A 57,063-nucleotide genomic window follows, 5' to 3' on the forward strand; every position below is an offset into this window, starting at 1 on the left:
GGGGGATTTTTACAATGGCGGACAGAATCAGATACGACCTCGACATGATCAAAGGGTGCTCACGCAAGCTGGGCAAGCTCCACAATGAGTTTGATCAGCACGGGAACCCTGCGGACGGCTATGAGGACGAACTGGGGCACGGTGGCCTGAAGGATGCGTTCGACGAGTTCAGTACCACTTGGAAGAAGACGCGCAAGACCCTGTCGAAGGAACTGAAGAAGCTGGCCGACTACACCGGAGCGGCGGCCCAGAAGTACGAAGAGATCGACCACGAGTTGGCCAAGGCAATTGCCGAGAACACGGGGAGAGGCAAGAAGTGAGCAGGCGCTCCAGTGATTGGCCGCCGCTGTGGGACGGGGATCCCACTCCGGGCGATCCTGACGATGTCGCCGCCCTGGGACGGAAGTTGCGGCAGATGGCGGACATGATCGACGAGCAGGCCCGCGTCATCAAGGCGCTGTCCTCGGTCGAGGGCTGGGACAGCGAGGCCGGCCGCGCTTTCAACGAGATCGCCGACGGTGCGGGAGACCGGCTCAAAAAGGCGTTCGAGCGGTACGACGAGGCCTCCAAGGCTGTGGGCACCAAGGTGGCCGAAGGTGAATCGAGAGAATTCGCCGGAGAGTTGCACCGGGCTCAGAAGAAGGCCGACAAGGCCTTGGCGGACTACCGTGAGGCCAAGTCCGACCACGACCTGGCCGACCGGGAGGTGAAGAAGTTCACGGACAAGTACCTCGTCAGCGAGATACCCGAGGCGGACAAGCCCGAGTACGAGCGCTGGGAGAAGAAGCGCGACGAGGCGCTGCACCGAATCGGGCAGGCGCGCAAGGAGGTCAAGGACGCCCGGGACATCTTCGACGAGGCGGGAGACCGCGCCGCCCGCCATATCAAGGACGTGGTCCACCACGACGCGGTGCGCGACCCCGGTGGATTCATGAACTGGCTCGCCGACTGGGCGGACATGTTCTCCAACATATCCGCGATCCTCTCCGTTCTGGCGGTCGTCTGCGCATTCATTCCCCCGTTGCAGTTCTTGGTCCCCATTTTCGCCACCCTCGCGGTGCTGTCCAGCGCGGCGGCCCTGGCCGGACATGCCTACGACATGTCGGTGCGCGGAGCGAAGGTCAACTGGTTGAAGTTGGGGACGGACTTTCTCGGGGTCCTGCCCGGGCTCGGCGCCCTCAAGGGATTCAAGGCCGTGAGCAAGCTCAAGGGACTGGCCAAGCTCAAGGCTTTCGGCAAGGTCGGTACCTGGGGCGAGGCCGGCCTTCGCGGGCTTGACGGAATCGGTCACAACTTCCTCAACGGTATGAGCGTGAGCCTGACGAACAAGGTCCTCTCCCAGGGGCTCAAGATCGGACAGCGCCTCAACATCGCGGGTCTGCCGGAGAGGTTCGCGCCCATCGGGGGAAAGCAGATCACCGGGATCATCAAGGGCAACGGCCTCGCGAGCGCGCTGCACCGGATGTTCAGTGGTGACAACGGCGGGACCACCGGCTACCAGGAGCCGGAGCCCGCCAAGTCCACACCGACCCCCTCACCGTCGCCACAGCCCTCGCCGAAGCCGTTCCACGCGGCTCTGGCCGCCTAGCCGCAGCGCTGTGACAGCGACGGACATGCCGGGAAAGGAGGGCGACACAAGTGGATGACACGACCGACCTCGGCGAATGGGAATTCGTCGGCCGCCGAGGTACAGACCCCGTGCGGCTGGTCCCCGGTGAGGTGATCGCCGGAATTCCCAGGGCCAGGACGGAAGCGGAGCGGCTGGGGGAGCAACTGCGGTTCGACTTTTTGGACGACCGGGCGGTTCTGCGGCTGCTCCGGAGTCGTCATCAGGACGAGGTCGCGATGTTCAACGCGGGGTTCAGATCCGGCGTCCCCCTGGCACTCATCGGCTTCGGCGCGGCGGTGTACTGGGGCGGTGTGGCCCAGTACTGGGATTCGGAAGCGTCCCGTCTCGCTTTCGGGGGCGCTGCGGTCGTCGTCGTACTGGTCCTGCTCGCCGTCTACGTGCGCACCGCCGCGGTGCACTGGGGCGACCCTGTTCGGCAGAACCTACGGGCACGGGCCAGGGGATACCGCGAATTGGCGCATCTCGCACGCGGGGAAGGGGCGGACATCCCCGCTCACTATCCGCACTACGGCCCTTACCCGTTCGCGGCAACCTTCCGCCCCGAGGCGGACCGAGCAGACACCACCGATGGAGAAGGCCTGTCGTGAGCGCCGTAACAGCAGAGGAGAACGTGCAGGGCTCTGTCGGCGGCCCGGGCATCGATGTCCGCTGGATCATGCCGGAGGGGTTCTTCGAGATCCCGATGGATGCGGAGAGCCTGGACGAGACTGCCGAGCAACTCGTCGAACTGGCCCGTGCCGTGATGCCGGAGGCCACCTTCGAGGTGCAACTGCAGTGGGCGGTCATGGTCGCGGCGCATTACGACTCGTTCGCCGAGGCCGGGATCCAGTACTCCGGCTTCGTCATGACCGAGGTGGACGGCGAGCGGTGCACGGCCACGGTCACCGTGAGCATGATCGACCTGGACGAGAGGGCAGGCAGCCGTCCCGTGGGTTTCCTGGGCTCGACGTTGCGTCACCTCGGCCTGGGGCAGGTCAGCGAGATCGAGTTGCCCTGCGGTCCGGCCGTGTCCTGCATCGGGACCCGGAAGGCGAGCCTGCCCGGCAGTCTTACCGCGTCGGGAACGGACGAGCCGGTGGTGACCTCCTTCATCCAGGTCCAGATACCGCTGAGCAATGGAACGGTCCTGGTCCTGGAGATGGGCACACCCACCCCCCAGGCCTGGGATGTCTTCTCGGCCATGTTCGCCGGCGTCGTGAAGAGCGTCCGCCTGTTCAACGAGTCGGGAAAACCGATGGTGATGCCCGGATGACCACGGAGTCCGGCGCCACGGCACCGCCCAAGGACTACCGGCTTCTGGTCCCCCGGGACTGGTTCCGTATCGATCTCACCCAGGAGCGCTGGCGCGCACAGCTGAAGACGTTCGTGGACCACCAGGCCGAGGGCAAGACCGTTCCTGCCGAGACCAAGCAGGAGATCTGGGCGACCCTGCGGAACACCGCTGAGGCCGGGGTCAGGACCGGTGCGCTGGAGTTCTTCCTGAGGCCGGAGCTGGAAGGCGGAGGCATCCTGCCCGCTTCGCTCGTCGTCTCCCTGATCCCCAGGACCGGAGGGCTGGCTCCCCGGCAGCTCCAGGCGTCGCTGGAGACGCAACAACGGCAGAACGCGTCTGCCGGGGAGGTCTCCACCGTCGTCCTGCCCGCTGGGGAGACGGTCCGCGTCCTCGGTCCGACGACTTTGGACCTGTACGTGCAGATGCCCGGCGGCGTCGGCTACCTGGCCCTCGCCTTCGCGGTGCCGCTCAGCGGAGTGACAGGCCCGATGCGCAACCTGTGCGATTCGATCGCCGAGTCGTTGCGATGGATCATGTGAAGGCACCGGGTGGCGCCGAGCCGTGCAGGTCGTCGCGCCGGTGTCTCGTTCGCGTTGCACCGTCGGCGCCTGGACGGCCGGGCGGCCGCGCCGGGAACAGCCGGCCCGGTCGGCACGGTTGCATCGACCGAGGGAGCGGCGCCGCACGGGCCGGGAACACGGAGACCACACAGTTCTCCACCCACCAGGAGCCGGGCCCACGATCGCGGTACGCCCGCCGCGCACTCGGACCAAGACGTGATTTCTGCAGGAGGAACCGTTTCATGACCGACCGGCCGTTGACGCTCATGGCAGTACACGCCCACCCCGACGACGAGGCCACCGGAACCGGAGGGGTCCTCGCGCGGTACGCGGCGGAAGGCATCCGCACGGTTCTCGTGACGTGTACCGACGGCGGTTGCGGTGACGGACCGGGGGGTGTCAAACCAGGCGACCCCGGTCACGATCCGGCGGCGGTCGCCTTGATGCGCCGTCAGGAACTTGAGGCGAGCTGTGACGTCCTGAAGGTCAGCGATCTGGAGATGCTGGACTATGCCGACTCCGGAATGATGGGCTGGCCGAGCAACAACGCCCCCGGATCCTTCTGGCAGACCCCCGTGCAGCAGGGCGCGGCCCGACTCGCGGAACTCATGCGGCACTACCGGCCTGATGTGGTCGTCACCTATGACGAGAACGGCTTCTACGGGCACCCCGACCACATCCAGGCCCATCGCATCACGATGGCGGCGCTGGAAATGACCGCGCTGTCTCCGAAGGTGTACTGGACCACGATGCCCCGCTCGGGGATGCAGCGCTTCGGCGAGATCATGCGCGAGTTTCATCCGGACATGCCGGAGCCGGATCCTGCCGAGGCCGCCGCGATGGCCGAGATCGGCCTCCCCGACGATGAGATCACCACGTGGGTCGACACCACCGCGTTCAGCGGTCAGAAGTTCGACGCGTTGGCCGCGCACGCCAGTCAGGGCGAGAACATCTTCTTCCTCAAGATGGGCAAGGAGAGGTTCGGCGAGTTGATGGGCATGGAGACCTTCGTGCGTGTCCAGGACGCCACCGGCGCGGCCATACCCGAGAACGACCTCTTCGCCGGACTGCGCTGATCCACCCGCCCGACCGGCGGGGAAAGCGCATCGACCGCACGCCGTGACCGGGCGGGTCACACACCCGGAAGCTTGTCCACGCGAGATCCGCTCCGGCAGCCCGCGGCCCGGGTCTCGCTGTGGACGAACTTCGCGCGGCTTCGACGTCCCGCCGCTCCTGCCCGGTCGGCGCGTCGACTCCCGAGAACTGTTCCTCTACGGCCCCGGTCTCCGCCATCTGCCGCGTAGCGGCTCGCACCAGGCAGGCCGAGAGGTCCATCCCGGGTGAAACCACAGGATGGCGCTGAAGATCAGGAAGGCGGAGATAGCCTTCGCCCGACTGGTCAAGGTGTGGCGCTGAAGCCTCGCTTCCGCTGGTGGCTGTGCCGGATGGTGTCTCATCGGGACGAGGGTCTGCTTCGGAGGGCTTTCCACAGCAGGTAGAGCTGCTTGCGCCGTTGTTCCTCCAGTGACGGTGGAGCGGTGATGCCCGCTTCCTGTGCACGTCGCCAGGCTGTCTCACTCACTGTGCGCGGCCTGGCGCCGTCCCTTCCGAGATGCAGATGCTGGGGGCGCACAGCCAGGAGTCTCCGAAGGCCAGGCAATGCGACCACGCAGGCGTACCTCGGATCACCCGCGAACGTGAAGCCCTCCGACCTGGCCTCCTCCACGGCTCGCTGCCAAGACCTGCCCGTGCCGTATCGCCGGAAGGCCACTTGGATGTTCTTGCGTGGTTCATCCGGATCAGGGAGGCGGAAGTATTCGATGTCGGCCAGGGAATTGACTCCCAGCGGAGGGCAGTGCTGCCAGGGATATGCCTTCAGTACGGCTCTCATCTTGCCGAGGTGTTCCCAGCGCACGGACACGAAACCGATCCCCACCGCGATCACGAGGACGATCGGGACGGAGAAGATGAACGCGAGGGGTTTCCCCACCCGGTCCTCCACCGTCGACAAGACTGCTGCGTAGCCCAGAAGGCAGAACATCCAGAGGATCAGCTTCACGAACGAACGGCGGCGCTCCTTCCGCCAAGCACGGACGGTCGCCGGATCGGCGAACGCCGTCTCGGGCACATGGTCAGTCATCGGATCGTCCTTCCCGGTGTCGCGGTGCTTGTGTTCCTTCGGGGACTCCGTCCGAGGCACGACAATGCCATCACGGGTCGACGGCTTGGATTTCCTGAACGGTGATGCCCTGCGCGGTTCCGAAGGTCCCATCGGGCAGGTCTCCTCCCGCGCCGTCAGCACCCGCCCGGATGATCGGCACACGGAGCTTGAAGACGCCGTCACCGGAGGAGTACAGGTAACTGGTTCCGCAGAGCGATTGACGCGCCCTCGCCGACGTCGAGATGAGTCACGAGGGCCAGGAAATTGCGGCGGGGATCGGGGACGTGTACCCAGGCCGGAAGGGGTCAGGGAAGTGACTCTGCCAGTGCTTCCGACCCGAGGCCGCACGGAGACGTTCGACGCTCTCCGGTCAGACAGATATATCGCTGATTTGCCTGTCGGCGGCCGGTTCGTCGGCTGAAACGGAGAACGAGACGGTCTGCAGGATGGCCGTCATCATGTTGCAGAACTCGTCCCAGTGGTCGATGGAAGCGGTGTCCAGGGTGAAGACTGCCGTGTGAAGCCCTTCTGGAAACGGGATATGGACCTGGATTTGACCTGTATGCAGTGTGGTTTGCTTGCCGTTCGTGGTGACTTCGGGGCTGAGGGTGAGTTCCCTTACCGTGATGGAGGCGACGGACGGACCGCACGGCAGGTCGAGCCAGCGGGCGTCGTTCGTCGCGTCTGAGGCGAGGACCGCCAGAATGCCCTGTGCGGCGGTGTCCGGGTCGTTGTGGTCGGAGGTGTAAGCGGCGACGCTCAAGGAGCAGTGCGCCACTCCGTCGGTGCCTAGGGCGAAGATCCCGAAAGCCGAGTAGGCGAGCCCTGCGGATGCCATCGCCTCTGTTACCAGTTCGTAGAACGGAGCGGTCGACTGCCACAGGACGTCGTCGCCACCGGGGTAGACGCCGCGTACGAACTCCGCCATGGCCGCGGCGCGCTCTGTGCCGGAACTGTCCACCGGCAGGGCATGGAAACCGGCCGGGACCACGAACGTCATCGGCGGGATGGGCTGTGTGGCTGCGGTGGCGGTCAACTGGATCGGTTCCGTCACGAGAGGCGGTCCTTCGAAGTGTCGTCCGTACCGGTCGGGGACAGATAGCGAGTGACGGTCTGGATGGTGCCGTTGGAGATGGGGACACGCAACTCGACCATCACGGTGCCGTCCGAAAAGCGTTCCAAAGACGGTGCTTCCGTGATCGGAAGCACTTTGCCGACCGCCCGTGAGACCTGCAGGGGAGGGGATTCGACGAGCCCTGTGAGGCGCTCACGCTGTTGCGACGTGAGGTCGTCCTCCGCCACCGGCTGCCGGTCACGGTGGAAGCGCCCCACGAGCTTGGGTGCCTCCTGGACCTTCCAACGCGTCCACGATCCGTCCGTGAAGCGGACCCTGACGTCCGCTCCTCCTTCCGAGTACCGCATTCGCTCGATGTCGGCGATCGAATCGTGGGGCGTCGCCCACAATTCCCCGGTGGAGACTGGCCCGGCGGACGCGTCTACTCCCAAGATGAGAAGGCGCTGATCGGTGAGTACCAGTTCGGTTCGGTATTTCTTGGGCCGCCGGGCAGGGTCGAGTTGCCAAGGGAGCGTACGCGCTGTGCTTCCAGGGGCCGCCCACAGGACCGGGAAGTCGTCCACTTCGTTCTCCGGCTCCTGCGGCTGGCCGGCACCGGCAGGTTCGTTGAACAGGGTGCCACTGGCCGCGCCGGCGTTTGCGACCATGTTGAGCAGTCGCGGGATACCGAGCAACGCGATGTCCAGGGCCCGTACGCCGCCTCGTTCAGTCTTGCCTCGGAGGGTGAAACCGGGACCGGGCGGCCAGCCGAGCTCAGCTTCGATGTCGCGCCGATCGGTGTCGCGGAAGGAGCGCAGTCCGGCGACGGCGGGCGCAATGCCAGTTGCGAAGTCGGCCTCGGCCCGCATGCGTGCAGATTCCCCGGGAGCCGGATACCAGTCCACAGCCTTGTGTCCCCTCAGTGTGCCTTGGCGGATTCGTGGAAACGGTCCCCCAGATCACCGATGTGCGAGGGCATCGTGAATGCCTTCGGTGCGATCTTGATAGCTGAGTCGATGCCTCGGCCCAGTACGCTCATGGAGTCGATCTTCTTCAGGCCCGGGATACCACGTGTTCCGAGCCACTGTCCGTTACGGATGTTGTTCTCGGCAACAAGACTCATCCGGTTCATGATGCCCTCGGCCTTGATGACCCCTCCGGTCTTGGTGCCCCACAGACCGACCGTCTTGCCGAATACCTTGAAGCTCTTGGCGCCGGTGACCTTGTCGCCCACACCGATGATGTTCCGGCCGGTGGTCCCCAGCCCGTCGAAGCCCCGGCCGAGTTTGCCCGCGCGGGCCACAGCCGTGGCCTCGTCGGCGACCTTGACACCCTTACTGAAGGCGCCGATACCTGGGATTGCCCCCAGCGCGTCAAGTCCGATGCTCATCCAGCCGACGTCCGCGCCTGCTGCCTTCGCCACAAGGTGAGTGGCAAGTGCCAGTCCGCTGCTGACCACGGCTGCGACCGCGAAGATGGCACCGAGCGGCTCGAACGGCGCGGTGATGATCGCCAGCACGGTCAGGATGCCGCTCAGGTCACCCAGCAGGTCGCCGACCAGTTTGATCAGGTCGGCGTGACCCTTGATCCAGTCGCCGGTGGCGTCCCAGGTGTTCTCGATTCCCTTGCCGAGCTTGTCCCAGAAGCCGGGCTCGTCGGGAGCGATGTCACCGGCCTTGTCCAGTTCCTTGCTGACCTGACGGGCAGCCGCCCGGTAGTCCGCCTCCAGTTCGTGGACCTTCTGGATGACGCCGTCAACGGCGCTGGAGGCCCTGGCGAGTTCGTCGCTGCCTTTGCCGTCCGTCTTTCCCTCGGCTTTGGCTTTCGCGTCGAGCTTGTCCCCGGCGCTCTTCTCCAGCCGGTCGGCACGGTCCTGGAAGTCCTGGAGGTCGTCGGCCCAGCGGTGGAGGGCGCGCGACGCCTTGTCGAAGGAGTCGTGACTCTTGCGGATGAGTGGCGTGACGTCCTTGTCGATGTAGTCGGTGAACGCGATCGCGGTCTTGCCCTTCCAGGCCCCGCACTCGATACGCTCCAGCTCTCCGAGCGCCGTGCCCAGCTCGCCGGCGAGCTGGCCGAGCTGCTTGGCGAGGTCCCGGGTGTCCTCCACGCTGCCCGGAGTCGGATCCCAGCCTATGTGGGGGAAGGCAGGCCGCTGCCCAGCCACGTCACTTGCCTTTCTGCTTCGGAGCCTTGAGCGACTCGGCCAGGTCCAGGTCGAGCTTGCCGAAGCTCTCCCCGATCTTGTTGATCATCTTCACGGCACCCTGGGTGTGCTTGCCGAGCTGCTTGATGCCGTAGCCCCAGTCGTCGGCGAAGTCCTGCACGTCTTCAATGAGTTGCTTCTCGCCCACGGCAGAGGCGTCCGCGCTGCGGAGCGTGCGGCGGGTGGTCTCCATGCGGTCGCTGATGGACGAGAAGGTCTTCTTCAGGTCCTGGAAGATCGTGTCTTCGAGGCGTAGGTCACTCATGTCGGATTCCGGTCTCCTGGAGCGGCCCGGAGCCCTGACTCCGCCGGCCGCTCGCGTCTCGTCAGCGGTTGACCGCCTGGATTTCCTTCACGGTCACGTCCTGCTCGTACGTCGACAGGCCGTCGGGGAGGCCGGGCTGTTGGACGGGTCCGTCCGGATTGGCCGAGTCCGTCCACGTGATCTTCCAGGTGATCGATGCCTTGAAGGCGTAGGTACCGGTGCCGGAGGAGCGGCGGTAGGTGATGTTGCAGGCCGCGTCCTTGCTGTCGACCGTGTAGCCGTTGTCGCCCTTCACCAGGTCATACGTGCAGGTCTGCGGATCGGCGTCCGCCGTGCCCGCGTCGACCCTGAGGGCCAGGGGAGTCGCGACGGTCGTCGCGGCCATCTCGACGCCCTTGTAGTTGATGCCGGCCGTTGTCCAGACCCGGTCGAAGTCGCCCTCGAACTTCACCCGGGTAGCCAGGTTCACCTTCAGCTGGTCCGGGCTCGGGCTGAGTACCACCGGAGGCTTCGGCAACTTCGTCGAGTTGTAGGCGAGTTTCGAGAGGATCTCCGGGGTCAGTTGGTTGGGATCCGCCTTCGGCTGGGCGGGCGGGACCCAGATCTCCCAGTTGTCCGGGGTCACGGGGCAAGCGTCGGTGTAGTTGTCGTTACGGAACTGCACCTGCCACCAGAGACCTTTGTCGCCCTTGTGGTAGTCCTCGTCGTCGCGCTTCTTCGCGTAGCTCGCGGCCGGTTTCTGGGCGCCCTTGTACGAGGACTTTATGAAGTCCTCGTACTCGTCCGGCGTGTACATGGGCTCGTACCAGCAGACGGGGGGCTTCCAGTTGGCGTTTGAAGAGGTGGCCTTCGAGGTGGAGCTGTTTGAGCTGCCAGATCTGCTTTGACTGATCTGGATATGGGCGCCGATGGTTCCGGTTCCGGAGCTGCCGCCTGAGCTGGGTTTAGGTGGGGTCGGTTGGACGTCGCCCTCATCACCCCCGTAGGAGGGGTCTCCCGCATACGCCGGAGCGCCCGCTCCCAGCGCGATGACCAGGCTCACGGCCGCCGCCGTCCGAAAAACGGGACGTGCGGCTCGGACACCTACCCCCGCACGCACGAGGCATCGCCCTTCTTCCAGCTCTGCCGCGTGATCTGCCAGTCACCTGCGGAGTCCTTCGCGACCTGGAGCGTATTGAGGATGAAATCCTTGTCACTCGGTTTGGTGACCTGCACCTTTTGGGTCTTGATGACCTTGCCGTATCCCTTGCTCTGGTCCTCGCAGTAACGGACTGCCGCTGTCGGACCGTTGGCCATGTCGGTGACCACGAAGTTGAAGTACCGATAGTGTCCCGTGACGGTCAGCCCTTGCTTCTTGAGCTCCGCAACCCTGCCGATCCAGTAGGTTCGGGCGTATCCCGCGAAGTAGCGATTCAGGTTGGCGGTCTGTCCGTTCCCCTTGGCGAAAGCCTCTAGCCGGGCTTCGGCGGCGTACGCCAGGTCGCGCAGCACCGCGTCCTTGGCGGCATCTCCCGTCGACTCCCGGTCGACGGCCACCGTGATGTCCGACGGGAAGTCGAAACTCGGCGCGTTCTTCTCAGCCGAAGTGGAGGCCGAGCCGGACGGAGATGGAGAGGTGGAGCCTCCCGTCCCGTCGGCCCCCGTGATCTTGTCGTTGTCCTTGGAGCTGTCGTCCCCGCCTCCGCATGCCGTCAGCAGCAGAACTGCTGTCGCGGTGAGCGCGGCGGCAACGGGCAAGGTGCGGCGCTTCACTGTGGGCTCCCCCGTGAGAATGGAGTTCGTCAAGAGTGCAAACGGTATCCGTGGGATCCGGGGTTTCGCCACCGCGAACTTCGCTGTGGAGGTGCCGAATGACGTTATGCGGGACCTTCCTTGGGAAGGTGGCCCACTGGTGGCGGTGAGGCGTCTCCGTACCAGGGTCGGCCGCACGGGCATTGTGAAGATTGTGCGGGCATGGCGTGGATGCCGGTGTAACCTGCTGGGCGCCGCCTCTCCTTTGGCCTCCCTTTGCGGTTCGTTGGTTGTGGCCCCCAAAACCCTCGACACACAGTGACCCTGGCCTCCTGCGTCGCGTGGGGCGGCTGGGTAGGCAGGTGTTCACGGGGGTAGTGATGGCGGATCACGTCAGGGTGTCCACGAGCGAGTTGCGGGAGATCAGTCGGTCTGTCGCGAAGTTGAAGTCCAACTTTGAACATGCGAAGGATCTCGTTGACTCCTACGGTTCCGAGATCGGTTCCGGTGATGTGGCCGACGCCCTTGGTGACTTCGCGGACGACTGGAAGAAGAAGCGCAAGCAGCTCTGTGACGGGCTGGAGTTTCTCGGGAAGACCGCGGGTGAGGCGGCCAAGGCGTACGACGGGGTCGATCAGCATCTCGCGGACGCGCTGCTCAAGGCGCAGCCGGGGGACAAGTGAGCGATCACGATTTCTCCGGCGTCGACTGGCAGACGGCCCGGTACGACGACAAGGAGTTCACGCCGGGGGACCCGTATGAGGTGGCCCGGCTCGGGAAGCGGATCTCCGACACGGCCAAGCTGATCGAGGAGCAGGCCGGGAAGCTGCGCAATCTCGTCGACGGGAACGGGTGGGACTCGGACACGGGGAAGGCGTTCGCCGCGAAGACCGGGGACACCGTCAAGCTGCTCGGCCAGTCGCATCAGCGGTACGCGGCGGCGGGCGCGGCGCTCGGATCGTCCGTGCCGTACGAGCCCATCGCCGACCAGGTGCGGGAGAACTGGGCGACCGCTCTCAACCACGCCCAGAACCGGGTGCGGGCGGCGCTGAAGAAGGCCGCCGCCGCCGATGCCGACAGCGGCAACTGCCAGAAGCAGATCGATCAGCATCCGTCCGGTGACGACAACCACCCGGACAAGCAGAAGCTCAAGCGGCAGAAAGAGGCCTCCGACGGGGAACTCGACGCCGCGAAGCGGGAGCTGCGGGCCGCGCTCGACTACCGGGACACGCAGGCCGGTTACGCCGCCAAGGCGATACGGGACGCCATCGACCACGACGGGCTGAAGGATCCCAAGCACCACTGGTGGGACGACTGGCAGGACTGGGTCGCCGACATCGGGCACTGGGCAGGGGTGGCCGCGGCTGTTCTGGGCGTGCTGGCACTCGCCCTCAGCTGGGTACCGGTCCTCGGCGAGGTCCTCGGCGCGCTGGCGCTCATCGCCTCGGTGGTCGCTCTGGTCTGCGACACCGTCTCGGCCCTGGACGGCAAGGGCACCTGGCTGGACGTCGCCATCGATGCCATCGGCGTGCTGTCCTTCGGCGCCGGGCGGGTCCTGGGGACGACCGCCAAAGAGGCGGCCATGGCCGCCCGCGGCGCCTCCGCGGTCAAGGACCTTCAGCTGGCGCGGGAGATCGGGCTGAATCCGACGACGGCCCGCGAACTCGCCGAGACGCTCAACGGGGTCAAGCCCGGCGAGATCGGCAAGGCGCTGTCCGAGGGGCCCACGAAACTCCTGCCGCGGATGCGCTCGGTGGTCAAGGAGTCACTGAACCTGAAGGCGTACGCGACCGACATCCGCGAGGCCCCCGCAGTGCACCGGGCGGCCGCGGCCTTCGCGGAAACGGCGCCCAATCTATCGGAGGTCGCGGACTCCTCGTTCAAGACCATGGCGGGTCAGGCCAAGGCCCTCTACTACGGCAGCCAGGTGCTGCCGCTCCTCGCCGGCTGGTCGAACCTGGCGCACACGAACCCCGGCGAGCCGTGGATCACCGGGCCGAACGTCCTCCAGGGCGCGAAGGAGATTCCGGGCATCGGGGCCGGTGGGACACCGTTCTACAACTGGCACTGGAGCACCGGCGGCTGACCCGGGTCGGCTGTCAGGTGTCCCAGGGCGGAGAGAGCAAGGATCACGTGGCGAGTGAAGACGAGCGGTCCGTCGACGAGTTGTTCGCGGAGCTGCCGGAGAAATGGCAACGGTCGCTGGAAGAAGTCGGCCTGGGGCTGCCGGAGTTGCGCCGTATCGCGGCCGGCCCGGACGGCATGCGGCGGGTACGCACCATCCTCGCCGAGTTCTCCGAGGCGACGAGCAACCCCCGCCCGGCGCGGGCCGGGTACGGCGGCGGAGCGCCGGTGTGGCCGTGGGCCCGGCTGTTCCTGGTGGCCGTCGTGTCGGCCGTCGTCTGTCTGGTCTGCAGCCTGTTCATCGGGAAGGCGGCGGCGTTCGTCGGCCTGCTGCTCGGGCTGCCGGTGTTCTGGGTGGCCTTCAAGACCCGTGACTCCCGAGGGGCCCCTGTGGCCCGGTATGCCACCGCGGCCGCCTATCTCGTACTGGTACTGGTCGGCTCGTACTTCGCCAATGCCTGGTATCTGCAGCTGCGCGGGGTGGAACAGACGGTGACCATCGCCGCGCCGACCCGTCAGTGGACGCACGGGACCCGTGAGACCTACTGCAGGGTCCGGCTGCGGGACGGCTCCGTCCACGAGGTGATCGACAACAAGGAGAACTGTGCCGGCCGGGTCGGGCAGACGACCACGGCCGTCGTCGACCCTGCCGGTCACTACAAGCCCTCCCTCGGCGGCAAGTCCGAGATCGGCGGCGTTCTCGAGGGCTACCTCTGCCTGGGCGCCGCCGCGGTGCTCCTGCTGGCCCCCGTGACGGTCGTGGTTACAGGGCGGCGCAAGCGGTATGACCGGGCGATCGGGACGGCGGTATGAACGGCGAGAGGGCCGGTGCGGCCAACGCGGTCAGTGCGGCTGACGCGGCCGGTACAGCCGGCGCGGTCGGTGCGGGCGGGAGGAGCACGGGCGTGTCCGGGGCGGCCGGCGCCTCCGATCCGCACCCCGCACCCCCCTCCGACTACCGCCTCGCCGTTCCCGAGGGCTGGGAGCGGATCGTGCTCGATCCCGAGCGGTGGGCGCACCGTATCGACAAGGTCGTCAAGCGCGGTCTGCGGCGGACGAAGGCCGGTCCGCGGCTTGAGGCCGCGCTCGCGGAGCGGATGCGGGAGCAGGCCGAGGCGGCGCACGCCAACGGCGGCGTCGAGATGTATGTCATGAACCAGGTCCTCGGCCAGGTCCCGGTATCCGCCGGCCTGGTCGTCACCGTGCTTCGGCCGCCCCCCGGAACCGAGGCCGGCGACCTCGGGGACATCACCCGCTCTCTCGCGCTGCGCGCGACCGCCGAGGACGTCACCCTCGTCGACCTCCCCGCCGGTCCCGCCGTACGCCACCGCTATGTGCGCCGCCCTTCCCCCGACGACCCCGACGGCAACAAGCTCCCTGTCACCCACCTGGACGTCTGCCTCGCCGTCCCGCACAGCGACCAGCGACTGCTGCTCTCCTTCTCCACGCCGATGGAGCCGCTGGCGGACGCCCTGGTCGGTCTCTTCGACTCCGTCGCCCGCACTCTGCAATGGATGGCCTGATGCCCGAGTTCGCCACGTCCACGGTGCGTGTGAGGGTGCCCGAGGACGCCGTGTCCCTGCCGGTGCGGGTGACGGGGGTCGACCTGAACGCATGGGCTGCGGAGGCGGCCGTGGGCCGCGTCGGTGCGGACGGCGAACCCCGGCTCCGCCAGGCCCTCGCCACCGAACTCCGGGAGGCCGCCGCCGACTCCCGCGAGCGTGGCCCGATCACCGCGCTGTCGTACGTCCCCGAGCCGCGCCTCGGGGAGCTCGCCCGGATCGAGTTGAGCGCGCTGGTCGCGGACGACACGCATCCGGTCCTGACCGTCGAACTCCTGCAGCGCTACCTCGCCGCTCCCACTCCGGTCTCCTACCGGCCGCCCGAGGCCGAGCTCCGTACTCTTCCCGTGGGTCCGGCGGTGCGTGTGCGGCACGCGTACGTCCAGGACGTCGGCCGGGACGGGCTGGGGACGGTGATGGAGACGTGCGCGTACGGCATCCGGGCCGACGAGACATGGGGGCTCGTCCTGCTCACGTCCTGGAAGGCACTGGCCCGCACGGATGAACTGTGTGAGCTGACCGACGAGCTGGCGGCGACCGTCCGCGTCACGGGCTAGCCGTAAGGCCGTGGAGTCATGGCTCGGGCGGGGTTGTCCAGGGGGGCCTTGAGGTGCGGTCTCGTCGGACATGAGGAGCGGAGCCCCGGGTAGAACTGGCAGTTGACCAAGACAAGCCGTTCATAAGACCGGTCGATGCGGCGCTGAGCGCGACCAGGGCTGCGCAGTCGCGGCCACGGGATCTGCCCTCGCGGGTCGTGGTGTACCCGGTCCCGGCCGCGTGCCTGTTCCCGGAGGCGGGATACCCCGGCGTATGGCGCAAGCTCGCCGCCTCTCTGCCCGGCGGCAAGAACTGTGGACCGAGGTCACGAGTGCCGGGCGGCGCAGCCGGTCCCCATGGCACCGACGTGCGACGGGACCACGTGACTTCGTCGTATACCGCATGGGCAGGAGAAGCTGATGAAGCATCATGTAAAGCCAACCGCGAGTTGTAACCTGTCGTCACAGCAGGCGCCAACCATCAGTGGACGTTACTCGGGGGACAGAGGATGGCCTTGCAGGTGCGGTCCACCAGCGGCCAGTCGAAGGAGTACTTGTCATCCGACGAACGGCGTCGGCTCTCGCTGTTCCAGCTCTTCGGACTCGCCGCCGGGGGGACGATCGGCTCCGGTTGGCTGCTGGGCGCGGACGACGCCTACCGGAAGGCCGGAAGCTACGCTCCGTGGGCCTGGCTGATAGGCGGGCTGGTCATGCTGGTCGTGGCCGGCGTGATGGTGGAGTTGGGTACGGCCGCACCGAAAACCGGCGGGCTCATCTTCCTTCCGCTGCAGAGCAGCGGGCCGCTGGTGGCGATCGTGGCCGCGGCGGGACTGTGGATCTTCTACGCGATCAACGCGGCCAGTGAGTCCGTGGCGATGACCAAGGGGCTCGCGTCCATACATCTCACGTTCCTGATGGGGGCCGGGACCGCGCTGACCGCCTGGGGCTGGGTCTGCTCGCTGGCGTTGATGGCGGTGATCTCGGCCACCAACCTGCTCGTCCCGCGGCTGGTGCGGATCGGCAACTCCTGGTTGACCGTGGTGAAGGTCGTAGTCCCGCTGCTCACCATAGCTCTGTTCGTCGCGTCCGGATTCGATCACCCCCAAGGGGGCGGGGCCGTGGGCGGGACCGGCGGCGCCGGAGGGTACGGCGCGGTCCTGGCCGCGGTGGTGGACAGCGGGGTGATCTACGCCTATGTGGGATTCCAGGGCCCGTTGGACTTCGCCGGAAACGTCAGGACCGAGGGCCGGCTGACCGAGCATGCCCGGCTGCGCTGGGCCGTCTACGGCACGATCGTCGGCACAACCGTGCTCTACATCCTCCTCCAGGTCGTCTTCAGCTCTCGTCAGGGCCAGGTCCAGGCGCAGTGGTCGCCGGGCGACCCGGACTCCCCCTACACCCAGTTCGCCTTCGTCTCCTCGATGGCCTGGCTGGGGTGGTGTCTGCGGATCAACTCGGTGCTCTCCCCGATGGGCGCCGGGCTGGTCTTCACCCATGCCCTGACCCGCGAGGTCGCCACGCTCAGCCGCGCCCACCTCACCCACCGGGGCCTGCAGACGATGCGCACGACCACTCTGCGCGGCAGGGACGTCTACTGGCTGGTGCTGGCGGTGGACTTCGTCGTCGGGGTGGTCGCGCTGCTCGCGATGGGCGGGCGGTGGCACACCCTCGTCGCGGCGGACGGGGTGCTGACCCTCGTCGTGTACGCCGTTCCCGGCGTTGCCCTGGTCTCCTTGCGCGACAAGCTGCCGCCGGTCTCGCCGAGCCGCAACCGGGCCCGTCGGCACGCGGCCTGGATCAGTTTCGTCCTCATCGCGTTGATCCTGTACGGAGCCGGGTGGACAGACCTGTGGCACGGGATGGCCGTGCTCGCCGTCGGCTGCGTGCTGCTGCTCGGATTCCCGGTACTGGCCCGGCAGTTCCCCACGCTGGGACGGTTCTACGACGCCCGGGAGCATGTGACGCGCTTTCGCCGGCTGGGCTCCGACCCGGCCGCGCAAGCCGCGGCCTGCCTTCTCGGCATGTTGGCGCTGCTGATGGTCTGCACTCTGTTCGGCAACCCCGAGCCCGGTGCCCCGCACCGTCTCGCGTTCTATCTGTGGGGCGGGGCCGTGGGGGCCACGGCACTGGCTGCGTTCTGCGGCATGGTGTGGGCCTCCAAGCGCCATATCGGGCGGGTGGAGCCGCTGTTGCCGCTACCGACCTCCCAGCTCCGCGAACGAGACCGGGGACGGTCCCAGGAACCGCAGCGGTAGCCGCGCCTGGAGGCTAGTGAACCGACTCCACGACCTGCTCGGCCTCCTCTTCGAAGCCCCTGCCCCTCAGCAGGAGGATTGTTTCCTCGCGGCGCGCCGCGTCCGCCCACCGGCCGACCGTTCCCCGGTAGAGCAAGCGCTGGCGCCGCCCGTCCACCCGGCTGGCCCGCAACCGCTCGGTGATCACGACCACGTCTGCGGGGGTGATCCGCTGCTCGTTCTCCAGACAGCGCTCCAGCAGGTCCCAGGCCTTTTCCTGGCCCCAGGCCGGGTCCGTTCCGTTGCTGTAGAGGCGGACGGCCGTCTCGGCGACGACGCCGCCCATCGGCACCCCGGCCAGTTCGGGGTCGGAGGGATCCGACAACTCCTTGCAGGCGTCGTCCGCGGCGATCCTGCCGCGGTTGCCCTGCACCTGCTGCGCCGTGACATAGTCGGCGAACACCGCCGGGTCGACACTCCCGCTGAGCAGTCCTGCGGTGAGCCGGCGGGCGACGGTCCGCGCCACCCGGTACATGTCCCGGGAACGCTCGATCTCCGTCTGCAGTCGCACCAGCTCGCCACCGGCCCGGCCGTCGACGTGTTCTGCCGCGGCTATCCACAGCAGGCGCCAGCACTCCGGGTCGGCGTCGATGTTCTTCAACTCCTTCACGAGAGTCTCGATCTCGACGGGGGAGCGCGGTCCGGCGGCCCATGCCACGCCACGGGCCACGACCTTGGAATACAGATCGACCCTGGTCCTCGCCACGGTCTCGAACTTCTGCCAGCGGCTGATGATCTCGGCGAGTTCATGCAGTTCCTCGCGTGCCGCGGCCTGATTCTGGACGGCCTCGCAACGCTCCGGGGCGCTCTCCGCCAGCTCCCGGCAGACCGCTGCCACGTTGTGGTACTTCAACCGCTTGCCAACATGCTCGATGAGGGCGTCCGGGCTGTGCTCCGAGCCCGCGATCAGCTTGGCGACGGTGTCCCTGGTGGGCCCCACCAGATCCGTGTCGGCCAGCCGCGCGTCGATCCAGTTCTCCAGCACCGGCTCGGCCGGGCTGAGCATGCGCAGGGCCGCGACCAGGTTGTTGAGCCCGGCCGGCGTCGTCGTGTCGGACTGCCGCGCACCGGAGGTGTTGATCCTCTGCACGGCCCGTCCCAGAAGGTCCACCGCCGCCTCTTCGCACCCTTCGTCGCGCAGCCCGAGATACAGCAGCGCCGTGTCGAGCAGGGTCCGCTTCTCGCTGAACGTGGTCAGCGTGGCGTCGACGAGGTCCTGCTTGTCCCGCCCGCGCAACTCCCTTACGAACCGGGCCACATCGAGCGCCGTGCGCTGACGGGCCACATCGTGCACGATGCCCTTGCTCAGCGCGGAGGGCCGGTACTCGGCAATCTCAGGTTCCGGCTGCTGCCGCTCCCCTTGCCCGGCCCCGCCCGGAGCAGCGGCGCCGTCCCTCTCCGACTGGCGGCACACGAGGTCGGCCGCATCGCCGATGCTTCGCCACAGCGCTGCCGTCGCCAGTACGTTCACCGCGTCGTAGAAGTGGAACTTGACCGCCGCCTCGATCAGTTGGTCGGTCGACCGCTGGATCGCGAAGGCGTACAGCACCCGGATCGCGACGGCGGGCCGAGGCGGTTCGCCCATGCTCTCGTTGCCCTCCCGAAGGGCCTGCACGCGCGCCGCGACTTCTTCGGTGCTGCTCCGGGTCACCCAGGAGTACCGGACGCTCCACGTCCGATCGTCGTCCAGCCAGCCCTCGGCTCCGGGGCGAGCCCTACTCATGTGCGACGCTCAAGCTGCCCGACGCTCCATCCGGCTGAAGTATCTGGCGAAGACGTCCGGGGAACGGTAGGCGTCGTTCGCCCGCACATCGATGTGCTCCGCCAGCTTCAGGCTGTCGTCGTCCCCTCTGTCGCACAGGGCGGAGACGATGTCGGCGGTGGTGCACTCGTCCTTCAGCAGGTACGGGATACGCGCGTCCGGGTCGCCCCTCAACCAGTCGATCCAGCCGTGCCGATCGGTGGGCAGCGACGGATCCGCACGCTGGTCGACGGCCATCCGGTTGGTGAAGATCTGGGTTCCGTCGGGAGCGTCCCTGAGTACCATCCGCGGCTGCGGATGACCTGAGGTGCACTTCTCCATCTCGGCCTTGATGGCCTCCCGGAGCAACCCGAAGGTGAGCTGGTCCTTGCGGTCCCGAATGCCTCGCGAAAGGACGTTGAGCAAGTGTCCGCTGAACGGAGTGCACTGGTCGAACGGCGCTGGGAGACCCGGACACCCCTCGGCGGAGGCGAGCGGACCGGCGAGGGCGGCATCCTGGCCGAGAGCGCTGAGGACGCAGGTACCCTCGAACTGGCCGCCCATCACACCCGGCAGCTTCGGCTCCTCCCCGGCCGGCCCCAGGTCGCCCAGTCTGTGTGAGTAGCAGCAGTCGGCGATGAGGACCTTCAGCCCAGCCGCGGCCCTGCGCATGGCGCGGTACACGTACCAGCTGTTCAACCACGTCCACGGAGCCCGGTCCTGGGACGTGCCCACCGAGAAGTGGACCTGGTCCCCGGCGGGGACGTCGCCCCAGCAGGCTCCGTGGCCGACGTAGACGACGAGCAGCGTGTCCGAAGGGCCGGTCTCGGCGGCGGTCTCCTCCAAGGCACGCATCACCCCGTCGATCGTCCCCACCTCGTCCGGGCCGAGCACCCGGCAGCCGTCCGCACCCCAGAGCCTGTCGCCCGCGAGGATCTCTCTGTACATACGTCCGCTCGCGGCGATGGTGGGCCAGCCGGGGACGTTCGATCCCGGCTGGTACTCCCCAGGTGCGATCACCAGTGCACGTGAAGCCATCTCAGCCGTTCACTCCTTCGGATCCCCTGGGCCCGCCCTCGTCCGGGAGGCCTGTCGGAGCGTCCGCGGACGACGGCGGCGCGGACCTCACCTCGACCTCGGCCTGCGGCGGATCCAACCGGCCGGCCCGCCACCGCTCGACGGCCCGCTTCGTGGCGTTCAGGGCCGCGCCGAGGGACTCCTCGGTGAGCTTGGAGACAGCGGCCACCAGCAGGATCTCGACGATGCCGCCGGTCAGCACCCACCCGTGGTCGACCTCCTCGCGGCGCCATTCCAGACCAGTCCCCGCCTCGAGTTCGCTCCGGATCCGCTCCGGATCGTCCAACCCGAGTAACGCGCCTCTCACGGACACCGAGATCACCGCTGCCACTTACCGGCCCCCATGTCGTCGAGATCCGATCCCACCTCGATTCCGTCCAGGGTATCGGGCCTGACGGAGCAGGCACAGACGCCGACGACTCCGTCGGCGACGGCTCGTGTCCACCAGCGCGGTGGTTCTGTCGCCACGGGTCACGGCCGCCCCACGGCGAGATCTTCGGGCACCTGAAGGGAGGCCGGCCGTCGGACACCACGGCAGGACATGGCCGCACCCGCCACCGCACCCCGCGCCCAGGCGACGCAGGGGCACCCTCCACAACAAGCCCCAACGGTCCGGCGGGCAGGCGTCCGGAGGGACACCCGCCCAGCAGTCGCTCCTCAGGGTCCGCTCGGGGTGGCGGACCCCTTCGCCCGGCCGGGTGATCCTTGATCCTGCTCGGGCCGCCGTCCGGGGTCCGCCCTCCGGGACCCGGAGGGCGGAACTCGCCGTCCGGGCCCCGGCGTTCCGGGCTGGCCGGCGTGAGCACCTCGTGCAGACCTCATGGGCGCGCGGTGAGGGCGTCGGGGGTCCACTCGGCCGTGGACGGGGTGTTGGGGATTCGCCTGCGCACAGTTCGGAATGCCTGTCCGTCTCCCACATCCCAACCGCCGCACAGGCCAACGTAGTTGCAGATCGCAACGACGATTTCGGTGCGGTCAAGGAGTTCCGGCGTGCCTTGAGGGGCTTATGTACGGCTGATACGGTGCGATCGCTTGACACTCACCCCGCGGCCGAGTATTTGGCCGGGTCGGGGTGATTCGTGTGGAGTGTCCGCTTTCGCTGTACCGGCAGGCACGGCGACAGGCGTTGACAGGTTTTCAGAGTTCTTGACAGAGACTGTCTTGGCTGTAACGGGGAGCGGTTGCGTGAAGATCCAAGAGCGTACGGGGGCGGGCGCCGGTCGTTCCGCGGGTCCGGCTCAGCCCTCGGCCGGTGACCGGCTTCCCACCGCCCCACGGGAGCGCAAGCCCGCGCTGGCCGCGCTCGCGGTGCTGCTGATTCTGCTGGGTGCGCTGGGGGCGACGACGCTCGTGCTGCAGGCCGGCAAGCGGATCGAGGTCATAAAGGTCACGCAGGAGATCCCGGCCGGCTCGTCCGTGACCGGGAGCAACGTGACCTCCGTCATGGTCGCCGACGACTCCAGCATCCACTACGTCAGGTGGTCCCAGCTGGAGAGCCTGAAGAAGCTGAAGGCCATCAGCGCCATCCCGGCCGGTGCCGTCGCCGTCGGCGAGATGTTCGGCAGTGGCAGCAAGCTTCCCGCCGGCAAGTCCACCGTCGGCCTCGCCCTCAAGGAGGGCCAGTACCCGAGCGGTCTCGAGGTGGGCGACACCGTGGCCGCCTACCGCGTGAGCACCTCCTCGTCCTCCAACGGCTCGTCCTCAGGCGGTTCGTCCTCCTCCGCCGGCACCGACTCGCCGATCACGAGCGACGCCAAGGTCAGCGCCGTACCGGAGGACAGGAGCAGCTCCGACTTGGTCAGCAGCACCAACTACGCCATCACGCTCACCGTCGACAGCGACAAGGCCGCGGAGCTGGCCCAGGCCGCCGCCACCGGTTCGGTCGCCCTCGTCCTTGTGCCCGGCGTATCCGGCAACGGCAACTAGAAGGCGGCCCCCACCCATGGCGCTCATCGCAATCGCCGCCGACAAGGGTTCCCCCGGCGTCACCACCGCGGCCGTCGCGCTGGCCGCGGTCTGGCCGCGCCGGGTCCTGCTCGCCGAGGCCGACCCGGCCGGCGGCGACCTCGTCTACCGCAGTGCCGCCGCGCACGGCGGACCGCTCAACCCCAACACCGGCATGCTGTCCATCGCCGCCACCGCGCGACGCGGCCTCGTACCCGACCAACTCTGGGACCACGTGCAGCCGTTGAGCGGCGGCCTCGAGGTGCTCGTCGGGCTCGGGATAGCCGAGCACGCTGCCGGGCTCGCCGGGCTGTGGCCCACCCTCGGGCACGCCTTCGCCGCCCTCGCCGACTCCCCGAACGCCCCGGCGGACGTCATCGCCGACTGCGGGCGGATCAGCGGCGACACCCCGGCCGTGGAGATGTTCCCGCACGCGGCGCTCGTCCTGCTCGTGTCGCGGACCGAGCCCGAGGCGCTGGCCCGGGTCCGGGACCGGGCCGCGGCCCTCGCGCACAAGCTGCACGGCGGTCCGCGCGGCGCCGCCGCCCTCGCCACCCCGCTGATCGGTGTCGTCCTGGTCGCCGACCCGGCCGGCGCCGGCAAGCTGGTGGGCCAGGTCAACGACATGCTCGTGCACGCCCAGACCGGCGCCCGCGTGGTCGGCACCATCGCCGACGACCCGGCCGGCGCCGACCAGTTGGCCGGCCGCAAGCGCGGGCGCCTCGACAAGTCCCTGCTCATCCGCTCGGCCCGCAAGGTCACCGCCGACCTCCACCAGCAGTACGGCGCCGCCTGGTCCGTACCGACGCAGGCACCACACGCGGGGGCCGGCCGATGACCGCTGTCGACCACCAGCTGGTCAAGCGGTTCCGGCAGGACGCCGGCGACCGGATCGCCGAGCAGCGCCGCCAGGACCAGGCGTCCGGCGTGACGCCGATGTCCACCGAGGACGAACGGCAGTACGCCCGCGCGGTCATAGCCCAGATCCTGGAGGAGTACGCCCGCGCGGAGATCAACGCCGGACGCACCCCGCTGGACGCGGAGACCGAGGAGCAGTACGCGGCCGCCGTGCACGCGGCGCTGTTCGGGGTGGGGCGGCTGCAGCCGCTGCTCGACGACCCCGAGGTCGAGAACATCGACATCAACGGGTGCGACCAGGTCTTCGTGGGGTACAGCGACGGCCGGGAAGTCACCGGGGATCCCGTCGCCGAGACCGATGAGGAGCTCATCGAGCTCATCCAGGTGCTCGGTGCCTACTCCGGTCTGTCGTCCCGGCCCTTCGACTCGGCCAACCCGCAGCTCGACCTGCGGCTTCCCGACGGCTCCCGGCTCTCCGCCGTCATGGACGTCACCCGGCGGCCCGCGCTGTCCATCCGTCGTGCCCGCATGGGCAAGGTGTTCATCTCCGACCTCGTCGGCAACGGCACGCTGACACCCGAGGTCGCGCACTTCATGGCCTGCGCCGTCCGGGCCCGCAAGAACATCATGATCGCGGGCGCGACGAACGCGGGCAAGACGACCCTGCTGCGTGCCCTCGCCAATGAGATCCCCCCGCACGAGCGGCTCATCACCGTCGAACGCGCCCTGGAACTGGGGCTCGACACCTTCCACGACCTGCATCCGAACGTCGTGGCGTTCGAGGAGCGGCTGCCCAACTCCGAGGGCCAGGGCGCCATCACCATGGCGGAGCTGGTCCGCCGCTCGCTCCGTATGAACCCGTCCCGGGTCATCGTCGGTGAGGTCCTCGGCGACGAGATCGTCACCATGCTCAACGCGATGTCGCAGGGCAACGACGGGTCGCTCTCCACGATTCACGCCAACAGCTCCAGCGAAGTCTTCAACCGTATCTCGACGTACGCGCTCCAGGCCTCCGAGCGGCTGCCCATCGAGGCCAGCCAGATGCTGATCGCGGGCGCGGTGAACTTCGTCGTCTTCATCCAGCGGCGCAACGACTACCAGGCCGGCGGCCGTCTCCAGCGCATGGTCACCTCGGTGCGCGAGGTCAACGGCGTCGACGGCCGGGTGCTGTCCAGCGAGGTCTTCGCGGAGGCACCCGACGGCCGGGTCGTACCGCACGCGCCCATAGCCTGCCTGGAGGACCTGATGGCCTACGGCTACCAGCCGCACGGGGCCTGGGGGTGACGTGACATGAACCTGGATTCTCTGGGCTCGCTGGGCTCCATGGGCGGGCTCTTCTCCACCACGGTCCTCTACGCCCTCGGCTGCGGAGTCGCCGCCGGCGGCGGACTCGCGCTGCTGATCCTGGCGATCCGCGGGCTGCCCGCCAAGCCCGACCACGAGAAGCAGAAGGCCGACCAACGGGCCGCCGAACTGATCCGGTTCGCCGGTCAGCGTGGTTCCCTGGCAGCCATCATCGGGCTCGCCGTGCTCCTGCTGACCCGCTGGGCGGTGGCCGGTATCGCCGCCGGTGTCCTGGTCTTCTTCTGGGACAGGCTGTTCGGCGGCGCCGCCGAGGAGCGGGCCGCGATGAAGCGCGTGGAGGCCCTCGCCTCCTGGACCGAGTCGCTGCGCGACACCATCGCCGGCGCGGTCGGCCTGGAGCAGGCCATCCCGGCCTCGGGCCGTGCCGCCGCGCCCGTCCTGCGGCCCCACCTCGACGCCCTCGTGGACCGGCTGCGTGCCCGCACCCCGCTGCCGGACGCGCTCCAGCAACTCGCCGACGAGATCGACGACGCGTCGGCGGACATCATCGTGGCCGCTCTCATTCTCAACGCGCGGCTGCGCGGGCCCGGTCTGCGCCAAGTGCTGGGCGCGCTCGCCAAGTCGGCCCGCGAGGAGGTCGACATGCGGCAGCGCGTGATGGCCCAGCGGGCGTCCACCCGGCGCTCCGTCCAGATCGTCGTCGCCGTGTCGGTCGCCTTCGTCCTCGGCCTCGCCGTCTTCAACCGCGACTTCGTGGCGCCGTACGGCACCGCCGTCGGCCAGCTCGTACTCGCCCTGGTCTGCGGCCTGTTCGCGCTCGGCTTCTGGTGGCTGCGCAAGCTGTCCACCATCGAGACCCCGGAACGGTTCCTGGTCCGCGACCAGTCCTCCGTGCAGTTCGTACGACCGCCCCGCACCGGTCCCGGCGCATCCGGCGCACCGGGCGGCCCGGGCCAGCAGACGCTGCCCACCGAGGAAGGAGCCCGCCGGTGAACCTCACGATGCCGATCCTCGTCGGCGTGATCCTGGGTCTCGGCGTCTACGCCCTGATCCGCGCCCTGATGCCGTCCCGGCGCAGCGCGGTCGCGCAGGTCGCCCGGATCGACGCGATGCGGGCGCGCGGCGCGGCCTACGAGTCGGCGCGGCCGACCCAGGACACCGGCAGGCTCGGCTCGCTGCGCGCCGAAGTCGGCGCGCGGGTCGCCGAGTTCTACCGGCAGCAGGGCTGGGAACAGCGCTCGCTCCGCGCCGACCTCGCCGTCCTCGACCGCAGCTGGGAGAGGTTCCTGGCGACCAAGGTGCTGCTCGCGGCGGCCGGGCTGATCTTCGGCCCCTTCCTCTTCGCCGTCGTCTACACGATGGGCTTCGGGCGCAGCCCGGTCGTCCCGGTCTGGCTGGCCCTGGCCTGCGCGGCCCTGTTCTTCTTCCTGCCCGACCTGGAGGTACGACGGGACGCGGCCGAGAAGCGCCGGGACCTCAGGCGGGTCATCGGGGCCTACCTCGACCTGGTGTCGATGAGCCTCGCCGGTGGCCGCGGCCTCCCCGAGGCCCTGATGGCGGCCGCCGAGGTCTCCGACGGCTGGGCCAACCAGCGCATCCGCAACGCTCTCTCCGACGCCCGGATCACCGGTGTCAGCCAGTGGCAGGCGCTCGGCGCGCTCGGCGAGGAACTCGGCGTGGAGGAGCTCAAGGATCTCTCCGCCTCCCTCGCCCTGGTCGCGGACGACGGCGCCAAGGTCCGTGAGTCCCTCGCCTCCCGCGCCGAGACCATGCGCCACCGCGAACTCGCCGAGATCGAGGGCAGCGCGGGCGAGAAGTCCCAGTCGATGCTCGTCGCCCAGCTGCTGCTGTGCGCCGGCTTCCTGGTTTTCCTGATCTTCCCGGCGGCGATGCGGGTGTTCCAGGTGTGAGCTGACCCGAGCTGAATCGAGAACCTTCGCCAACTGCTGTTTCGAGAGGACAAGACATCATGAACGCACGGAACTTCAGCACCGGGATCCCTGCGGTGGACTTCCTGGTCACCTTCCTCCAGGGCCGTGTGCAGCGCGCCCGCTCCGGCGAACTCGACCGCGGTGCCTCCGCCGTCGAATGGGTCATCATCTCGGCGGTCGTCGTGGCGATCGTCGGCGTGGTGGCCGCCATCATCAACGCCGCGCTGAGCGACGGCGCCAACAAGGTCGGCAACTGCATCAAGGGTGCCAACGCGAGCGGGACCTGCTGAGCGGGCGTACAGGTACTTCTACGGGGTGACGGGGTGACGGGGGTGACGCGGGTGACGGGGATGTCTGGGGGCGTGAGCAGAGGCCTGGGTGGCTGGGTACGCCGCCGGGCGGCCGTCGCGCGCGGTGAGTCGGCCGACTCGGGCATGACGGCCATCGAGTTCGTGTTCCTCACCCCCGTTCTCTTCTTCATGATCTTCGCGACGGTGCAGTTCGCGCTGTACTTCTTCGCCGACCACGTGGCCCAGGCGGCCGCCCAGGCCGGCGCCCGCAAGGCCCGCGCCACCGCCGACGCCGAGCCCGGCGCCTGGCGCGGTGAGGCCCGGGACGTGGTCGACTCCTACATCAGCCAACTCGGGCCGCAACTGGTCCTGTCGCCCGACGTGAAGACGGTCCAGCCGGAGCAGCACACGGTCGGCGTCGAGATCACGGCCCGCATCCCGACGGTGTTCCCTGGCCTGGACCTGACGGTGCACGCACGGTCCGCGGGGCCGGTGGAGCGTTTCGTGGAGGACGGGAACTAGATGTCCTCCGCAGCGGAACGACTTCGGCACGACGACCGGGGGCTGTCGACCGTCGAGGTCGTCATCCTCGCCCCGGTCATGATCCTGTTCATTCTCGTCCTGGTCGCCTTCGGCCAGCTCGTCGACGGGCGCGGCGCGGTCGACGGCGCCGCGCGCGACGCGGCTCGCGCCGGGTCCATCCAGAAGGACCACGCCACGGCCATGGCGGAGGCCCAGAAGGCCGCCGAGGCGGACCTCGCGGACGTCTGCTCCGGTCCGGTCTCCGTCGTCCAGACCAGCGCGGGCTTCGAGCCCGACTCCATCTTCACGGTCGAGGTGAGCTGCCAGGTGCGGGGCCTGGCCATGCTCGGCCTGGACATCCCGACGAGGCTCACCGCGAGCTTCTCCTCGCCGCTGGACCCCTTCCGGAGGGCAGCATGAGCCTTGCGGTGCTGCGCAGCTGGTGGACCGCACGCCGGCTCCGTCTCGACGACCGGGGTTCGGGCGCGGGAGCGGTCATCATCTTCGCCCTGGTCTTCCTCACCCTGTCGGCGTTCGTCATCGACGGCGGCCTGTCCATCTCCAAGCGCGAACGGGCCGCCGACATCGCGGAACAGGCGGCCCGTTACGCGGCCCAGGACATCGACCTGGACAAGCTGTACCAGAACCAGGGCGGCGCCCCGATCAACTTCCAGGACTGCGACGCCCGGGTGAAGACCTTCGCCCGCGAGATGGACATGTCCGCCGCCGACGTCGCCGGCACCCGTTGCGTCTTCGCCGACGAACAACGGGTCCAGGTCGAGGTCCAGTTGACGTACGACCCCGTCTTCACCGGCATGTTCTACGGCGGCGCGATCGTGGTGCACGGCCAGGCGACGGCCGAGAACGAGGTCGGCTAGGCGCTCCGCCCTTGTCCTTGCCCTTGCCGTGGCCCTGCTGGGGTGGGCGGTTGTCGTCGGGCGGAGTGTGCGGATCCGGCGCGGCCGGCGTCACCGGTACGGGGGGTGTGCGGGGTGTGTGGAGGGAGTGTGCGCGGGGTGGGTGCGGGTAACTCCGGCGAATCGGGGGCAGGTTGGTGAAAACGGATGATTCGGGCGGTCGTTGGCCGTTCTCCCCCTTCGACGCTGTCGGTGCCAGTCAATAGGATCGGCAAGGGGACTTCGGCTGGCTCGATGTGCCCCCGGCCCACTCCTTCCACACACGACCACGGGACACCCGCCATGGCGCGACGCGGCACACCAAGCTCGACGGGAAGACCGACGGGGACCGGTCCGTCCGGTCCGCGGAACCGCACCCCGCAGCCGGTGCGGCTGCGCCGGCGCACGTTCGGGGATGTCGTCAAGGCGTTCCTCGCCTTCGTGGTGCTGCTCGTTCTCGTCGTCGGCGTCCCCGGCGCCCTCGCCGTGACCGTCGGCTGGCCCCTGCCGCGCAGCGCGCCCAGCATGGACTGGCTGTCGCAGCCGATCGACGTCCAGACGTTCCTGAACGCGCTGACGGTCGTCGTCTGGCTGGCCTGGGCCCAGTTCACGGCCTGCGTGCTCGTGGAGGTCAAGGCCGCCGTCTCCGGTGTCGGCCTGCCCGGCCGGGTCCCCGGCGCCGGTCCCAGCCAGCTGCTCGCCCGGCAGCTCGTCGCCGCCCTGCTGCTGGTCGGCGCCACCGCCGCCAGCCTCACCCCGGGCCTCTCGCAGCTCGGCCACAGCCTTGAGGGCAACCAGAAGGGCACGGTGGCCACCGCGCAGGCGACCCCCGGCATCCTCGCCCAGCAGCAGGAGCAGGCGAAGAACACCGCCGCCGCCCTCGCCGAGCAGGCCAGTCATGTCTCGGCCCAGGCCGAACAGGGCTCCACCGCCACGCACGGCGCGACGAAGTACTACCGGATCCAGCCGCCCGAGGGCCGTCACCACGACTCCCTGTGGGAGATCGCGCAGCGCCACCTCGGTGACGGCCGCCGGTACAAGGAGATCTACGAACTCAACAAGGACCGCGTCCAGCCCGACGGCTCCCGGCTCTCCGAGGCCAGCCTGATCCGGCCCGGCTGGATCATGGAGATGCCCGGCGACGCGCACGGCGGCGAACTCGTCGAGAACCCCGACGCGCATGTCTCGCCGGAGGTCCGGCAGCAGATCGGCGACTACGCGAGGACCGGCGACCACGCCCAGCAGCAGCACCAGGAGCACCAGGAGCACCGGGAGCAGGGCGGCGGGCAGCACGCCGGCGAAGAGGGCGCCACCGCGCAGATCACCGCGCCCGGCCCGCACCAGAGCGGCGACACCGGTGCCCCCGCAGCGCACGCCCAGGAGAGCTCCGGGCACTCCTCCTTCGGCCTCCCCGAGGCTCTCCTCGGCGCCCCCCTCCTCGCCGCCGGCCTGCTCGCCGCCCTCGGCCGCCGACGCCGGCAGGCCCTGTGGCAGTCGGCGCTCGGTGCCGTCGGCGGCCGGCGCGGCATGGAGCCGCCCATCCCGACCGGCGACGCCCAGGACGTGCAGGACGCGCTGCTGGTCGGCGCGGACCCGGACGGCGTACGCCTGCTCGACCGGTCGCTGCGCGGACTCGCCGCCGCCCTCACCGCCGAGTCCCGCTCCCTGCCCGTCGTCTACGCCGCCTGGCTCAGCCACGGCGATCTGCATCTCCAACTGGCCCAGCCGGCCGGCAAACCCCCGGCGCCCTGGCAGCTCGGCCAGGACCAGACGTTCTGGACGCTGTCCCGCGCGGACGCCGAGCGCTACGAGGACACCGACGCCGCGGCGCCGTACCCCGGGCTCGTCAGCCTCGGCACGATGGACGACTCGCGGCTGCTGCTCAATCTGGAGGCCGTGCCCGGCATCGTCTCGCTGAGCGGCCGCGAGGCCGACCGGGCCGCCGTGTTCGCCTCGGTCGCCGCCGAACTCGCCACCAACGGCTGGTCGGACCGTATGACCATCACCCTGGTCGGCTTCGGTGCGGAGCTCACCCCGCTCGCCCCCAACCGGCTGCGTCATCTCGACGACGTGGAAGCGCTGTTCGAGACAATGGAGGCCGAGACCCGGCAGCGGCGCGGCGCGTTGGGCGCCGCCGACCACCACTCCGTCCTCACCGGCCGTACCGGGCCCGCCCAGCACACCCGCTGGGCGCCGAACCTCGTCCTGCTCGCCGGCCAGCCGTCCGACCAGGACGCCCTGCGCCTGGCCGAACTCGCCGCCGACGCCAGCCGACTGGGCATCGGCTACCTGGTGGGCACCGAGAGCGGCGACCTGCCCGGCGCCGCCTGGGCGATGGAGATCACCCCGGACGGCAGGCTGCTCGCCCCGCTCCTCGGCCTCGAACTCCAGGCCCAGCTGCTGCCCGCCGTCCAGCAGCGCGCGGTCGTCGAACTCTTCGTGGAGGCCGACCCCGAGCGCGACCCGGACGGGCCCACCACCACCCCGCCGTTCCTCGTCGACATCAGCGAACAGGGCCGTCCCGCGGTGTACGCGCGGCTCGTCGGGCCGTACGAGATCATCGGCCTGGACACCCCCGACGGGGAGCGCAGCGCTCTCCTCCACGAGGCCCTGGCCCTGCTCCTGCTGCACCGCGAGGGCGTGCACCCGCGCGTACTGTCGTCAGCGCTGTGGCCGCGGGGCGTGACGGAGGACGTCCGCGACGCCCTCCTGGAGCGGCTGCGCGGCTGGCTGGGCACCGACCCGGACGGCAGCCCCCGGCTGGGCGCCGACGCGGCCGGCCGCCTCACGCTCGCCAAGTCGGTCGTCTCCGACCTGGACGTGCTGCGCTCCCTCTACCACGAGGCCACCCAGGGCAAGGGCGTCGACAGCCGCGCCGTCCGCGGCCGGCTGCTCACCGACGCGCTCGTCCTGGTGCGCGGCCCGCTGCTCGCCGACCGGGCGGAGGGCCGCTACCGCTGGCTCACCCACGAGATCATCGACGCGCAGCTGCCGCTCCTGGTCGCCGACATCGGCCTCGCGCTGTCCGCGTTCCACCTGGAGAAGGACCGTGCGGAGAAGGCGATCGAGGCGCTCGGCGCGGCGCTGAAGACGGCCCCGGCGGACGAGCGCCTCTGGAACGAGCTGCTGCGCGCCACGCACGCCACCGGCGACCCGGAGCGGCTGCGCGCCCTGGCCGCCGACCTCGTCGCCCGCAGCGGTGCGCGCGGCCTGCCCCCGCGCACCGAGGCGCTCCTGGACGAACTCCTCCCGGCCTGGCGCGACGGCGCCGCCGCGACCGGATGACCGCCCTGGACCTCGCCCTCCCGGCCGCCGCCGCCCTCTGGGGCGCGACGGCCGGCGCCCTGCTGCCCCGCGCCGCATACCGCTTCTCGGCGCCGGCCGGGGAGGAGTGGCGCACGGTGTGCCCCGGCGGGCACCCGATCAGAGGGTGGCTGGGCCGGAGGCTGTGCGAGCAGTGCGCGCGGGGCACGGACGCGGACCCGCGGAACGCGCGCCGGGTGCCGTCCGACGGGGTGGCGGCGGGGACTGAGAGGGGCCTGCCGACGGACGACGACACGACCGCCCCACCACACAGCACCGACCCTGCGGCCTCCACACCCGCATCGGTCGAGGTCTCCACGCCCGCACCGGTCGAGGCGTCCGCGCCCCGCGCTGACGGCGAACCCGCAGCCGCCGATGGCGAGGACGCCCCACAGGGGCCACCCGCACCTGACGACGAAACCCGCACGGGTGGTGCGGGTGGGAACACCAAAACCGCAACAACCCACGAACCCGCACCTGCCACCCGCGCCCGCGCCCCCCGCGCCGTCCGCACCGCCCCCCTCGCCCTCGCCACGGCCGTCGCCTGCGCAGCCCTCGCGCTGGCCACCGGCACCCGCCCCGAACTCGCCGTCTGGCTGCTCCTGGCCCCCGTCGGCGTGCTGCTCGCGGTGGTGGACTTCCGGGTGCGGCGGCTCCCCGACCCGCTCACCCTCCCCCTCGCGGCCGCCGCCCTCGCGCTCCTCGGGGTGGCCGCCCTGCTCCCCGAGCACACCGGCGACTGGTTCACCTCCCTCTACGCGGCCCTGGCCCTCGGCGGCGGCTACTTCGTCCTCTTCCTCGTCAACCCCGGCGGCATGGGCTTCGGCGACGTCAAACTGGCCCTCGGCACGGGCGCCGTCCTCGGCTGGTACGGCTGGCCCACCGTGCTGCTCGGCACCTTCGCCGGCTTCCTGCTCGGCGCCCTGTACGGCGGTGCGCTCGTCGTCCTCCGGCGGGCCGGGCGCAAGACGGCGATCGCGTTCGGGCCGTTCCTGATCGCGGGGGCGTTCGCGGGGCTGCTGGTCGGCGCGTACACGGCCTGAGGCCGGGCCGTTCGAAAGACGGACGCGGGGCTGGCGTAGGCTGGTTCGGTCCGTCCACAAGCCACTTCGAAAGGGACGCGCCCGGTGACCGAGAAGGCCGATCTCCAGTCCGTCCTCGACCGTGCCGCTGCCGGTGGGCGGATCACCCCGGAAGAGGCGCTCGACCTCTACCGCGACGCCCCGCTGCACGCGCTGGGCGCCGCCGCCGACGCAGTACGCCGCCGCCGGTACGCCGGCACCGAGCACATCGCGACGTACATCATCGAGCGGAACATCAACTACACGAACGTGTGCGTCACGGCCTGCAAGTTCTGCGCCTTCTACGCGGCCCCCAAGGACACCGCCAAGGGCTGGACCCGCGACCTCGACGACATCCTGCGCCGCTGCGCGGAGACGGTCGAGCTGGGCGGCACCCAGATCATGTTCCAGGGCGGCCACCACCCGGACTACGGCGTCGAGTACTACGAGAAGCACTTCAAGGCGATCAAGGACGCGTTCCCGCAGCTGGTCATCCACTCTCTCGGCGCGTCCGAGGTCGAGCACATGGCGAGGATCTCCGGGGTCGCCGTCGAAGAGGCCATCACCCGCATCCACGAGGCCGGCCTGGACTCCTTCGCGGGCGCCGGCGCGGAACTCCTTCCCGCGCGCCCCCGCAAGGCCATCGCGCCCCTCAAGGAGAGCGGCGAGCGCTGGCTGGAGATCATGGAGACCGCGCACGGGCTGGGCGTGGAGTCCACGTCCACGATGCTCATGGGCACCGGCGAGACCAACGCCGAGCGCATCGAGCACCTGCGCATGATCCGGGACGTCCAGGACCGCACGGGCGGCTTCCGCGCCTTCATCCCGTACACCTACCAGCCCGAGAACAACCACCTGAAGGGCCGCACCCAGGCCACGCTCTTCGAGTACCTGCGGATGATCGCGATCGCCCGCGTCTTCCTCGACAACGTCGCCCACATCCAGGGCTCCTGGCTGACCACGGGCAAGGAGGTCGGCCAGCTCTCGCTCCACTACGGCGCGGACGACCTCGGCTCGATCATGCTGGAGGAGAACGTCGTCTCCTCGGCCGGCGCCAAGCACCGCTCCAACCGCCTGGAGATCATCGACCTGATCCGCAAGGCGGGCCGCGTCCCGGCGCAGCGCGCCACGACCTACGAGCACCTGGTCGTCCACGACGACCCGGCGAACGACCCGGTCGACGAGCGGGTGATGTCCCACATCTCCTCGACGGCGATCGAGGGCGGCACCGCGCACCCCGAACTGAAGCTCCTCGCCTCCAACTGACGCACCGGTGGAGACGATTCACGCGGCGGACCGGGTCCTGGTCACCTGGGACGCCGAGCCGATCGAGAACGGCGCCGTGGTGGTGGCGGCCGACCGGATCGCCGCGATCGGGACCTGCGACGAGCTGCGCGCACGGTTCCCACGGGCGAGGCTCCGCACCTGGCCGGGCGCCCTGGGCCCCGCCCGCGTCCACGACGGCCCCCTCCCGGCGGCCCCGAGCCCGCGGGAGCGTGTGCACGCGGTGCTCAAGCGGGGAGCGGCGGCGGTCCTGGAGCGGTACGCCGACTCACCCGAGCTGCGGGCGGCGGCGGACCGCAACGACGTTACGGTTCTTCCGGACCCGCCCCCGAAGCCGACGATCGTGCGGTCCGGCCGGGCCGACCTGGCGGTGTTCGACGGGGCGGGGGAGTGCATCGCGACGGTGTGCGCGGGCCGCCTGGTGCACAGACGGCGATAGGAGCGCCCTTGAGGGGCGCGGGGCGCTGTCCAGGTGCGCTCCGCCGGGTGGGCGCGACCAGTCACGTACCACCCGCGGTCGCGCACTCAGCCGGCGAACGCCTCCCCGAACGCCCCCGGGCTCTGGCTCACCCCACTGCAGTCGGTCGCCGCGTCATCCTGCGAAGCCGTCCCGCTCTCACACTGCGCATCCCTGGACGTCGACCACATCGACACCCAGGCGATCCCCTCCTTCTCCGCGAACGCCCGCACATCCGCGGCGTCGGACAGCGAGAACGTCTCCCCGTCCACGTCGTTCACCCCGATCATCGAGGTCAGCGCCATCCCGCCCCACGCGCCCGCGTCCGACAGCCCGAACACCTTCTTCAACTGCGCGTGCGCGGCCTTCGCCGAGGTGACCGCGTAGTCGCCCATGTCCCCGTCGTACGACTCGCCGTAGTTCATGGTCATGATGTCGACCGTCGAGACCTGCACGTCGTACTCGTTGGCGGACTCCAGCAGCGCGAGGCCGCCGGAGTCGAGCCCCGACGGCATCACGGGCAGCGTGAAGGAGACCTTCAGGTCCGGCCGTTCCTTCTGGAGCCGCGCGATCGCCTCCGACCGCAGGGCGACCGAGTCCGAGTCGGTCAGCGTGTCGCCCTCGATGTCGAAGTCGGCCTGGGAGGAGCCCGCGGCGTCCAGCGCGGCGCCGTACGCGGCGGCGAGTTCCGACGCGGTGGAGCACGTCGTCGCCAGCTCCTTGCCCGAGGCCCCGCCGAAGGAGACCCGGACCGTCGCGCCGTTCTCCTTCAGCTCGGAGATCCGTGACTTCACGGCCGAACCGCCGATCGCGTCCGTCCCGTTCCAGGCCGGGGTGCAGCCGCTGCCGCCGGCGATCACGAAGGCGAGGTTGTACGTCGAGGGCGACCCCGCGTCGTCCGTGCCGGCGGCCTCCGTCGCGCTGACGTAGGGCGCGTACGCCGTGCCGGACCCGTTCGACCCGTCGGCCTCGCCCGCCGAGGCCGACGCCTTCTTCGACGGTGCGGGCGCCGCGTCCGACGTGCCGCCGGAGCCCGAGGAGCACCCCGTGACTGCTATGGCAAACAGCAAGACAAGCCCGGCAGCCGGCCTGAGGAAACTCCGCATTCAGATGCACCCGCTCTCGTGATGTGTGTCTCAGACTCGAAACAAAGCCTGATTCCAAAGGGAAACGTCTCACACGCTCATGGTGTTCACCGGTTCGGCCAACACATGGAGACCTCATGAAATAAAAGGTATGTAACGGGTGAAAAGTGTGGGATGAAACGGGTGTTCAGCCGATTTTCCCTGCCGGGCGGTCGCCGCAGTCTTTCGTGGAATCTCTCAGCGAAAAGACAGGCGAAGGGGTTTCTCATGGGCGCCTCACAAGAACCGCGAAGGCGATCACATAAAGGCTCCCTAATATCCGGGGAATGCAATCCGAGCCTGCCATCGAAAGCCGCGCCGCGGGGCGTGGTCGCCGCCGCAAACAAGGCAACGGGTCTGCCGAGGGGCCCGTCTTCGTCGATTCCTCCGGGCGCCGGTCCAAGGTGCTGCGACGGGTCGGCCTCCTCCTCGGCGTCGTCTGCCTCGCCTACACAGGAGTACTCGGCGCCGCCTTCATGGGGTGGGGAACCTCGCTGACCCCGGACTCGCTGTTCCCGGACTTCTCGCGGGCCGGCGGCGTTCCCGGTGGCGAGCGCCCGCAGGGCGGCATCGGCCGTCAGGCCGGCCTGCCCAGCGGCAGCCCGTCGGCGACGCCCTCGACCACCCCAACCCCGTCCGCAACCCCTTCCGAGTCCGTATCCGCGTCCACGTCCGCCTCCGGCACCGCCGACTGACCGGAAGCGCAGGCCCTTTCCCATGACCACACCGACGTCCGCACGCGGCCGCAGGCGCGCCCCCTCCCGTATCGAGCGGGCGGCGGGCAGGGCCGCGGCGCTGCAGAAACCACGTGTCATCCTCGCCCTGCTGCTCCTGCTGGCACTGACCTGCGTGATGCTGCTCGACGGCTATCTGCGCGCAGAGGTCGGCGGCGACCAGCGGGTCCGCACCGGCGCAAGCTCCAGCAAGGTGCCGGACACGATCCTCGACGGCGGCCCGATCCTCACCTTCCGGGGCGGCCAGGCGACCACCGTCACGGTCCCCTCCAAGACCATCGCCCTCACCTTCGACGACGGCCCGAACCCGACCTACACCCCGCAGGTCCTCAAGATCCTTGAGCAGTACGACTTGCCCGGCACGTTCTTCCTGGTCGGGTCGATGGTGTCGCGCTACCCGGGCATCGTGAAGACGATGGTCCAGCAGGGCGAGGAGGTCGGCATCCACACCTTCACGCACGTCGATCTGTCGTACCAGAGCGACGCCCGGATCAACCGCGAGATGGAGCAGACGCAGCTCGCGCTGGCGGGCGCGGCCGGCATCACCACGACCCTGTTCCGCGCCCCGTACTCCTCCGAGACGGACGCCATCGACAACTACAGCTGGCCGGTCTACAAGAGGCTCGGCAACGAGGGCTACACCAGCGTCTTCGTCGACACCGACAGCGACGACTGGAAGAGGCCGGGGGTCTCGAAGATCGTCAGGTGGGCCACGCCGAGCGGCACCGAGGGCGCGGCGGTCCTCTTCCACGACGCCGGTGGCGAGCGCTCGCAGACGATCAAGGCGCTGCCGCAGTACATCAAGAAGATGAAGGCGAAGGGCTACGCCTTCACCACCGTCAGCGGGGTCATCGAGAAGCGGAACGCCGCCAACCGGCAGGCCGCCGCCACGAACACCGGAGCGACCGGCAGGACGACCGGCCAGACCGCCACCGGCGTCACCGAGGCCGGGGTGGCCGGAACCGGCTCGGGCACGGGCACCGGCTCGGGCACGGGCACCGGCACTGGCCGCACTGGCCGCACCGGCACCGGCACTGGCACCGGCACGGGGACCGGAGCGGCCACCGTCTCCCGTCTGCAGGCCGCCCACCGCACGGCCACCGGCATGACCCTCTACGAGGGCAAGTCGCTCATCGTGGCGGTCGCGATAGCCGAGTGGGCCCTCCCCGTCCTCTCCGGCCTGCTGTTCGTCGTCGGCGTCGCGGTGATGGGCCGCTTCGGGATGATGCTGCTCATCGCCCGCCGCCACTACAGACAGCGCAACAAACGCCGCTTCAGCTGGGGGCCGGCGGTCACCCGGCCGGTGAGCGTGATCGTCCCGGCGTACAACGAGAAGGAATGCATCGCCAACACCCTGGAGTCACTGGCGCGGAGCACCCACCCGATCGAGATCATCGTCGTCGACGACGGTTCCACGGACGGTACCTCCGAGATCGCCCGCGGCGCCGCCGACAAGCTCGGCATGACCAACGTCCGCGTCATCCGCCAGGAGAACGCGGGCAAGCCGGCCGCCCTCAACAACGGGGTGCGCAACGCCAGTCACGACATCGTCGTGATGATGGACGGCGACACGGTCTTCGAGCCGGAGACGGTACGGCACCTCGCGCAGCCGTTCGCCGACCCCGAGGTCGGCGCCGTCGCGGGCAACGCCAAGGTCGGCAACCGCGACACGATCATCGGCGCCTGGCAGCACATCGAGTACGTGATGGGCTTCAACCTCGACCGGCGCATGTACGACCTGCTGCGCTGCATGCCCACCATCCCCGGCGCCGTCGGCGCGTTCCGCCGCGAGGCGGTGCTCCAGGTGGGCGGCATGAGCGAGGACACCCTCGCCGAGGACACCGACATCACCATCGCCATGCACCGCGCGGGCCGGCGGGTCGTCTACCAGGAGCACGCCAAGGCCTGGACGGAGGCGCCCGGTTCGTTCAAGCAGCTGTGGTCCCAGCGCTACCGCTGGTCCTACGGCACCATGCAGGCCCTGTGGAAGCACCGCAAGTCCCTCACCGACAAGGGCGCTTCGGGCCGCTTCGGCCGCGTCGGCATGCCCCTGGTCGTCCTCTTCCAGATCGTCACACCGGTCTTCGCCCCGCTCATCGACGTCTTCACGGCCTACTCCATGATCTTCGTCGACTTCGAGGCGGCCCTGCTGGCCTGGCTCGCCGTCCTCGGCATCCAACTGACCTGCGCGGCCTACGCGTTCCGGCTCGACAAGGAGAAGTACCGTTACCTCGCCATGATGCCGCTGCAGCAGCTGGCCTACCGCCAGATGATGTACCTCGTCCTCATCCACTCCTGCATCACCGCCCTCACCGGCGGCCGCCTGCGCTGGCAGAAACTCAAGCGCACCGGCGAGGTCGGCACCCCGGCGGGGGTGGGCGGCCGATGACCTGGGACCAGCAGAACCCGTACCAGCAGAACCCGTACCAGCAGAACCCGTACCAGCAGGGCTACGAGGGCTACGGCTACGGCCCCTACGCCGGCCAGCAGCAGTACGCCCAGCAGCCGTACCCACAGCGACAGCAGTACGTCGACTACGGCCACCCCCCGGCGGCCGAACAGACGGCACCGCTGCCGCCGGCGGAGCCGGACACAAGCCCTGTGCCCACGACTCCGGGCACCGGACAAGCGGGCGCCGAGGATTCCGCCCCGGACTCGCGGCCCGGCAAACCCGCGAGGGACCGTTACTTCGACACCCTCAGGGCCGTCGCCCTCGTCCGCGTCGTCACCTACCACACCTTCGGCTGGGCCTGGTGCGGCATGGTGTTCCCCTCCATGGGCGTCATGTTCGGCCTCGCCGGCACCCTCATGGCGAAGTCCCTGGAGCGCCCGGCGCCGAAGGTCGTCAGGAGCCGCCTCCGCCGCCTGCTCCCCCCGTTCTGGTTCTGGGGCTTCTTCGTCGTCCTGGCGATGCTGGTCCACGACTGGATGCCGGGCTGGCAGATCGTCTACTGGATCGTGCCGCTCGGCGACCCGCCGGGCAACGCGTGGGGCACGCAGGCCTGGGAGATCCTCTGGTACCTGCGCACCTACCTCTGGTTCGTCCTCCTCTCCCCGGCCCTGCTGTGGGTCTTCCGCAAGGCCCCGGTGCCGGTCCTCCTCCTCTCCCTCGCCCCGATCCTGGTCCTGAACTTCGTCTGGCCGGGCCCGGACAACCGGTTCGGCTCCGCGCTGTGGGATCTGTCGACGTACCTCTTCTGCTGGATCCTCGGCTTCGCGCACCGCGACGGAGTGCTGCAGCGGATGCGGCCGGCCCTGGTGGTCGTGGGCTCGCTCGCCGCCGTCGGCTACGGCGGCTGGTACGCCTTCTCGCACCAGGCCGACTTCGGCACCTACGACCTGGACGAGAACCCCCTCGCACAGGCCTTCTGGTCGGCCGGTTTCGTGTCGCTGCTGATGTGGGCGAAGGCCTACTTCAAGATCGACTTCGGCTGGCTGACCCGCTTCAGGAAGCTCGACCGGACGGTCACGATCTTCAACGCCCGCGCGGTGACGATCTACCTCTGGCACGAGATCGCCCTCGTCCTCGCGGTCCCGCTGATCGACCGGATGTGGAACGTGCCCGCGTTCGAGAAATGGCTCCCGCTGGACAGCCAGTGGTTCATGTTCGGCGTCGGCTGGATCCTGATCGCGGTGTTCGTCGTGGCATGCGGCTGGGTGGAGGACGTGGCCGCGAAGAAGAAGCCGAAGCTCGTCCCCTGAGGGCGTGCTGCAAGAATGGCGAGCGTGACCCGCGCCTCCCTGAACAAGCAGCCGCACGAAGTCGCCTCGATGTTCGACGACGTGGCGGAACGGTACGACCTGACCAACGACGTCCTCTCGCTCGGCCAGGACCGGCAGTGGCGGAAGGAGGTCGCCAGGGCGGTCGACGCGCGCCCCGCGCAGAAGATCCTGGACCTGGCGGCCGGCACGGGCACCTCCTCCCAGCCGTTCGTCCGGGCCGGTGCCTACGTCGTGCCCTGCGACTTCTCCCTGGGGATGCTCCAGGTCGGCAAGCGGCGCAACGCCTGGATGCCCTTCACCGCGGGCGACGCCACCCGGCTGCCGTTCGGAGACGACACCTTCGACGCCGTGACGATCTCCTTCGGGCTGCGCAACGTCCAGGACACCGACGCGGCCCTGCGCGAGATGTACCGGGTGACGCGGCCCGGCGGCCGGGTCGTGATCTGCGAGTTCTCGCATCCGACCTGGGCGCCCTTGCGGACCGTCTACACCGAGTACCTGATGCGCGCCCTGCCGCCGGTCGCCCGTGCGGTCTCCTCCAACCCGGACGCCTATGTCTACCTCGCCGAGTCCATCCGCGCCTGGCCCGACCAGCCCGCCCTCGCCGGACGGCTGCGGGCGGCGGGCTGGTCGAAGGTGGCCTGGCGCAACCTCACCGGCGGCATCGTCGCCCTGCACCGGGGCTTCAAGGAGGCCTGAGCCCCGGCCGGCCACTCACAGGCTGCTCACCTCGAAAGCGTCCCCGGGCCGGTCCAGCTCCCGTTGCAGCCCGCCCTGCGGCGGCCGTGGGACACGGGGCTCGCGCACGCCCCCGCCGCCCTCGCCCTCACCGAAGTCGAACCACACGTACACCATGGAGTCCCGCGGCACCTCGGCACCGGCTTGCGGGAACTGGCGTACGACGTAGTCGACGACCGTGAGAGGGAAGTCCGGCCGGTCCGGCGCGTTGAGGAACAGCCCCCGCGCCCGGGCGGTCTCGCGCGCGTCCAGGGCCATCAGTCCGACCAGTCGCGGCACGCGCACTTCGGGCGTTTTGGGTGTTATATGCACAGATGTCACCCCCAGCGGTACTGGAAGGGTAACCCCCGGGATGCGGCGGCCGGAAGCGCCAAGTGTCTTTCTGTAACAGATCGTCACTCTCTGTGATTGTGTGGCGTGCCGTCACGCAGGTCGAGCCGGAAGCACAGCGCCTCCTCCGGGAGCCGCGGGTGCGGGAACGTCTCCGCCAGTTCCATCCCGAGGCGCCTGGTGACCGCGACCGACCGCTCGTTCCCCGGCCGCACCATCGCCACCACCTCCGGCACGCCCGCCGCCCGCAGCCGCCCCAGCGTCATGTGCGCCGCCGCCGTCACATACCCCTTGCCCCAGTGCGCCCGCCCGAGCCGCCAGCCGATCTCGATCTCGCCCCTGGGCCCCCAGTCCGACGCCCACGGCTGCGCGCCGGTGAAGCCGATGACCTGTCCCGACTCGTCGGTCATCGTCCACAGGCAGAAGCCGAGCTCCGCGTCGTGCCGGCGCTGGCGGGCGGTGAGCTCCTCGTAGACGGACAGCTCCGCGGACCTCCCGCCGTAGAACTCCATGACCTCCGGGTCGTCGAAGACCCGATGCCAGGCGAACGCGTCCTCGTGCGTGGGTACACGCAGCCGTACCGCGGGGAGAGCTCGGTTCACAGGGGCAGCCCTTCAGCAGGGTGATCAGTACCGCTGAATAGACTGCCCATGTCCAGTGCCGGTCGGCACGCAGATTTCGAGCCTTGGGGAGCCCCCGCCGTGACCGAGCCCCTCTCCGAAAACACCGCCGATGTCATCGTCGTCGGCGCGGGGCCAGCCGGCTCCACGACGGCCTACCATCTCGCCAAGGCCGGCCTCGACGTCCTCCTGTTGGAGAAGACCGAGTTCCCGCGCGAGAAGGTGTGCGGCGACGGACTCACCCCGCGCGCGGTGAAGCAGTTGGTCGCCATGGGCATCGACATCTCCGAGGAGGCCGGCTGGCTGCGCAACAAGGGCCTGCGCATCATCGGCGGCGGCACCCGCCTCCAGCTCGACTGGCCGGATCTCGCCTCCTTCCCCGACTACGGCCTCGTCCGCAAGCGCGACGACTTCGACGAACAACTCGCCCGCCAGGCGCAGAAGGCGGGCGCCCGCCTCTTCGAGCGCTGCAACGTCGGCGCCCCCGTCGTCGACGACCGCACCGGCCGGATCACCGGTGTGCACGCCAAGCTCGGCGAGGAGAAGCGCGAAGTCACCTTCCACGCCCCGCTCGTCGTGGCCGCCGACGGCAACTCCACCCGGCTCTCCCTCGCGATGGGCCTGCACCGCCGCGAGGACCGCCCGATGGGCGTGGCCGTCCGGACCTACTTCACCTCCCCCCGCCATGACGACGACTACCTGGAGTCCTGGCTGGAACTCTGGGACCGCCGCGGCCCCCAGGACCGCCTGCTGCCCGGCTACGGCTGGATCTTCGGCATGGGCGACGGCACCTCCAACGTGGGTCTGGGTGTCCTGAACACCTCCGACTCCTTCAAGGAACTGGACTGGCGCGAGGTCCTCAAGGCCTGGTGCGCCTCCATGCCCGAGGACTGGGGCTACACCCCCGAGAACATGACCGGCCCGATCCGCGGTGCCGCCCTTCCCATGGCCTTCAACCGCCAGCCCCACTACACGCGCGGCCTCCTCCTCGTCGGTGACGCCGGCGGCCTGGTCAACCCGTTCAACGGCGAGGGCATCGCCTACGCCATGGAGTCCGGCCAACTCGCCGCCGACGTCATCGTCCAGGCCCACGCGCGGGCCACGGCCGGCGGGCGCGAACTGGCCCTGCAGCGCTACCCGCGCGTCCTCAAGGACACCTACGGCGGCTACTACACGCTGGGCCGCGCCTTCGTGAAGCTCATCGGCAACCCGAAGGTCATGCAGATCGCCGCCCAGCGCGGTCTGACCCACCCGCTGCTGATGAAGTTCACCCTGAAGCTCCTGGCGAACCTCACCGACCCGACCGGCGGCGACGCGATGGACCGCATCATCAACGGTCTGAGCAAGGTGGCCCCGAAGGCCTGACCGCTCTCAGGAGCCGATCGCCTCGATGTTGGCGGACCGGCGGGCGTAGACGTCCTCCCGCCGGTCCGTCACCTGCCGCAGCGCTTCCCGCCGCTCCCGCTTGGAGAGCCGGTCGAGATACACGTGCCCGTTCACATGGTCGGTCTCGTGCGCCAGGCAGCGGGCGAAATACCCCGTTCCCTCGATGGTGAGGGGATTGCCGTCCTTGTCCTGCCCGTGCACGACCGCCCGGTCCGGCCGCGGTACGTCCATCACGGCGCCCGGCACCGACAGGCACCCCTCGCTGTCGTCCAGCAGCCGCCGCCCGGCCGGGTCCTGCGCCGCCAGCACGGGGTTGACAACATGCCCGACATGCCGGACACCGTCGTCGTCCGGGCAGTCGTAGACGAACAGCCGCAGATCGACCCCGACCTGGTTCGCGGCGAGGCCGGCACCCTCGGCGACGTACATGGTGAGGAACATGTCGTCGATGAGCGCGGCGAGGTCGGGTCCGAACTCGGTGACGTCCCGGCAGGGCTTGTGCAGGACGTCCTCACCGGTCTCGGTGATCCGGCGCACCGAACCGCGCCGGGCCTCGGGGGCGTGCCGGGGGTAGTAGTCCATGGGGTTCCCCTGGACGAAGACGCGTGGCATCGCGATGTCTCCTTCTCGGATCTCGGGGCCGCCGCGCTGTGTGCGAGCGGCCTGCGTCGAGCATCCCAGGAGTCACCGGATCGCGGGCGGGCCTGTGGAAAACCCTCGTGCCGTCCTGTGGCCTGTGGGCAACGGGGGAGAAGGGCGGGCGCGCCGGAAGGGCCGCTGCCCCCGAGCGGCTGCGGCCCTACCGTGCTTGCGTAATGCCCGAGTTGTCGTTGTTGCCCGTCTTGTCAGAGCACCCGCACCGCACCGGTCGGCGGGTCGTACGACAGCGGGTGCTCACCGACGCCGCTGGAGGGGTTCTGCGCGCCGACGAACATGCCGCCACCGACGTACACCGCCACGTGGTACGCGCTGCCGGCGCTGCCCCAGTAGAGGATGTCGCCGGGCTGGAGGTTGCTCAGCGAGACCTGGGTGCCCTGCGTCGACTGGTCCTGGGAGACGCGCGGCAGGCTGACGCCGACGGACTTGAAGGCGGCCTGGACGAGACCCGAGCAGTCCCACGAGTTGGGGCCCGTGCCGCCGGAGACGTAGGCGTCGCCGATCTGCGCCTTCACGAAGGCGACCACCGCGGCGGCCGAACCGGTCGCCGTGGACGTGCTCGTGGAGGCGCTGGAGCTCGTGGCGGCGCTGAGAGTGGTCCGCTCTGCACTGCGCGAGGCGGCGCGCTCCGCGGCGGCCCTGCGGGCCTCCTCGGCCTTCTTCTTCTTGGCGTCGGCCTTCTGCTTGGCGTCGGCGAGGTCCGCCTTGGCCTGCTTCGCGGCATTCGCGGCGGCCGCGTCGCGCTCGGCCTGGAGGGTGTAGTTCGCCGCGGCCTGCTGTGTGGCGTCGGCGGACTGAGCCACCTGGGTGGCCAGATCGGCCGTCAGGGTGGGCAGTTCGAGCGTCTGCGTCACGGGTTCGGCGGCACTCGCCGAGGCCGCGCCCGCCGCTGCCATGCCGAGGACACCACCGGCAACTCCGGCGCGCACGGCGATGTTGGTCGTCGCGCTGCGGCGGGGCTTCCGGTGGTTGCGTATGTGAGCGGTGTGGGACATGGGAACAACCGGTATCAGGGGCTCCTTCATATCTACAAGAAACGTGTGCTGCGCCACAGTTGCTCAATCGAGACCGCGAATCCCTCGGATGTCTTTCTTTATTGACGCCGTAACGGACATTGCGGACGCTCGCGATCAAGCCCGTGATCACGTTCTTTCGCTGTTACGTCCGGATTGCTCCCGACCTACCATCGGTTGCGGTCGTTGGCCAAGCCCGGTTCTCAGGCGCCTCTCATCAATGTGGCGGAGGTCACGGAACGGTCACCGGGAGGGGTGCGTCTCGCGCGGGGGTCGAGCCGGCGTCGAGTCCGCCGGGGTTCGTGAACGCGTGCACGCGTCCACATCGCCTTCCGCACCTCCCTCCGACGTGTGAACGCGGCCCACTATCAAGGGGCCCGGTCCATCACCAATTTGCATGCAAAGGAACTCTCTTGATATAGAGACGCCCGCCCAAAACCCCCTCCTGTCTGCGTCAACGGTCGAAAACGTCACTTCTGGTGATCAGCCGAACGCTTCAGGTGTGAAGATCACTACTCATCCGACTTCATGATCGATCGTCAGGTGGTGGAGATCACAAAGCTTGTGTAATACCCCGTGTCGCAGATCACAGAGCGGCGGGCATAAGATGCGAGGCAGTTGGGCTTGTGACCTGCTTCACATGTTCGCGATCTTCGCCGGGACGCGCGGGGTTCGCGTGACGGACGAGGCAGGTGGGGAGCCCGATCCGAACCGCCACCAGTCAGTGCCGACTGAGAGGAGCGAGGAGCGGTGAACGCCTATGCGCCCATCCTCGTACTGGGAGCCCTCGGGGCAGGCTTTGCGATCTTCTCCGTGGTCATGGCCACGCTGATCGGTCCGAAGCGGTACAACCGCGCCAAGCTCGAAGCATACGAGTGCGGAATCGAGCCGACCCCCACGCCGGCCGGCGGCGGGCGTTTCCCGATCAAGTACTACCTGACGGCGATGCTCTTCATCGTCTTCGACATCGAGATCGTCTTCCTCTACCCCTGGGCCGTCACCTTCGACGCCCTGGGTGTTTTCGGGCTCGTGGAGATGCTGCTCTTCGTGCTCACCGTCTTCGTCGCCTACGCGTACGTCTGGCGGCGCGGCGGCCTGGAATGGGACTGAGGGGCCTTTAGACATGGGACTCGAAGAAAAGCTGCCGAGCGGATTCCTGCTGACCACCGTCGAGCAGGCCGCGGGCTGGGTACGCAAGGCGTCCGTCTTCCCCGCCACCTTCGGCCTCGCCTGCTGCGCCATCGAGATGATGACCACCGGCGCCGGCCGCTACGACCTGGCCCGCTTCGGCATGGAGGTCTTCCGCGGCTCACCCCGCCAGGCCGACCTCATGATCGTCGCCGGCCGGGTCAGCCAGAAGATGGCGCCGGTGCTCAGGCAGGTCTACGACCAGATGCCCAACCCCAAGTGGGTGATCTCCATGGGCGTCTGTGCGTCCTCGGGCGGCATGTTCAACAACTACGCGATCGTCCAGGGCGTCGACCACATCGTGCCCGTCGACATCTACCTGCCCGGCTGCCCGCCGCGCCCCGAGATGCTGATGGGCGCGATCCTCAAGCTCCACCAGAAGATCCAGACCTCCAAGCTCGGCGTCAACGCGCGGGAAGCGGCCCAGGAGGCGGAGGAGGCGGCGCTCAAGGCCCTGCCCACGATCGAGATGAAGGGGCTGCTGCGGTGAGCGACGCGAACGGCCACAACGGCGTCAACCCGGAGAAGGACCTGGCCGCCGACAACCTCCCGGGACAGCGCGGCCAGGGCGGTGAGGAGATCCGCGTCCAGCGCGGCATGTTCGGCGCCAACAACGGCGGCGACACCTCCGGCTACGGCGGTCTGGTCCGCTCGGTCCGGCTCCCGGGACCGGCGGCCCGCCCCTACGGCGGCTGGTTCGACGAGGTCGCCGACGAGCTGGAGGGCGCCCTGGAGGAACAAGGACTCCTCCCCGAGAACGCCATCGAGAAGACGGTCGTCGACCGCGGCGAGCTCACCTTCCACATCGAGCGCGAGCACCTGCCGCGCGTCGCCCGCACCCTGCGCGACGACCCGGCCCTGCGCTTCGAGCTGTGCACCGGCGTCAGCGGTGTCCACTACCTCCACGACAAGGGCCGCGAGCTGCACGCCGTCTACCACCTGCGCTCGATCACCCACAACCGGCTGATCCGGCTGGAGGTAAGCGCCCCGGACGCCGACCCGCACATCCCGTCCCTGGTCTCCGTCTACCCGACCAACGACTGGCACGAGCGCGAGACCTACGACTTCTTCGGGATCGTCTTCGACGGTCACCCGGCCCTGACGCGGATCATGATGCCGGACGACTGGCAGGGCCATCCGCAGCGCAAGGACTACCCCCTCGGCGGCATCCCCGTCGAGTACAAGGGCGCCCAGATCCCGGCTCCGGACCAGCGGAGGTCGTACTCATGAGCACGCAGCACGCAACTCCGCGGGAGACCACCGAGGGCACCGTCTACACGGTCACCGGTGGCGACTGGGACGAGATCGTCCAGTCCGCGGCCCGCGCCGACGACGAACGCATCGTCGTCAACATGGGTCCCCAGCATCCGTCCACCCATGGGGTGCTCCGCCTCATCCTGGAGATCGACGGCGAGACGGTCACCGAGGCCCGCTGCGGCATCGGCTATCTCCACACCGGCATCGAGAAGAACCTCGAGTTCCGCACGTGGACGCAGGGCACCACCTTCGTGACGCGCATGGACTACCTGACGTCCTTCTTCAACGAGACCGCCTACTGTCTCGCCGTCGAGAAGCTCCTCGGCATCGAGGATCAGATCAGCGAGCGCGCCAAGATCATCCGGGTGCTCCTGATGGAGCTGAACCGGCTCTCCTCCCACCTGGTGTGCATCGCCACCGGTGGCATGGAACTCGGCGCCACCACGATCATGATCTACGGCTTCCGTGATCGTGAAATGATTCTCGATCTCTACGAACTCATCACCGGCCTGCGGATGAACCACGCGTACATCCGCCCCGGCGGCCTCGCCCAGGACCTGCCGCCCGGCGCGGTCGACCAGATCCGCGAGTTCGTGAAGAAGATGCGCAAGAACCTCCCGGAGTACGACAAGCTCGCCACCGGGAACCCCATCTTCAAGGCCCGCATGCAGGACATCGGCTACCTGGACCTGGCGGGCTGCATGGCCCTCGGCGCCACCGGCCCGATCCTGCGCTCCGCCGGCCTGCCGCACGACCTGCGCAAGGCCCAGCCGTACTGCGGCTACGAGACGTACGACTTCGAGATCCCGACCGCCGACACCTGCGACGCCTACGGCCGCTTCCTGGTCCGCCTGGAGGAGATGCGCCAGTCGCTCGGGATCGTCGAGCAGTGCCTGGACCGGCTCCAGCCGGGGCCGGTCATGGTCGCCGACAAGAAGATCGCCTGGCCCGCCCAGCTCGCCCTCGGGCCGGACGGACTCGGCAACTCCCTCGACCACATCAAGAAGATCATGGGCACCTCCATGGAGGCCCTGATCCACCACTTCAAGCTGGTCACCGAGGGCTTCCGGGTCCCGCCCGGGCAGGTCTACGCGGCCGTCGAGTCGCCCAAGGGCGAGCTCGGCGTGCACGCCGTCTCCGACGGCGGCACCCGACCCTACCGGGTCCACTTCCGTGACCCGTCCTTCACCAACCTGCAGGCCATGGCGGCGATGTGCGAGGGCGGCCAGGTCGCCGACGTCATCGTTGCCGTCGCGTCCATCGACCCCGTGATGGGAGGCGTCGACCGGTGACCACCTCTTCCTCGGAGCGCGGAGTCAGCCTGGGCATGCCCGAGCTGCCCGCGCCCGCCTATCCGGACGACGTCCGGGCCCGCCTGGAGGCGGACGCGCGCGACATCGTCGCCCGCTACCCCGACTCCCGGTCCGCCCTGCTGCCGCTGCTGCATCTCGTACAGGCGGAGGAGGGCCACGTCACCCGCACCGGGATGCAGTTCTGCGCGGACGTCCTGGACCTGACCACGGCCGAGGTCACCGCGGTCGCCACCTTCTACACCATGTACCGGCGCAAGCCCTCCGGCGACTACCAGGTCGGCGTCTGCACCAACACGCTGTGCGCGGTCATGGGCGGCGACGCGATCTTCGAGACCCTCCAGGAGCACCTCGGCGTCGGCAACGGCGAGACCACCGGCGACGGCAAGGTCACCCTGGAGCACATCGAGTGCAACGCGGCCTGCGACTTCGCGCCCGTCGTGATGGTCAACTGGGAGTTCTTCGACAACCAGACCCCGGCCAGCGCGAAGCGCCTGGTCGACGACCTGCGCGCGGGCCGGGACGTCGAGCCCACGCGCGGTGCCCGGCTGTGCACCTTCAAGGAGACCGCGCGGATCCTGGCCGGCTTCCCCGACGAGCGGCCCGGAGCCGTCGAGGAGAGCGGGAGTGCGGGACCCGCGTCGCTGACGGGCCTCCGCCTGGCAAGGGGCGAGGCCGCACCCGCGCGCGTGGTCCATCCGCGCGGAGGTCCGCAGGAGGCGCAGGGCCGGCAGGACCGGCCGGTGCACGAGCCGTCGCCGGCCGAGCACCTCAGTTCCCATGACGCACCGCAGGAGACCTCGGCCTCCGACCCGTCGCACCCGGCAGGGCCTGCCGCCGAGGAGGGGGAGTGATGACGGTGGTACCCGACCTCAAGGACACCAGCCCCGAGAAGCTGCTCGCACCCGTGCTGTCGGCCTTCTGGGACGAGGACCGGTCCTGGACGCTCGACGTCTACCGGAGGCACGAAGGATACGAGGGGCTCCGCAAGGCGCTCGCCATGTCACCGGACGACCTGATCGCCTACGTCAAGGAGTCCGGGCTGCGCGGCCGCGGCGGCGCGGGATTCCCCACCGGGATGAAGTGGCAGTTCATCCCGCAGGGAGACGGCAAACCGCACTATCTGGTTGTCAACGCCGACGAATCGGAGCCCGGGACCTGCAAGGACATCCCGCTCCTGTTCGCCAACCCGCACAGCCTCATCGAGGGCATCGTGATCGCGTGCTACGCCATCCGGTCGTCGCATGCCTTCATCTATCTGCGTGGTGAGGTCGTCCCCGTCCTGCGGCGGTTGCACGAGGCCGTGCGCGAGGCCTACGCGGCCGGCTACCTCGGCGAGAACATCCTCGGCAGCGGACTCGACCTGCAACTCACCGTGCACGCCGGCGCCGGCGCGTACATCTGCGGTGAGGAGACCGCACTGCTCGACTCGCTCGAAGGCCGCCGCGGCCAACCGCGGCTGCGTCCCCCCTTCCCGGCTGTCGAAGGGCTCTACGCCTGCCCGACTGTTGTGAACAACGTCGAGTCCATCGCCTCGGTTCCCGCCATCCTCAAGAACGGCAAGGAATGGTTCAGGTCGATGGGGAGCGAGAAGTCACCCGGCTTCACGCTCTACTCCCTCAGCGGCCATGTCGTGAGCCCAGGACAGTACGAGGCACCGCTCGGCATCACCCTGCGCCAGCTCCTCGACATGAGCGGCGGGATGCGCCCCGGCCACCGCCTGAAGTTCTGGACCCCGGGCGGCTCCTCGACGCCGATGTTCACCGAGGAGCACCTCGACGTCCCTCTCGACTACGAAGGAGTGGGCGCCGCGGGTTCCATGCTCGGCACGAAAGCACTCCAGTGCTTCGACGAGACCACCTGCGTCGTCCGCGCCGTCACCCGCTGGACCGAGTTCTACGCCCACGAGTCCTGCGGCAAGTGCACCCCCTGCCGTGAAGGCACCTACTGGCTCGTGCAGCTGCTGCGCGACATCGAGGCCGGCAAGGGCGTCATGTCCGACCTCGACAAACTCAACGACATCGCCGACAACATCAACGGCAAGGCCTTCTGTGCCCTCGGCGACGGCGCGGCGTCCCCCATCTTCTCCTCGCTGAAGTACTTCCGCGAGGAGTACGAACAGCACATCACGGGCCGGGGCTGCCCCTTCGACCCGGCCAAGTCGACGGCCTGGGCGGACCGCCCGGAGGTGAACGCATGACCGTGACCACGAGTTCCCCCTCGTCGGGGGGAGCGGCGGTCCCGCCGCAGGACCTCGTCACGCTGACGATCGACGGCATCGAGATCAGCGTGCCCAAGGGCACCCTGGTCATCCGCGCCGCCGAACAACTCGGCATCGAGATCCCGCGCTTCTGCGACCACCCCCTGCTGGACCCGGTCGGGGCCTGCCGGCAGTGCATCGTCGAGGTCGAGGGCCAGCGCAAGCCCATGGCGTCCTGCACGATCACGTGTACGGACGGCATGGTGGTGAAGACTCAGCTCACCTCACCCGTGGCCGAGAAGGCGCAGCACGGCATTATGGAGATGCTGCTCATCAACCACCCGCTGGACTGCCCGGTCTGCGACAAGGGCGGCGAGTGCCCGCTGCAGAACCAGGCGATGTCGCACGGCAACGCCGAGTCCCGCTTCGACGGCAGGAAGCGCACCTACGAGAAGCCCGTGCCGATCTCCACCCAGGTGCTCCTCGACCGCGAGCGCTGCGTGCTGTGCGCGCGCTGCACCCGGTTCTCCAACCAGGTCGCCGGCGACCCGATGATCGAGCTCCTGGAGCGCGGCGCGCTGCAGCAGGTCGGCATCGGCGAAGGCGACCCGTTCGAGTCGTACTTCTCCGGGAACACCATCCAGATCTGCCCGGTCGGCGCGCTGACCTCGGCGGCGTACCGCTTCCGCTCCCGCCCCTTCGACCTGGTCTCCTCGCCGTCCGTGTGCGAGCACTGCTCGGGCGGCTGCGCCACCCGCACCGACCACCGGCGCGGCAAGGTCATGCGGCGGCTCGCCGCCAACGACCCCGAGGTCAACGAGGAGTGGATCTGCGACAAGGGACGCTTCGCGTTCCGGTACGCGCAGCAGAAGGACCGCCTGGAGACCCCGCTGGTCCGAGGCGAGCAGGGCGTGCTCGAACCCGCCTCCTGGCCGGAGGCCCTCGAAGCGGCCGCGCGGGGACTGGCCGCCGCCCGCTCCCGGGCCGGCGTCCTCACCGGCGGCCGGCTCACCGTCGAGGACGCCTACGCGTACAGCAAGTTCGCGCGCGTGGCCCTGGACACCAACGACATCGACTTCCGCGCGCGCGTGCACAGCGGCGAGGAGGCCGACTTCCTGGCCGCCCGGATCGCCGGGCGCGGCCACGACCTCGATGGCCACGGGGTCACCTACACCTCTCTGGAGAAGGCGCCGGCCGTCCTGCTCGTCGGGTTCGAGTCGGAGGAGGAGGCACCCGGCGTCTTCCTGCGGCTGCGCAAGGCCTGGCGCAAGCGCAAGCAGCGGGTGTTCTCCGTGGCCACGTTCCCCACCCGCGGGCTGGAGAAGGCGGGCGGCACGCTGCTGCCGGCCGCTCCCGGCACCGAGACCGAGTGGCTTGACGCCCTCGCGAGCGGCGTCGGCCTGGAGGAGCCCGGCACCCAGGCCGCCGAGGCGCTGCGCGCCGACGGCGCGGTGATCGTCGTAGGGGAGCGGCTGGCGTCGGTCGTCGGCGGTCTCACCGCCGCCGTACGGGCCGCCACCGCCACCGGCGCCCAGCTGATGTGGATCCCGCGCCGGGCCGGTGAGCGGGGCGCGATCGAGGCGGGTGCGCTGCCGTCGCTGCTGCCGGGCGGCCGTCCGGCCACCGACCCGCGCGCGCGTGCGGAGGTCGCCGCCGCCTGGGGCGTCTCGGAACTCCCGCTCCGCTACGGCCGCGACACCGGCCAGATCGTCGAGGCCGCCGCCCGCGGCGAACTCTCCGCCCTGCTGGTCGCCGGCGTCGAGGTGGCCGACCTGCCCGATCCGGCAGGCGCGCGTGCGGCACTCGAAGCCGTCGGCTTCCTGGTCTCGCTGGAGCTGCGGCCCAGTGAGGTCACCGAACACGCCGACGTCGTCCTGCCGGTCGCCGCGGTCGCCGAGAAGGCCGGCACCTTCCTCAACTGGGAAGGCCGGGCCCGTCTGTTCGAGGCCGCTCTCAAGCCGGACCAGATGACCCGGCGGCTCCCGCCCACCGACGCGCGCGTGCTGCAGATGCTCGCCGACGCCATGGACGTCCACCTCGGCCTGCCCGACCTGCGCACCGCGCGGGCGGAGCTGGACCGGCTCGGCGCCTGGGACGGGGCGAGGGCCGCCGAGCCGCGGGAGACGGCGGAACCGCTGCCACGGCCGGCGGCCGGGGAGGCGGTGCTCGCCGGGCACCGGCTCCTCCTCGACCAAGGTGTCCTCCAGGAGGGCGACGAGGCGCTGGCAGGCACCCGGCACGCCGCCCACGCGCGCGTGTCCGCGGCGACCGCCGCCGAGGCGGGCGTCGAGAACGGCGGCCTCATCGCCGTCACCGGGGGCTCCGGCACCGTCGAACTCCCGGTCCGGATCACCGAGATGCCCGACCGGGTGGTCTGGCTCCCGCTGAACTCGGTCGGCGGCGGCGTCGCCTCCGACACCGGAGCCCTGCCCGGCTCCCTCGTCCGCATCGGCCCGGCGGCCACCGCCGGTGAGGCACCCAAGGAGGTGGAGGCATGAGGCTGTACCTCGCCGCCGAAGACCTCTCCATGTTCGGCCGTGATCCCTGGTGGCTGGTCGTCCTCAAGGCGGTCTTCTGCTTCGCCTTCCTGATGGTGACCGTGCTGATCTCCATCGTCATGGAGCGCAAGGTCGTCGCCTGGATGCAGCTGCGCGTCGGCCCCAACCGGCACGGCCCCTGGGGCATGCTCCAGTCGCTCGCCGACGGCATCAAACTGATGCTGAAGGAAGACCTCGTCGTCAAACGCGCCGACAAGGCCGTCTACGTGCTCGCGCCGATCGTCGCGGCGATCCCGGCGTTCATGGCCATCGCGGTCATCCCGTTCGGCCCGGCCGACAACGAGATCTCCATCTTCGGCCACCGCACCACGATGCAGCTCACCGACCTGCCGATCGCGATGCTCTACATCCTCGCGGTCGCCTCCGTCGGCATCTACGGCATCGTCCTCGCCGGCTGGAGCTCCGGCTCCACCTACCCGCTCCTCGGCGGCCTGCGCTCCTGTGCCCAGATGATCTCCTACGAGATCGCCATGGGCGCCGCGTTCGCCTCCGTGTTCCTCTACTCCGGCTCGATGTCGACGTCCACGATCGTCGACCAGCAACAGGGGCGCTGGTACATCCTGCTGCTGCCGGTCTCGTTCATCCTCTACGTCGTCACCATGATCGGCGAGACCAACCGCGCGCCCTTCGACATGCCCGAGTCCGAGGGCGACCTGGTCGGCGGCTTCAACACGGAGTACTCGTCGATCAAGTTCGCGATGTTCATGCTCGCCGAGTACGTCAACATGGTGACCGTCTCGGCCGTGTCGACCACCCTGTTCCTCGGCGGCTGGCGGGCCCCGTGGCCGATCAGCACCGTCTGGGCGGGCGCCAACCACGGCTGGTGGCCGATGCTCTGGTTCGTCGCCAAGGTCGTCCTGCTGCTGTTCGGCTTCGTCTGGGTGCGCGGCACACTCCCGCGCGTGCGCTACGACCAGCTGATGAAGCTCGGCTGGAAGGTCCTCATCCCGGTCTCCGTCGTCTGGCTGATGCTCGTCGCGACCGTCCGGACGCTGCGCAACCAGAACTACGACTTCGCCGACATCGCCCTCTACGTCGGCGGCGGAGTCCTCGCCCTGCTGCTCCTGTCCTTCGTCGTCGACATCCTCCGCGACAAGGGCAAGGAGGCCCCGCAGCCCGACGCCGAGCCGGCCGCGTTCGACCCGATGGCGGGTGGCTTCCCCGTACCGCCGCTGCCCGGACAGGAACTGCCGCCGGTGCCCCGGCGCAGCCCCCGCCGGGAGCGGGAGCTGATTGTCAGTGGCGGGCCGGACACTGTCAGTGACGGATCTACGGATGGAAAGGAGGCGTCCGATGGCTGAGGAGCCCAAGGAGACCAAGCCCGGTTTCCAGAATCCCGTGGCCGGCTTCGGCGTGACCTTCAAGGCCATGTTCAAGAAGCGGCTGACCGAGCAGTACCCGGAGCAGAAGAAGACCACGGCCCCGCGGTTCCACGGACGGCACCAGCTCAACCGCCATCCGGACGGCCTGGAGAAGTGCGTCGGCTGCGAGCTGTGCGCCTGGGCCTGCCCCGCCGACGCCATCTACGTCGAGGGCGCCGACAACACCGACGAGGAGCGTTACTCGCCGGGCGAGCGCTACGGCCGCGTCTACCAGATCAACTACGCCCGCTGCATCCTGTGCGGCCTGTGCATCGAAGCGTGCCCCACGCGCGCGCTCACGATGACCAACGAGTTCGAACTGGCCGACAGCAGCCGCGCGAACCTCATCTACACCAAGGAACAGCTCCTCGCCGGTCTCGAAGAGGGCATGGTCGACACCCCGCACTCGATCTTCCCGGGGACCGACGAACAGGACTACTACCGGGGCCTGGTCACCGAGGCCGCGCCCGGGACCGTACGCCAGGTGGCCGTCTCCAAGGGCGAGAAGCCCGAGGAGCAGGAGCGGGAGGTGGACGCATGAGCCAGCAGTTCGCCGCCTACGCCACCTCCACCGGCGAGGCCTTCCAGTTCTGGGTCCTCGGCACCGTCGCCGTGATCGGCGCCCTGTCCACCGTCTTCATGAAGCGGGCCGTGCACAGCGCGCTGTCTCTGGCCGGAACCATGATCGTCCTGGCGGTGTTCTACCTCGCCAACGGCGCCTACTTCCTGGGAATCGTGCAGATCGTCGTCTACACCGGCGCGATCATGATGCTGTTCCTCTTCGTGGTGATGCTGGTCGGCGTGACCGCCGCGGATTCCCTGAAGGAGACCATCAAGGGCCAGCGCTGGCTGGCTCTTCTCTGCGGAGTCGGCTTCGGCGTCCTGCTGTTCGCGGGCATCGCCAACGCCTCCCTGAAGAACTTCGACGGCACCGGCCAGGCCAACGCCAACGGCAACGTGCAGGGCCTGGCCGCCCTGATCTTCACCAAGTACGTCTTCGCCTTCGAAATCACCGGCGCGCTGCTCATCACCGCCGCCGTCGGCGCGATGGTGCTCACCCACCGGGAGCGCACCGAACGCCCCAAGACCCAGCGGGAGCAGTCCGAACAGCGCGTCCGCGAGGGCAAGCACCTGCCGCCGCTGCCGGCCCCCGGCGTCTACGCCCGGCACAACGCCGTGGACATCGCCGGCCTGCTCCCCGACGGCACCCCGTCCGAGCTCACCGTCAGCAAGACGCTCCGCGACCGCGGCCAGCTCCGTGACGTGTCCGCGCAGGCGCTGGGCGACCTGCGGGCCCTGGAACAGCGCTCCGAGGAACGGCTGGAGCGGACCCCCGTCGAGCCCGCGAACCTCAAGCGCGGCGAGGAGGCGTCGAAGTGAATCCTGTCTACTACCTCTATCTCGCCGCCCTGTTGTTCACGATCGGCGCCACCGGTGTGCTGATCAGACGGAACGCGATCGTCGTGTTCATGTGCATCGAGCTGATGCTGAACGCCTGCAACCTCGCGTTCGTCGTCTTCTCCCGGATGCACGGCAATCTCGACGGCCAGATCATCGCGTTCTTCACGATGGTCGTCGCCGCCGCGGAGGTCGTGGTCGGGCTCGCGATCATCGTGTCGCTGTTCCGTACCCGCCACTCGGCCTCGGTCGACGACGCCAGCCTGATGAAGCTGTAAGGGGTCGCTGAATCGTGGAGAACCTGATTGCGCTGCTGATCGCGGCGCCTCTGCTCGGAGCGGCCGTCCTGCTGGTCGGCGGCCGCCGTCTGGACGCCGTGGGCCACTGGATCGGCACACTCCTGTCGACGACGTCCTTCGTGTTCGGCGTGATCCTCTTCGCCGACCTGCTCGGCAGGAACGCCGACGACCGCACCCTGATGCAGCACCTGTTCACCTGGGTCCCGGTGGCCGGCTTCCAGGCGGACGTCACCTTCCGCCTCGACCAGTTGTCGATGACGTTCGTCCTGCTGATCACCGGCGTCGGCTCACTCATCCACCTGTACTCGGTCGGGTACATGGAGCATGACGAGCGCCGCCGTCGCTTCTTCGGTTACCTCAACCTGTTCCTCGCGGCGATGCTGCTGCTCGTCCTCGCCGACAACTACCTGCTGCTCTACGTCGGCTGGGAGGGCGTCGGCCTCGCCTCCTACCTGCTGATCGGTTTCTGGCAGCACAAGCCCAGCGCGGCGACGGCGGCCAAGAAGGCCTTCATCGTCAACCGCGTCGGCGACATGGGGCTGTCGATCGCGATCATGCTGATGTTCACGACGTTCGGCACGTTCGCCTTCGGCCCGGTCCTCAGCCACGCCACCGACGCCTCCGAGGGCAGGCTCACCGCGATCGGCCTGATGCTGCTGCTGGCCGCCTGCGGCAAGTCCGCCCAGGTACCGCTGCAGTCCTGGCTCGGCGACGCCATGGAAGGCCCCACCCCGGTCTCGGCCCTCATCCACGCGGCGACCATGGTGACCGCCGGCGTCTACCTCATCGTCCGCTCCGGAGCCGTCTTCAACGCGGCCCCCGACGCACAGCTCGTCGTCACCGTCGTCGGCGCCGTCACCCTCCTCTTCGGTGCGATCGTCGGTTGCGCGAAGGACGACATCAAGAAGGCCCTCGCCGGCTCGACCATGTCGCAGATCGGCTACATGGTGCTCGCGGCCGGCCTCGGCCCGATCGGCTACGTCTTCGCGATCATGCACCTGGTGACGCACGGCTTCTTCAAGGCCGGCCTGTTCCTCGGCGCCGGCTCCGTCATGCACGGCATGAACGACGAGGTCGACATGCGCAGGTACGGCGGCCTGCGCAA

The 57,063-nt window shown here is 69.3% G+C and carries 58 protein-coding genes (1 of these 58 running past the window's edge); 43 read left to right on the forward strand and 15 right to left on the reverse strand.

Annotated features, from left to right (window positions below):
* Positions 1–14: 14 nt before the first annotated feature.
* The 6 genes from LQ326_RS07080 (at position 15) to LQ326_RS07105 (ending at position 4,539) form a co-directional block, all read left to right on the forward strand.
* Positions 15–320 carry a WXG100 family type VII secretion target gene (locus LQ326_RS07080; protein WP_234533839.1) on the forward strand — a complete coding sequence of 102 codons (306 nt, stop codon included), beginning with the start codon at positions 15–17 and terminating at the stop codon, positions 318–320.
* Positions 317–1,588, forward strand: coding sequence for a putative T7SS-secreted protein (locus LQ326_RS07085; RefSeq protein WP_372496768.1), 1,272 nt, complete (start codon positions 317–319; stop codon positions 1,586–1,588). Before LQ326_RS07080 ends, LQ326_RS07085 begins: the two co-directional genes overlap by 4 nt.
* A 50-nt stretch (positions 1,589–1,638) precedes the next feature.
* Positions 1,639–2,217, forward strand: coding sequence for a hypothetical protein (locus tag LQ326_RS07090; RefSeq protein ID WP_234533842.1), 579 nt, complete (start codon positions 1,639–1,641; stop codon positions 2,215–2,217).
* Entirely contained in the window at positions 2,214–2,882 is a 669-nt protein-coding gene (locus LQ326_RS07095) for a hypothetical protein (RefSeq protein WP_234533844.1), read from the forward strand. The genes LQ326_RS07090 and LQ326_RS07095 overlap by 4 nt, the downstream gene beginning before the upstream one ends.
* Positions 2,879–3,442 (forward strand): hypothetical protein, encoded by a 564-nt coding sequence (locus LQ326_RS07100; protein ID WP_234533845.1) that lies wholly within the window; start codon positions 2,879–2,881, stop codon positions 3,440–3,442. The genes LQ326_RS07095 and LQ326_RS07100 overlap by 4 nt, the downstream gene beginning before the upstream one ends.
* A gap of 263 nt (positions 3,443–3,705) precedes the next feature.
* On the forward strand, positions 3,706–4,539 hold the full coding sequence (locus LQ326_RS07105; protein WP_234533847.1) for a PIG-L family deacetylase: 834 nt from the start codon (positions 3,706–3,708) through the stop codon (positions 4,537–4,539).
* Between the two features lie 377 nt (positions 4,540–4,916).
* On the opposite strand, the gene LQ326_RS07110 is transcribed toward LQ326_RS07105, so the two are convergent.
* The 7 genes from LQ326_RS07110 to LQ326_RS07140 form a co-directional block, all read right to left on the reverse strand.
* Entirely contained in the window at positions 4,917–5,603 is a 687-nt protein-coding gene (locus LQ326_RS07110) for a hypothetical protein (protein ID WP_234533849.1), read from the reverse strand.
* A gap of 391 nt (positions 5,604–5,994) precedes the next feature.
* Positions 5,995–6,678, reverse strand: coding sequence for a hypothetical protein (locus tag LQ326_RS07115; RefSeq protein ID WP_234533851.1), 684 nt, complete (start codon positions 6,676–6,678; stop codon positions 5,995–5,997).
* Positions 6,675–7,547 carry a hypothetical protein gene (locus tag LQ326_RS07120; protein ID WP_234533852.1) on the reverse strand — a complete coding sequence of 291 codons (873 nt, stop codon included), beginning with the start codon at positions 7,545–7,547 and terminating at the stop codon, positions 6,675–6,677. Before LQ326_RS07120 ends, LQ326_RS07115 begins: the two co-directional genes overlap by 4 nt.
* Before the next feature lie 50 nt (positions 7,548–7,597).
* Positions 7,598–8,785, reverse strand: coding sequence for an enoyl-CoA hydratase/isomerase family protein (locus LQ326_RS07125; RefSeq protein WP_234533854.1), 1,188 nt, complete (start codon positions 8,783–8,785; stop codon positions 7,598–7,600).
* A gap of 58 nt (positions 8,786–8,843) precedes the next feature.
* Positions 8,844–9,146: a hypothetical protein gene (locus LQ326_RS07130; RefSeq protein WP_234533856.1), complete on the reverse strand. Its 303-nt coding sequence runs from the start codon at positions 9,144–9,146 to the stop codon at positions 8,844–8,846.
* A 61-nt stretch (positions 9,147–9,207) separates the two neighbouring features.
* Positions 9,208–9,942 (reverse strand): hypothetical protein, encoded by a 735-nt coding sequence (locus LQ326_RS07135; protein WP_234533858.1) that lies wholly within the window; start codon positions 9,940–9,942, stop codon positions 9,208–9,210.
* A gap of 287 nt (positions 9,943–10,229) precedes the next feature.
* Positions 10,230–10,898, reverse strand: a complete 669-nt coding sequence (locus tag LQ326_RS07140) for a hypothetical protein (RefSeq protein WP_234533860.1) — start codon at positions 10,896–10,898, stop codon at positions 10,230–10,232.
* Positions 10,899–11,275: 377 nt separating this feature from the next.
* On the opposite strand from LQ326_RS07140, the gene LQ326_RS07145 reads away from it, so the two are divergent.
* From LQ326_RS07145 to LQ326_RS07175, 7 genes are all read left to right on the forward strand, one after another.
* On the forward strand, positions 11,276–11,560 hold the full coding sequence (locus LQ326_RS07145; RefSeq protein WP_234533862.1) for a hypothetical protein: 285 nt from the start codon (positions 11,276–11,278) through the stop codon (positions 11,558–11,560).
* On the forward strand, positions 11,557–12,963 hold the full coding sequence (locus LQ326_RS07150; protein WP_234533864.1) for a hypothetical protein: 1,407 nt from the start codon (positions 11,557–11,559) through the stop codon (positions 12,961–12,963). Before LQ326_RS07145 ends, LQ326_RS07150 begins: the two co-directional genes overlap by 4 nt.
* 47 nt (positions 12,964–13,010) lie before the next feature.
* The gene (locus LQ326_RS07155; RefSeq protein ID WP_234533865.1) at positions 13,011–13,814 is read left to right on the forward strand and encodes a hypothetical protein; all 804 of its coding nucleotides are present in this window, start codon (positions 13,011–13,013) and stop codon (positions 13,812–13,814) included.
* Between the two features lie 92 nt (positions 13,815–13,906).
* Positions 13,907–14,524 carry a hypothetical protein gene (locus tag LQ326_RS07160; RefSeq protein WP_234533866.1) on the forward strand — a complete coding sequence of 206 codons (618 nt, stop codon included), beginning with the start codon at positions 13,907–13,909 and terminating at the stop codon, positions 14,522–14,524.
* The gene (locus LQ326_RS07165; protein WP_234533867.1) at positions 14,524–15,120 is read left to right on the forward strand and encodes a hypothetical protein; all 597 of its coding nucleotides are present in this window, start codon (positions 14,524–14,526) and stop codon (positions 15,118–15,120) included. The genes LQ326_RS07160 and LQ326_RS07165 overlap by 1 nt, the downstream gene beginning before the upstream one ends.
* Positions 15,121–15,263: 143 nt before the next feature.
* The gene (locus LQ326_RS48610) at positions 15,264–15,554 is read left to right on the forward strand and encodes a transposase domain-containing protein (protein ID WP_372496776.1); all 291 of its coding nucleotides are present in this window, start codon (positions 15,264–15,266) and stop codon (positions 15,552–15,554) included.
* Positions 15,555–15,608: 54 nt separating this feature from the next.
* Positions 15,609–17,354 carry an APC family permease gene (locus tag LQ326_RS07175; protein WP_234533868.1) on the forward strand — a complete coding sequence of 582 codons (1,746 nt, stop codon included), beginning with the start codon at positions 15,609–15,611 and terminating at the stop codon, positions 17,352–17,354.
* Between the two features lie 13 nt (positions 17,355–17,367).
* Here LQ326_RS07175 and LQ326_RS07180 read toward each other — a convergent pair whose 3' ends face one another.
* From LQ326_RS07180 to LQ326_RS07190, 3 genes are read right to left on the reverse strand one after another with little or no spacing between them, the layout of a single operon-like run.
* The gene (locus LQ326_RS07180) at positions 17,368–19,116 is read right to left on the reverse strand and encodes a hypothetical protein (RefSeq protein WP_234533870.1); all 1,749 of its coding nucleotides are present in this window, start codon (positions 19,114–19,116) and stop codon (positions 17,368–17,370) included.
* A 9-nt stretch (positions 19,117–19,125) separates the two neighbouring features.
* The gene (locus tag LQ326_RS07185; protein WP_234533872.1) at positions 19,126–20,172 is read right to left on the reverse strand and encodes a hypothetical protein; all 1,047 of its coding nucleotides are present in this window, start codon (positions 20,170–20,172) and stop codon (positions 19,126–19,128) included.
* 1 nt (position 20,173) lies between these two features.
* The gene (locus tag LQ326_RS07190) at positions 20,174–20,542 is read right to left on the reverse strand and encodes a hypothetical protein (protein WP_234533873.1); all 369 of its coding nucleotides are present in this window, start codon (positions 20,540–20,542) and stop codon (positions 20,174–20,176) included.
* An 854-nt stretch (positions 20,543–21,396) separates the two neighbouring features.
* Between LQ326_RS07190 and LQ326_RS07195 the strand changes: the two genes are divergently transcribed.
* From LQ326_RS07195 to LQ326_RS07255, 13 genes are all read left to right on the forward strand, one after another.
* Entirely contained in the window at positions 21,397–22,137 is a 741-nt protein-coding gene (locus tag LQ326_RS07195; RefSeq protein ID WP_234533875.1) for a hypothetical protein, read from the forward strand.
* A 16-nt stretch (positions 22,138–22,153) separates the two neighbouring features.
* Positions 22,154–22,993: a hypothetical protein gene (locus LQ326_RS07200; RefSeq protein ID WP_234533877.1), complete on the forward strand. Its 840-nt coding sequence runs from the start codon at positions 22,154–22,156 to the stop codon at positions 22,991–22,993.
* Positions 22,990–24,297: a TadA family conjugal transfer-associated ATPase gene (locus tag LQ326_RS07205; RefSeq protein WP_234533879.1), complete on the forward strand. Its 1,308-nt coding sequence runs from the start codon at positions 22,990–22,992 to the stop codon at positions 24,295–24,297. Before LQ326_RS07200 ends, LQ326_RS07205 begins: the two co-directional genes overlap by 4 nt.
* Before the next feature lie 39 nt (positions 24,298–24,336).
* Positions 24,337–25,311, forward strand: a complete 975-nt coding sequence (locus LQ326_RS07210) for a type II secretion system F family protein (RefSeq protein ID WP_372496777.1) — start codon at positions 24,337–24,339, stop codon at positions 25,309–25,311.
* Entirely contained in the window at positions 25,308–26,228 is a 921-nt protein-coding gene (locus tag LQ326_RS07215) for a type II secretion system F family protein (protein ID WP_234533883.1), read from the forward strand. Before LQ326_RS07210 ends, LQ326_RS07215 begins: the two co-directional genes overlap by 4 nt.
* Before the next feature lie 59 nt (positions 26,229–26,287).
* A complete protein-coding gene (locus LQ326_RS07220; protein WP_181801646.1) occupies positions 26,288–26,539 on the forward strand; it encodes a hypothetical protein in 252 nt (83 codons plus the stop codon).
* A gap of 60 nt (positions 26,540–26,599) precedes the next feature.
* Positions 26,600–27,061, forward strand: coding sequence for a TadE family protein (locus LQ326_RS07225; protein ID WP_372496769.1), 462 nt, complete (start codon positions 26,600–26,602; stop codon positions 27,059–27,061).
* Positions 27,062–27,481: a TadE/TadG family type IV pilus assembly protein gene (locus tag LQ326_RS07230; protein ID WP_234533885.1), complete on the forward strand. Its 420-nt coding sequence runs from the start codon at positions 27,062–27,064 to the stop codon at positions 27,479–27,481.
* On the forward strand, positions 27,478–27,939 hold the full coding sequence (locus tag LQ326_RS07235) for a TadE/TadG family type IV pilus assembly protein (protein WP_234533888.1): 462 nt from the start codon (positions 27,478–27,480) through the stop codon (positions 27,937–27,939). The genes LQ326_RS07230 and LQ326_RS07235 overlap by 4 nt, the downstream gene beginning before the upstream one ends.
* A gap of 321 nt (positions 27,940–28,260) precedes the next feature.
* Positions 28,261–31,242: a BTAD domain-containing putative transcriptional regulator gene (locus tag LQ326_RS07240; protein WP_234533890.1), complete on the forward strand. Its 2,982-nt coding sequence runs from the start codon at positions 28,261–28,263 to the stop codon at positions 31,240–31,242.
* Between the two features lie 254 nt (positions 31,243–31,496).
* Positions 31,497–32,303 (forward strand): prepilin peptidase, encoded by an 807-nt coding sequence (locus LQ326_RS07245; protein ID WP_372496778.1) that lies wholly within the window; start codon positions 31,497–31,499, stop codon positions 32,301–32,303.
* An 84-nt stretch (positions 32,304–32,387) separates the two neighbouring features.
* Positions 32,388–33,587: a cyclic dehypoxanthinyl futalosine synthase gene (mqnC, locus tag LQ326_RS07250; RefSeq protein ID WP_234533894.1), complete on the forward strand. Its 1,200-nt coding sequence runs from the start codon at positions 32,388–32,390 to the stop codon at positions 33,585–33,587.
* Positions 33,588–33,594: 7 nt separating this feature from the next.
* A complete protein-coding gene (locus LQ326_RS07255) occupies positions 33,595–34,044 on the forward strand; it encodes an imidazolonepropionase-like domain-containing protein (RefSeq protein ID WP_234533897.1) in 450 nt (149 codons plus the stop codon).
* An 86-nt stretch (positions 34,045–34,130) separates the two neighbouring features.
* Here LQ326_RS07255 and LQ326_RS07260 read toward each other — a convergent pair whose 3' ends face one another.
* On the reverse strand, positions 34,131–35,168 hold the full coding sequence (locus tag LQ326_RS07260; RefSeq protein ID WP_234533899.1) for a chitinase: 1,038 nt from the start codon (positions 35,166–35,168) through the stop codon (positions 34,131–34,133).
* Positions 35,169–35,473: 305 nt separating this feature from the next.
* On the opposite strand from LQ326_RS07260, the gene LQ326_RS07265 reads away from it, so the two are divergent.
* Genes LQ326_RS07265 through LQ326_RS07280 form a run of 4 tightly spaced genes read left to right on the forward strand, consistent with a single transcriptional unit; the run spans position 35,474 to position 40,342 of the window.
* Entirely contained in the window at positions 35,474–35,881 is a 408-nt protein-coding gene (locus LQ326_RS07265; RefSeq protein WP_234533901.1) for a hypothetical protein, read from the forward strand.
* 22 nt (positions 35,882–35,903) lie between these two features.
* Complete coding sequence (locus LQ326_RS07270) at positions 35,904–38,309, forward strand: bifunctional polysaccharide deacetylase/glycosyltransferase family 2 protein (protein ID WP_234533903.1); 2,406 nt, start codon at positions 35,904–35,906, stop codon at positions 38,307–38,309.
* The gene (locus LQ326_RS07275) at positions 38,306–39,622 is read left to right on the forward strand and encodes an acyltransferase family protein (protein ID WP_234533906.1); all 1,317 of its coding nucleotides are present in this window, start codon (positions 38,306–38,308) and stop codon (positions 39,620–39,622) included. Before LQ326_RS07270 ends, LQ326_RS07275 begins: the two co-directional genes overlap by 4 nt.
* Positions 39,623–39,646: 24 nt before the next feature.
* Positions 39,647–40,342, forward strand: a complete 696-nt coding sequence (locus tag LQ326_RS07280; protein WP_234533907.1) for a demethylmenaquinone methyltransferase — start codon at positions 39,647–39,649, stop codon at positions 40,340–40,342.
* A 15-nt stretch (positions 40,343–40,357) separates the two neighbouring features.
* Here the strand turns inward: LQ326_RS07280 and LQ326_RS07285 are convergent, their stop codons facing one another.
* Entirely contained in the window at positions 40,358–40,666 is a 309-nt protein-coding gene (locus LQ326_RS07285) for a PASTA domain-containing protein (RefSeq protein WP_234533911.1), read from the reverse strand.
* 110 nt (positions 40,667–40,776) lie between these two features.
* Complete coding sequence (locus LQ326_RS07290; protein WP_234533913.1) at positions 40,777–41,313, reverse strand: GNAT family N-acetyltransferase; 537 nt, start codon at positions 41,311–41,313, stop codon at positions 40,777–40,779.
* Between the two features lie 48 nt (positions 41,314–41,361).
* Here LQ326_RS07290 and LQ326_RS07295 point away from each other — a divergent pair, with 48 nt between their 5' ends.
* The gene (locus tag LQ326_RS07295; RefSeq protein WP_234533916.1) at positions 41,362–42,696 is read left to right on the forward strand and encodes a geranylgeranyl reductase family protein; all 1,335 of its coding nucleotides are present in this window, start codon (positions 41,362–41,364) and stop codon (positions 42,694–42,696) included.
* A 6-nt stretch (positions 42,697–42,702) separates the two neighbouring features.
* Here LQ326_RS07295 and def read toward each other — a convergent pair whose 3' ends face one another.
* Positions 42,703–43,329 (reverse strand): peptide deformylase, encoded by a 627-nt coding sequence (gene def / locus LQ326_RS07300; RefSeq protein WP_234533917.1) that lies wholly within the window; start codon positions 43,327–43,329, stop codon positions 42,703–42,705.
* A 233-nt stretch (positions 43,330–43,562) separates the two neighbouring features.
* A complete protein-coding gene (locus LQ326_RS07305) occupies positions 43,563–44,369 on the reverse strand; it encodes a C40 family peptidase (protein ID WP_234533919.1) in 807 nt (268 codons plus the stop codon).
* Between the two features lie 768 nt (positions 44,370–45,137).
* On the opposite strand from LQ326_RS07305, the gene LQ326_RS07310 reads away from it, so the two are divergent.
* The 12 genes in view from LQ326_RS07310 to nuoL are tightly spaced (at most 14 nt apart) and all read left to right on the forward strand, a layout consistent with a single transcriptional unit that may run on beyond the window.
* Positions 45,138–45,497: an NADH-quinone oxidoreductase subunit A gene (locus LQ326_RS07310; RefSeq protein ID WP_007383963.1), complete on the forward strand. Its 360-nt coding sequence runs from the start codon at positions 45,138–45,140 to the stop codon at positions 45,495–45,497.
* A gap of 13 nt (positions 45,498–45,510) precedes the next feature.
* Positions 45,511–46,065 carry a NuoB/complex I 20 kDa subunit family protein gene (locus LQ326_RS07315; RefSeq protein ID WP_234533921.1) on the forward strand — a complete coding sequence of 185 codons (555 nt, stop codon included), beginning with the start codon at positions 45,511–45,513 and terminating at the stop codon, positions 46,063–46,065.
* On the forward strand, positions 46,062–46,805 hold the full coding sequence (locus LQ326_RS07320) for an NADH-quinone oxidoreductase subunit C (RefSeq protein ID WP_234533923.1): 744 nt from the start codon (positions 46,062–46,064) through the stop codon (positions 46,803–46,805). The genes LQ326_RS07315 and LQ326_RS07320 overlap by 4 nt, the downstream gene beginning before the upstream one ends.
* Entirely contained in the window at positions 46,802–48,124 is a 1,323-nt protein-coding gene (locus tag LQ326_RS07325; protein WP_234533925.1) for an NADH-quinone oxidoreductase subunit D, read from the forward strand. Before LQ326_RS07320 ends, LQ326_RS07325 begins: the two co-directional genes overlap by 4 nt.
* The gene (nuoE, locus tag LQ326_RS07330; protein ID WP_234533927.1) at positions 48,121–48,996 is read left to right on the forward strand and encodes an NADH-quinone oxidoreductase subunit NuoE; all 876 of its coding nucleotides are present in this window, start codon (positions 48,121–48,123) and stop codon (positions 48,994–48,996) included. Before LQ326_RS07325 ends, nuoE begins: the two co-directional genes overlap by 4 nt.
* Positions 48,996–50,342: an NADH-quinone oxidoreductase subunit NuoF gene (nuoF, locus tag LQ326_RS07335; protein WP_268206763.1), complete on the forward strand. Its 1,347-nt coding sequence runs from the start codon at positions 48,996–48,998 to the stop codon at positions 50,340–50,342. The genes nuoE and nuoF overlap by 1 nt, the downstream gene beginning before the upstream one ends.
* Positions 50,339–52,840, forward strand: coding sequence for an NADH-quinone oxidoreductase subunit G (locus tag LQ326_RS07340; protein WP_234533931.1), 2,502 nt, complete (start codon positions 50,339–50,341; stop codon positions 52,838–52,840). The genes nuoF and LQ326_RS07340 overlap by 4 nt, the downstream gene beginning before the upstream one ends.
* Positions 52,837–54,201 (forward strand): NADH-quinone oxidoreductase subunit NuoH, encoded by a 1,365-nt coding sequence (gene nuoH, locus LQ326_RS07345; RefSeq protein WP_234533934.1) that lies wholly within the window; start codon positions 52,837–52,839, stop codon positions 54,199–54,201. The genes LQ326_RS07340 and nuoH overlap by 4 nt, the downstream gene beginning before the upstream one ends.
* Positions 54,194–54,802, forward strand: a complete 609-nt coding sequence (nuoI, locus tag LQ326_RS07350) for an NADH-quinone oxidoreductase subunit NuoI (RefSeq protein ID WP_234533935.1) — start codon at positions 54,194–54,196, stop codon at positions 54,800–54,802. The genes nuoH and nuoI overlap by 8 nt, the downstream gene beginning before the upstream one ends.
* A complete protein-coding gene (locus LQ326_RS07355; RefSeq protein ID WP_234533937.1) occupies positions 54,799–55,641 on the forward strand; it encodes an NADH-quinone oxidoreductase subunit J in 843 nt (280 codons plus the stop codon). Before nuoI ends, LQ326_RS07355 begins: the two co-directional genes overlap by 4 nt.
* Positions 55,638–55,937 (forward strand): NADH-quinone oxidoreductase subunit NuoK, encoded by a 300-nt coding sequence (nuoK, locus tag LQ326_RS07360; protein ID WP_046726439.1) that lies wholly within the window; start codon positions 55,638–55,640, stop codon positions 55,935–55,937. Before LQ326_RS07355 ends, nuoK begins: the two co-directional genes overlap by 4 nt.
* A 14-nt stretch (positions 55,938–55,951) precedes the next feature.
* Positions 55,952–57,063, forward strand: partial view of an NADH-quinone oxidoreductase subunit L gene (gene nuoL / locus LQ326_RS07365; protein WP_234533939.1) — the 5' portion only. 835 nt of this gene lie beyond the right edge of the window; only the first 1,112 of its 1,947 coding nucleotides appear in the window; its start codon is at positions 55,952–55,954; its stop codon lies beyond the right edge, outside the window.

It is taken from the genome of Streptomyces shenzhenensis (assembly GCF_021462265.1).
GTDB lineage: Bacteria > Actinomycetota > Actinomycetes > Streptomycetales > Streptomycetaceae > Streptomyces > Streptomyces shenzhenensis.

Bases quoted from the DNA above. Each gene is read 5' to 3' on its own strand.
- LQ326_RS07210 (WP_372496777.1), top strand. From the start codon at position 24,337: ATGGGCGGGCTCTTCTCCACCACGGTCCTCTACGCCCTCGGCTGCGGA.
- LQ326_RS07325 (WP_234533925.1), top strand. From the start codon at position 46,802: ATGAGCACGCAGCACGCAACTCCGCGGGAGACCACCGAGGGCACCGTC.
- LQ326_RS07200 (WP_234533877.1), top strand. From the start codon at position 22,154: ATGGCGCTCATCGCAATCGCCGCCGACAAGGGTTCCCCCGGCGTCACC.
- LQ326_RS07295 (WP_234533916.1), top strand. From the start codon at position 41,362: ATGTCCAGTGCCGGTCGGCACGCAGATTTCGAGCCTTGGGGAGCCCCC.
- LQ326_RS07080 (WP_234533839.1), top strand. From the start codon at position 15: ATGGCGGACAGAATCAGATACGACCTCGACATGATCAAAGGGTGCTCA.
- LQ326_RS07235 (WP_234533888.1), top strand. From the start codon at position 27,478: ATGAGCCTTGCGGTGCTGCGCAGCTGGTGGACCGCACGCCGGCTCCGT.
- LQ326_RS07305 (WP_234533919.1), bottom strand. From the start codon at position 44,369: ATGTCCCACACCGCTCACATACGCAACCACCGGAAGCCCCGCCGCAGC.
- LQ326_RS07180 (WP_234533870.1), bottom strand. From the start codon at position 19,116: ATGAGTAGGGCTCGCCCCGGAGCCGAGGGCTGGCTGGACGACGATCGG.
- LQ326_RS07225 (WP_372496769.1), top strand. From the start codon at position 26,600: ATGTCTGGGGGCGTGAGCAGAGGCCTGGGTGGCTGGGTACGCCGCCGG.
- LQ326_RS07275 (WP_234533906.1), top strand. From the start codon at position 38,306: ATGACCTGGGACCAGCAGAACCCGTACCAGCAGAACCCGTACCAGCAG.
- LQ326_RS07220 (WP_181801646.1), top strand. From the start codon at position 26,288: ATGAACGCACGGAACTTCAGCACCGGGATCCCTGCGGTGGACTTCCTG.
- LQ326_RS07175 (WP_234533868.1), top strand. From the start codon at position 15,609: ATGGCCTTGCAGGTGCGGTCCACCAGCGGCCAGTCGAAGGAGTACTTG.
- LQ326_RS07135 (WP_234533858.1), bottom strand. From the start codon at position 9,942: ATGTACACGCCGGACGAGTACGAGGACTTCATAAAGTCCTCGTACAAG.
- LQ326_RS07165 (WP_234533867.1), top strand. From the start codon at position 14,524: ATGCCCGAGTTCGCCACGTCCACGGTGCGTGTGAGGGTGCCCGAGGAC.
- LQ326_RS07185 (WP_234533872.1), bottom strand. From the start codon at position 20,172: ATGGCTTCACGTGCACTGGTGATCGCACCTGGGGAGTACCAGCCGGGA.
- LQ326_RS07260 (WP_234533899.1), bottom strand. From the start codon at position 35,168: ATGCGGAGTTTCCTCAGGCCGGCTGCCGGGCTTGTCTTGCTGTTTGCC.
- LQ326_RS07205 (WP_234533879.1), top strand. From the start codon at position 22,990: ATGACCGCTGTCGACCACCAGCTGGTCAAGCGGTTCCGGCAGGACGCC.
- LQ326_RS07265 (WP_234533901.1), top strand. From the start codon at position 35,474: ATGCAATCCGAGCCTGCCATCGAAAGCCGCGCCGCGGGGCGTGGTCGC.
- LQ326_RS07340 (WP_234533931.1), top strand. From the start codon at position 50,339: ATGACCGTGACCACGAGTTCCCCCTCGTCGGGGGGAGCGGCGGTCCCG.
- nuoI (WP_234533935.1), top strand. From the start codon at position 54,194: ATGGCTGAGGAGCCCAAGGAGACCAAGCCCGGTTTCCAGAATCCCGTG.
- LQ326_RS07240 (WP_234533890.1), top strand. From the start codon at position 28,261: ATGGCGCGACGCGGCACACCAAGCTCGACGGGAAGACCGACGGGGACC.
- LQ326_RS07110 (WP_234533849.1), bottom strand. From the start codon at position 5,603: ATGACTGACCATGTGCCCGAGACGGCGTTCGCCGATCCGGCGACCGTC.
- LQ326_RS07230 (WP_234533885.1), top strand. From the start codon at position 27,062: ATGTCCTCCGCAGCGGAACGACTTCGGCACGACGACCGGGGGCTGTCG.
- LQ326_RS07130 (WP_234533856.1), bottom strand. From the start codon at position 9,146: ATGAGTGACCTACGCCTCGAAGACACGATCTTCCAGGACCTGAAGAAG.
- LQ326_RS07355 (WP_234533937.1), top strand. From the start codon at position 54,799: ATGAGCCAGCAGTTCGCCGCCTACGCCACCTCCACCGGCGAGGCCTTC.
- LQ326_RS07105 (WP_234533847.1), top strand. From the start codon at position 3,706: ATGACCGACCGGCCGTTGACGCTCATGGCAGTACACGCCCACCCCGAC.
- nuoF (WP_268206763.1), top strand. From the start codon at position 48,996: ATGACGGTGGTACCCGACCTCAAGGACACCAGCCCCGAGAAGCTGCTC.
- LQ326_RS07270 (WP_234533903.1), top strand. From the start codon at position 35,904: ATGACCACACCGACGTCCGCACGCGGCCGCAGGCGCGCCCCCTCCCGT.
- nuoH (WP_234533934.1), top strand. From the start codon at position 52,837: ATGAGGCTGTACCTCGCCGCCGAAGACCTCTCCATGTTCGGCCGTGAT.
- def (WP_234533917.1), bottom strand. From the start codon at position 43,329: ATGCCACGCGTCTTCGTCCAGGGGAACCCCATGGACTACTACCCCCGG.
- LQ326_RS07120 (WP_234533852.1), bottom strand. From the start codon at position 7,547: ATGCGGGCCGAGGCCGACTTCGCAACTGGCATTGCGCCCGCCGTCGCC.
- LQ326_RS07315 (WP_234533921.1), top strand. From the start codon at position 45,511: ATGGGACTCGAAGAAAAGCTGCCGAGCGGATTCCTGCTGACCACCGTC.
- LQ326_RS07100 (WP_234533845.1), top strand. From the start codon at position 2,879: ATGACCACGGAGTCCGGCGCCACGGCACCGCCCAAGGACTACCGGCTT.